The following is a 57,671-nucleotide window of genomic DNA, read 5'->3' as shown; positions in this document are numbered from 1 at the left end:
ACGACGTTCACCGCGGGCGACCTGCGACTGATGAGCAAGGTCGACGTCCGGACCGAACGCACCGGATCCCCTGCCCCGCTACGGCTCACGGTCACCGACGACACCGGACGGGTGGTGACGATGCGGCACCTGTCGGGCGCGGAGATCCCGGCGAGTGGCTGGACCTCCTTCGACGTCCCCGTGGTGCCGCTGGACAAGGGACGGACGTACGACGTGACGGTCGAGCAGGTCGGTGGCGGATCGGCTCCGGCGTACACGTTCGGGACGACGGGCGGGGAGCTCGCGCTTCGTGTCGGACTCGACATGCCGGCCGAACGCGACCGCAGCCTGGTGATCCAGTGGCGTCGCGACGCCGCCGACGCCATCGACAATGTAGGGGACGACCTCGGCCCAGGCGACACACAGGCGAAGGTGCTGCTCGCCGCCGCCAGGGTGGCGCTGGCGAAGAACCGGTACGTCGAGGCCTACCGGCTCGCGATCAAGGCCGACTCGCTCCGCTTCCCCGTGCTCTACCAGGTGAGGGGCGGTGGCAAGGGAGAGCTGACACCGTTCCCCGTGGCGGTCGCGCCGCACAGTGACGTGGACATCGACGTGACGGCGTACTCCCCCGGCCGCACGCTGGACCTGTCGGTCCGGGGCTATGCGGCAGGTTCGGCCACGTTCACGGTGTCGGGCTTCGGTGAGGACCCGCGAGTGACCGTGGACGGTGAGCCGGTGCCGGTCGACCTGGCCGCTGGCAGTGCCAATGTCACGATCGACCTGCCCGACACCGCCGCCCACGAGGTGCGCGTGACGAGGTAGACCTGGACGCATGCGCACGCGGGTCCAGGTGTATGTGGAGAACGATGTCGCCATGGCGTTCGACCACGGGTCGGCCGCCTGGAGCTTCGAGGTCGACGTGTGGGGCCGGTGTGGCCAGGGTCCGGACGAGGCGAAGGCGCTCGGCGACCTGAACTCTCAGCTCGGCAAGGACGCCGACCTGGTGGTCTCCGAACGCGTCCGTGGTGACGAACGGGCGTTCCATCGGGACCATCGGCCGGCGACGGACGCGGAACGGCGCGCCACCCTGGCGGTCCTCGCCGACAGTCGCCGGGACGTGATGGCGCTCGTGCGTGCGTGCCCGGACGCGGTGCTCGACTGGGACGACCCGCACCGGGTACTTCCCTCGTACGCCTCCTGGCGGACGGTCCGGCAGGTCGCCTGGCACATCGTCGACACCGAGAGTCGCTACGCCCTCGACGTCCCTACGCCGCCGCTAGCGGACTGGTTGCGGCCGGCAGCGGCCACTTGAGCCCGGGTGAACCGGGACTTTCTGGACACTTCAGGCCTAGTGCGCTATTAACATTCCGGCCGACACGGGTGTCATTCCCGGTCGACGGCATCCGGTGAACTCTCGGCAGAGAATCGGCAGATGAGAGGTGTGCGCGGTGACGGCGAGACATTGGCCCCGGCAGGGAACCAGTCACCGTAGAACCATCCTGCGCGGAGACCGTCATCGCGGGCGAAGTCCCCAACTGCACTGGCGTAGCGATGTCGCGGTTGGCGGCGCGCGCCGGAGCCTCCCGACCGTGATGCCGTACGTCTGCATCCGGCACTGATGTCCGCGCTCGCGGGTCACCGCATTGCTCGGGTCATCACCGGAAACCTCCGTGACCGCTATCCGAGGACCATCGGACGCAACGCCCGACTCGGATCCCACGGTGCCGGCGGAACCTTCCAGGTCGCCGTCGTCAAGACGAACGCCGGAGCAATCGGTTGGGGCATCGCCGCCGGCGAGGTCGGGCCCGCCGACTACCTGGTCGGGCGCAGGGTGGCCGACCTGTTCGACCCGGACGTCGGCGTGACCGATCCCCGTGCCCTCCCGTTGGACTTCGCGCTCCACGACCTGGCCGGCCAGATTCTCGGCAAGCCGGTGTTTCGTCTCCTCGGAGATGCGGGACAGACGGCCGTTCCGTGCTACGACGGGGCGATCTACCTCGACGACCTCACCGTCAAGAACCCGGCCCGCGGTATCGACAAGGTCCTCGCCAACTGCGCGTCCGACCGGCGACTCGGCTATCGGGCGTTCAAGCTCAAGATCGGACGCGGCCACCGCTGGATGCCGGCCAGTGAAGGGATCCGCCGCGACATCGAGGTGACCCGCGCGGTCCGGGCGGCCCACCCCGACGCGCGGATCCTCGTCGACGCCAACGACGGCTACACGACCGGCGAGTTCCTCGCCTACCTCGATGCGGTCGCCGACTGCGGGCTGTTCTGGGTGGAGGAGCCGTTCCGGGAGACCCGCGCCTATCTGCGCCGGCTGCGCCGCTATCTCGACCAACTCGAGTCACGCCCGCTCGTCGCCGACGGGGAACGCGATCCTGACGTCCCCTTCCTTCTCCAGTTAGCGGCCGACGGACTGCTCGACGTTCTGCTCATGGACGTCGTGACGTTCGGGTTCACCGCCTGGCGCCAGGTGATGCCTCGCCTGCGGGCGGCCGGCGCGCAGGCATCACCGCACGCATGGGGCCGACCGCTGAAGACGTTGTACGCCGCGCATCTCGCCGCCGGGCTCGGCAACGTCGTCGCGGTCGAGGGCGTACCAGGGCGGACGAAAGGAGTCCGCGCCGACAGCTACCGGTTGGTCGACGGGATGCTCCACCTGTCCGAAGCTCCCGGTTTCGGCCTACCCGTGCCACCGGTGTCCGGCAGCCTGCCGTGACTGGACGGCCGTGACAGAACTCTCATGACAGTGCTGAACTGTCTGCCATGACAGTGCTGGAGAAGTTCTCGCTCGCGGGAAAGGTCGCCCTCGTCACCGGCGGCAGCCGCGGGCTCGGTCGGGCGATGGCGCAGGCGTTGGGCGAGGCCGGTGCCGCCGTCGCGCTCGCGGCCCGCGGCATCGACGCCGCACGCCAGGCGGCCGATGACCTGGCTCGGCAGGGGATCCGCGCGATCGCCGTCCAGGCCGACATCACCGACACCGCCCACGTCGAGCAGATGGTAGCGACCGTCACGAACGACCTGGGACCGGTCGACATCCTCGTCAACAACGCCGGGATCAGCGCGCCCGGCCGCGCACTGGAGACACCTGATGCCGCGTGGCACGAGGTTTTCGCGACCAACGTCGACGGACTCTGGTACTGCTCTCGCGCCGTCGCCCGGCACATGGTCGAGCGGGGCGCCGGTACGATCGTCAACGTCGGCTCGATGTCGGCGATGATCGTCAACCAGCCGCGGTGGCAGCCGTCGTACCTCGCGTCGAAGGCTGCGGTCCACCAGCTCACCAAGGCGCTCGCCGCCGAGTGGGCACCACACGGCATCCGGGTCAACGCCCTCGCGCCCGGCTACTTCCTCACCGAGATGTCACCGGTGGACCAGCCGGAGTACCACGAGTGGTGCGTCGAACCCGCCGCGATGAAACGCTACGGCCTGCCTGACGAGCTCGGACCTGCCGTCGTCTTCCTCGCAAGCGACGCGTCGAGCTTCATGACCGGGTCCGTCATCGTGATCGACGGCGGCTTCACGCTCTTCTGACCGCGATCCGCCCAACTGTCCCCCGGCGGCAATGACCACGCTGAGCAGGCAAATGGGACCTCAGCAAGGCGTCGACACCCGTCGAGATTCCACTGGCCTCGCTGGCATGGCTACTTACCCACCGGGCGAGGCGAGTCGCCACCAGGCAAGGCGGGTCGCCACCAGGCAAGGCGAGTCGCCACCGGGCGGGCGAGGTATCCAGCCACCTGGCGAGGCGACTCACCCGCTCAGCGTGGTCATTCCCCCGCCAGCCGCCACGTCAGTCGATCAGGTCGTACGCCGGAATCGTGAGGAAGTCCACATAGTCCGAGGACAGGGCCACGCGCTCGAACAGGTCCCGCGCCTCGTCGTACTGGCCGTACTCGTACGCCTCGTCGCCCACGGTGGAACGGATGTGCGCCAGCTCCTCGTCCTCGATCCGGTGCACCAACTCGGCCGTGACGACCTCGCCGCTGTCGAGCGTCACCGCGTTGTTGATCCACTGCCAGATCTGCGAACGCGAGATCTCGGCCGTCGCGGCGTCCTCCATCAGGTTGAAGATGGCGACCGCCCCGTTGCCGCCGAGCCAGGCCGCCAGGTAGTGCAACGCCACCGCGATGTTGTTGCGCAGGCCGGCCTCGGTGACCGACCCGGGGGTCGACTTCACATCCAGCACGTCCTCGGCGATCACGTGCACGTCGTCGCGCTGCCGGTCGAGCTGGTTGGGCCGGTCGCCGAGCTTGGCGTCGAAGACCTCCTTGCAGATGGGTACGAGGTCGGGGTGGGCGACCCAGGAACCGTCGAAGCCGTCGTTCGCCTCGCGTTCCTTGTCGGCGCGGACCTTCGTGAGGGCCTGCTCGTTGACCTCGGGATCGCGCCGGCTCGGGATGAACGCCGCCATGCCGCCCATCGCGAACGCCCCCCGCCGGTGGCAGGTCGCCACCAGGAGCTCGGTGTAGGCGCGCATGCACGGTGCCGTCATCGTGACGGCGTTGCGGTCTGGCAGGACGAACGACGGGCCCACGTCACGGAAGGTCTTGATGATGCTGAAGAGGTAGTCCCAGCGGCCGGCGTTCAGTCCCGAGGCGTGCTCGCGCAGCTCGTAGAGGATCTCCTCCATCTCGAACGCCGCAGGAATCGTCTCGATGAGCACCGTCGCCCGGACCGTGCCGGCCGGGATGCCGAGCCGCTCCTCGGCATAGGTGAAGACGTCGTTCCAGAGTCTGGCCTCGAGGTGGCTCTCCATCTTCGGCAGGTAGAAGTACGGTCCGCTGCCACGGTCGAGCAGCTCCCGGGCGTTGTGGAGGAAGTGCAGCCCGAAGTCGACGAGCGCACCCACGAGCGGTGTGCCGTTGACGTGCAGGTGCCGCTCGTCGAGATGCCACCCGCGGGGGCGTACGACGATCGTCGCGAGCGGCGCGTCGTCGCGCAGCGTGCGGGTCGTGCCGTCCGGCGAGCTGAAGGTGATCTGCCGCCGGATCGCGTCGTGGAGGTTGACCTGACCGCCGACGACGTTGGCCCAGTGCGGTGTGTTGGCGTCCTCGAGGTCGGCGAGCCACACGTTGGCGCCGGAGTTGAGGGCGTTGATCGTCATCTTGCGTTCGGTCGGTCCGGTGATCTCCACGCGGCGATCCTGGAGGTCAGCGGGTGCCGGTGCGACGCGCCACGACGGATCGTCTCTCACCTCACGGGTCTCCGGTAGGAAGTCCAGCCGGCCGGTCCGGGCCGCCTCCGCACGCCGCTCCCGTCGCCTGGCCAGCAGTTCGTCGCGCCGCGCGCCGAACCGCTCCTGCAGGTCGCGTAGGAATGCGAGCGCCTCGCTGGTGAGGATCTCCTCGCCTCGTTCGACACGGGGGCCTGCCACCGTGATGTCGGCCACGATCTGCACCTTTCTTTCCGGACTACTCTCCCGGCTATTGGCAACGTCTAGCACATCGGCCACAAACGCGGCAGCTCCGGTCGACAGTCCGCCGACCGTTCGCTGCGACCCTCTAGGAGGATGGAGGGCGTGTCAGAGGACCGATGGGGAGTGCCGACCCGGCTGCTCGCCACCGTCGTCCTCGGAACGCTGCTCAATCCCCTCAACTCCTCCATGATCGCGGTCGCGCTCGTACCACTGCAGCACGAGTTCGACGTCGGCGTGGCGACCGCCACCTGGTTGGTGAGCGGGTTCTACCTCGCCGCCGCGGTGGGCCAACCGCTGATGGGACGGTTCGTCGACCTCTTCGGGGCGCGTCGGCTGTTCGTCGGTGGGCTGACGCTCGTGTGCGTCTCCTGCGTACTCGCTCCCTTCGCTCCCGGCTTCTGGTGGCTGGTCGGAGTCCGCGTCCTCCTCGCGGCCGGTACGTCCACCGCCTTCCCCGCGGCGCTCGTTCTCATCCGCGCCGCGGCGATGGGAAACCCTGACTCGACGACCGCGGGCCCTCGGCCGCCGGCCGCCGCCCTCGCTTTCCTCAGCATCGCCGCGTCCACCAGCGCCGCCCTCGGTCCCGTCCTCGGCGGCTTCCTGGTGGCGTTCGCCGGGTGGGAGGCGGTGTTCCTCGTCAACGTGCCCCTCACGCTGGTCGGCATCGTCCTCGCCCTCCGGGTCCTCCCTCAGGTCCCCACCAGGCCTTCGGGCGACACATCCCTCCTCGCCACGGTCGATCTGCCGGGCATCCTCCTGTTCAGTGGCACACTCACGGGGCTGCTCGTCTTCGTCCTCTCGATCGAGGGCGGGGCACTGTGGTGGCTCGCGGTGGTCGTCGCCGGGTTGGCGGTCCTGTTGGTGCTCCGGGAGCGCTCGACGGTGACGCCGTTCCTCGACATCCGCGGCCTGGTGGCCAACCGCGGACTCTCGGCCGTACTCGGCCAGCAGGGCGGGTTCAACCTGGTGTTCTACTGCGTCTTCTTCGGGCTGCCGCTGTGGCTGGGGTCCGTCCGGGGCTTCGGGGCGGACACGGTGGGCCTGCTGGTGCTGCCGATCGCGGCGATGGGTGTTCTCATGACGCCGGTCGCGGCCCGGCTCGTCCGCCAGCGGGGATCCAGGGCGACGCTGGTCTTCGGGTCGCTGGTCCTCCTGCTCGCGACGGTCCTCGTCCAGGTCCTGTCGGACGCGACACCCATCGTGGTCCTCGTCGCCGTCGCCCTGCTCTTCGGTATCCCGGGCGGATTCAACAACCTCGGCCTGCAGAGTGCGTTGTACGAAGCGAGTCCCGGTGACCGGATGGGCTCTTCCGGCGGCTTGTTCCAGACGTTCCGCTACCTCGGAGCGATCTCGGCGACCAGCGTGCTCGGCGTGGTCTTCGAGCACGATCTGAGCAGCGCGGGCCTGCACCGGATCGGTTGGATCATGACCGGTGTCGCCGTGGCGCTCGTGCTCCTGGCCCTCCTCCTGCGCCCACGCCCCACCAGTACCCCAGCCCCTCCCCCGACTGCCCCTGTTCCATGATCATGAAAGTTTCTCGGCGTATGGACCCAGGTTTCTTTCATGATCACCATCATGATCACGGGATGAGCGGCGGAATGTGTGCCAGGCGCGCGGGAGTACGCGGAGGCGCACAGCGGTGGCCAAGAGCGTCACCAGGCATCGAGCCTGCCGCCCGCGGGCATCGGCACACGTTAGCGTGGGTGGTGCGCGCCGCAGCAGGAGCCGGAGGGTCATGACGGTCATCGAACGCCTACGCACTTCGCTTCAGGACATCGTCGGTCCAGGAGGCGTGATCGCCGAGCCCAGCGAGCTTCGTACCTACGAATGCGATGGGCTCACCGGTTACCGCGTCACGCCGGCACTGGTCGTCCTCCCGACGTCGGGGAAGGAGGTCGCGGCGGTCGTCGCAGCCTGCCACCAGGCGAAGGTGCCGTTCGTCGCGAGAGGTGCGGGCACGGGCCTGTCCGGAGGCGCTCTCCCCGTCGCCGAGGGGATCGTGGTCTCGCTCCAGCGGATGCGTTCGATCATCGGGGTCGACCCGGTCAACCGCACCGCGACCGTCGAGCCAGGGGTGACCAACCTCGCGATCAGCCGGGCGGCCTCGCCGCACGACCTCTACTACGCACCCGACCCGTCGAGCCAGCAGGTCTGCACGATCGGCGGCAACGTGGCCGAGAACTCCGGCGGCGCACACTGCCTGAAGTACGGCTTCACCACCCACCACGTCCTCGCCATGGAGGTCGTCCTTCCCGACGGCGCCGTCGTCACCCTCGGCGGCCCGTCACCCGAAGTCGCCGGTCCGGACCTGCGTGGAGTGGTCGTCGGCTCGGAGGGCACTCTCGGGATCGTCACGAGCATCGTCGTACGCCTGCTCCGCAAGCCCGAGTCGGTCCGGACCCTGCTGGCGGACTTCCCGTCCATCGAGCAGGCCGGCCACACGGTGACCGACATCATCGGCGCCGGCATCGTCCCGGCCGCGATGGAGATCATGGACCACCTCGCGATCGTGGCGTCGGAGGCCGCGGTCGGAGCCGGGTACACCCTCGAGACCCCCGCGGCACTGGTGGTGGAGCTCGACGGGCCCGCCGACGAGTGCGCCGGCCTCTTCGAGGCGGTGCAGAAGATCTGCGAGGCGAACGGTACGACGAAGATCCGGGTCGCCGCCGACGACGTCGAACGCGCCCGGATCTGGACCGGTCGCAAGGCCGCGTTCGCCGCCGTCGGCAGGATCAGCCCGGACTACTTCGTCCAGGACGGCGTGGTCCCCCGTACACGCCTCTCCGAGGCCCTCCACCGGATCGGCGCGATGGGCGACGAGGCCGGGCTGCGGGTCGCCAACGTCTTCCACGCCGGCGACGGCAACCTCCACCCGCTCGTGCTCTACGACGAGAAGCAGGGCGAGCACGAGCGGGCCGAGAAGCTGTCCAAGGAGATCGCCGAACTGTGCGTCGAACTCGGCGGGTCGCTGTCGGGCGAGCACGGGATCGGCACGGACAAGGCGTGCTCCATGCCGGTGATGTTCGGCGAGGACGACCTCGCGACCATGGACCGCGTGCGCCGTGCGTTCGATCCCGACGGGGTCTGCAATCCCGGCAAGGTCCTGCCGACGCCGCGTCTGTGCGGCGAGCGACCGGGACCCTTCCGTCCACATCCGCTGGAGGCTGCCGGTGTCATCGAGCGGCTCTGAGTCCACGCCGGTGCTTCCCGCGACGCGGCCGGTCGACCTGCGCGAGGCACGGGACGCCATGGCCGATACCGCTGGCGCCGGTCTGCGCGTCCTGCTGCGTGGCGCCGGCACCGCACAGTCGTGGGGCGGGCCCGTCCGCGACGCGGCCGCCATCATCGACACCACCGGGCTCGACCAGATCCTTGCGTACAACCCGGCTGACATGACCGTCGCGGTGGGTGCGGGTATTGCGCTCCGGGATCTGCAGGCCAAGCTCGACGGGCAACGCGTCGCTCTCGACGCCGCGAGGGTGCCGGAGGGCGCGACGGTCGGCGGGCTGCTCGCGACCGGTGACGCCGGACCACTCCGCGCCACCTACGGCACCCTGCGCGATCTGGTGATCGGCGTCACCGTCGTCCTCGCCGACGGCATCGTCGCCCGCTCCGGCGGACATGTCATCAAGAACGTCGCCGGATACGACCTGGCCAAGGTCCTCTCGGGCTCGCTCGGCACCCTCGGACTGGTGGTCGAGGTGGTCCTCCGCGTCCATCCGCTGCCCGAGGCGACCGGCACGCTCGCGGTGGTATGTGACGTCCCGACGGCGTTCACGTGCGCGAGCGGCCTCCTCGCATCGCCCCTCGAACCTGTCGCCGTCGAGTGGTACGCAGGACGCCTGCTGGTTCGCTTCGAGGGCACGCGGGCAGGTGTCACCACCCGCCTGGGCAAGGCCACGGACCTCGTCCGCGAAGACTCCGGTCTGGCACAAGGCAGCGCCGACGTCCTCGACGGTGCCGGCGAATCGGCCGCCTGGGACGAGATCGCCGACGTCGTACGCGGAGCACCTGGCGACACGGTCCTGCGCGTCGGCAGCCGGGCCAGCGACCTGCCCGACCTTGCGGCCCGACTCGACGCCCTCGCCACCGACCACGACATCGACGCGACGCTCACGTCGAGCGTCGGCATCGGCGTCCACACCGTACGCATCCGCGGCGACGAGGCCGCAGCGCACGCGGCCGTTGTCGCGGCCTGGCGAAGTGCGGTGCTGGAACGCGGCGGCAGTGTCACTCTCCACCGCAGGATCGCCGGCCTCGACGACCTCGTCCCCAGCTGGGGCCCGGCGCCGGCGACGTTGCCGCTCCTGCGTGCGCTGAAGACCCAGCTCGACCGCGACAACAGGCTCGGCCCCGGCCGCTTCGCGCCGTGGTACTGAGCCTCAGGGAGCAGCGGATGGGTACCACGTCGTCGCCACGAGCGGCAGAAGGAAGATCCCGATGAGCGTCGACAATGTTCCCGAGTCCGGCGACATCTTCGCTGGCACTGGTGAAGGCTCGGACGGCGCCGCCGTTTCGACCAGTGCCCCGGTCACGGACCTCGCGCCCGCCGGGGCCCGCGGAAACTTCGACGCCCACCACCCACCCGAGCAGGCGCTCATCGACGACTGCGTCCACTGTGGGTTCTGCCTCCCCACCTGTCCGACGTACGCGCTCTGGGGCGAGGAGATGGACTCTCCCCGCGGCCGCATCTACCTGATGGACCTCGTGGGACAGGGCGATGCGCGCATCGACGACACACTGGTCGGCCACTTCGACACCTGCCTCGGCTGCATGGCCTGTGTGACGGCCTGCCCGTCCGGCGTGCAGTACGACAAGCTGCTCGAGTCGATGCGCCCGCAGATCGAGCGCCACTACCCGCGTAGCTTGCGTGACCGGGCCTTCCGCCGGGCGATCTTCGCGCTCTTCCCGTACCCGCGCCGGCTGCGGGTGGCGGCACTGGGCGGGATCCTCTACCAGCGCTCGGGCCTTGCCAGCCTGCTACGACGGAGCAGTCTCTTCGCCCGGCTGCCGGCGCGGCTGCGTGCTGCCGAGTCGCTCCTGCCACCGGTCACACTGCGCGACCTGGCGACGCGACCGCCCGCGCGGGTGGCCGCCGTGGGTACGCCACGGCTGAAGGTGGCGGTGTTGACCGGCTGCGTCCAACGGGTGTTCTTCTCCGGGGTCAACGCCGCGACCGTACGCGTCCTCGCCGCCGAGGGATGCGAGGTCCTCATCCCCCGCGACCAGGCCTGCTGCGGCGCGCTGAGCATGCACACCGGCCGTGAGCCCGAGGCGCTCGAGCGGGCGCGTCGCACGATCGCCGTCTTCGAGGCGTACGACGTCGACACCATCGTCGTCAACGTCGCCGGCTGCGGTTCGACGATGAAGGACTACGGCACGCTCCTGCGCGACGACCCGGCCTGGGCCGAGCGCGCGGCCGCGTTCAGTGCCAAGGTGCGCGACATCACCGAGGTGCTCGCCGACCTGGAGCCGCAGGCTCCACGGCATCCGATCGAGGCGCGCGTGGCGTATCACGACGCCTGCCACCTCGGGCACGCCCAGGGGGTTCGCGCGCAGCCGCGTGCTGTGCTGAACGCGATCCCCCAGCTGGACGTGGTGGACATCCCCGAGGCCGAGCTCTGTTGCGGCTCGGCCGGTGTCTTCAACCTGCTGGAGCCGGACGCCGCCGAAGAGCTCGGCCGGCGCAAGGTCGACAACGTACGCACCGTGGAACCTGATGCGATCGCCACCGCCAACCCAGGATGCCTGCTCCAGATCCGCCGGCACCTGGGCGCGGACGCGTTGCCCCTCATGCACCCGGTCGAGCTCGTCGACGCCTCCATCCGTGGTCGCGGCCTCTCAGGTTGAGAGCTGGCTCAGCTCAGCGCCTGCGGCCTGGCGTCCAGCAGGTTGGCGAGCCAGCCCAGCAGTGCCGCGCTCCCTCGCAGACCCTGTGCCGTCAGCCGGCGTACGGCCCGGACGAAGCGCACGAGGGCGCTCCCCAGGCCGCCAAGCCGGGGCAGCGGGTAAGCCCGCGCCATCTGCTCGACGTCGGCCAGTCGTTGTTCGTGGATGGTGCTGATGAACAGGTAGTTGTTCCCGTTCATGATGCTGCGACTCCTCCTTGATGTTTCTTCGTGTCGACTTCAGCTCGTGGTGACCTCATGTGCGTACGGCGGGCGCACGTCGCCGTGCGTGAAGCCCTTTGGGCGCCGTTGCCGTGCGAGCAAGCCGCGCGACCACGTCCCCGATGGCGTTCAGCCGCGGGTATGCCTTGGCGATCCGCTCGACGTCCGCCTTCGTCTCCTCATGCGTCGCGATGACGTAGAGCAAGCTCCACTCCATGTCCATTCCTCCGGATGTCGTTCGTCTCCTACGTCCCCACCGTACGGAGAATCGGTTCGGAAACCCGGGCCGATGGCGAGTCCAAACCCCAGGCCAATCAAGCCGTTCAGTCGGCCATACGTTCGGCCAGCTATGCCGTCGGTCGATCGGTGAGTGGACGTACGCGCACATGTATGCCACGCAGCCCCAACCCGGGCGGCGAGCGGAATACACCTGGGGGTGATGGCCGAGCCCGCAGGAAGTCGATCAAGACCCTGGGCGGCCGCATCCGAACCAGCCAGAACGATACCGGCAAGCGGTCGGGAAGAATAATGATTTAAAAGGGCGAGGGCGTGACCCGAAGGCCACGCCCCACGTGGTGCGGCCGCGTTCCCGGCTGCCGAGGTCGCCCCTGTCGGTGCCGCGCGGCCACGTCTGGTGTGGTCTTGCCCTTATCGCGGAGGGTGAGTCCGCAATGCGCCCTGCGTCACCAGGACACTACCCATGTGCACGATGGTGCGGTAGACCCGACGGGTCAGTAAGTTCAGACAATTTCCTTCCGAGTCTGTACGACGTTTGAAAAAAGCCCATCCGCCCAGCTCGGGGCGGGTTGCCGCAAGAGTCGAGGTTGCACGGACCACGTTCACTGTCACACCACCTGGTGAAGCCAGCGCACGGCCGCACCGTCACCGGCGTGCCGGAACGACTCCAACTCGTCGTCCCACTGCTTGCCCAACAGGCGATCAACCTCATCCTCGAGCGCGGATTCACCCAGGTTCGCTCGGACCATCGCCGCCCGGAGCCGGTCCTCGGGGATGAGGATGTCGCCATGCGGCCCCGTCACCGCGTGGAAGATCCCCAAGCTCGGCGTGTAGCAGTACCGCGCGCCCTCGACACCGGGGCTGGGTTCCTCGGTAACTTCGTACCGGAGCTGCTGCCAGCCACGCAGTGCGGACGCGAGGGTCGCCGACGTGCCCGGCTCGCCCTGCCAGGAGAGCTCGGTGCGGTAAGCGCCGACAGCTGCCGGCTGGGGTATCCAGTCGAAGTTCACCCGCGCACCAACAACGCCGGCGACGGCCCACTCCACGTGGGGACAAACCGCCGACGGCGCCGAATGGATGAACAGCACACCTCGAGTTGTCACCGAGACCACCTCTCTGGTCGAGGGAGCGCCTTCCCCAGCGTCCTCGTCCCAGCACGGGATAGTCCGGTACCGCGATCATTGTGCACGAACCCATCGCGACACGCCCAAGCGACACCGCATGTGTGCGGGATTTCGTTCCGTTGCCGCGCGGAAGCGCTCAGATTCCTTCCGGTGTGCGCGTTACCGAACGACCAGCGCGCCGCGCCAGTTCCGCGAACGTCACGGCGTCCGCGACGGCTGCGCCGCCAGGGTCGTTGTTGAAGTACGTATGGACGTCGGCCTTGTCGTCAAAGGTTTCGGCGATCCGCGTCACCCACGAACTCAGTGCCCCTCGACCATAGCGGGGCCACGGTCGCGCACGACCCTCGTGGAGCCGCAGATAACCCCAGTCGGTCGTACGCCACAACGGGGTGACAGGCCGGCCCAGGCGATCGGCCCAGGTGAGGGCGGCGCCATGGTGTTCGAGGAGCCGGCGTACCTCGGCTGTCCACCAGGACTCGTGCCGAGGCTCCACCGCTACGCGCACGCCGGCAGGGAACGCGGCGAGGCACCCGGCGAGCAGATCGAGGTCCGCGCGCAGGTTCGGCGGGAGCTGTAGCAGGATCGGGCCGAGCCGGTCGCCGAGTCCACCGGCATGGTCGAGTAGCCGCCGCACCGGTTCCTCCGGCTCCCGGAGCCGCTTCATGTGGGTGAGGAACCGACTCGCCTTCACCGCCACGACGACGTCGGCGGGCAGCCGGTCGTGCCACCCCTTGAACACGTCGTACGTCGGCAGCCGGTAGAACGCGTTGTCGAGCTCAAGGGTCGCGAACTGCTCGGCGTAGAAGTCGAGCCAAGACCGCTGGGGCAGCTTCGGCGGATAGAACGGGCCCCGCCAGTCCCGGTAGCTCCACCCGCACGTGCCCACGAGAATCGCCATGCCAGTGACTTTCCCGGTCAAGCGGCCTGCGCATCGAAACGATGCACGCCGATTCCCCGCGTTGCACTCCGATTCTGCCATGCATTGTGGGGAATGATCACGCATGCGTGATCATTCCCGCCCCAGCGGACGAGCCGGCGTTACGGCAGGCGGCCGAGGAGGAAGAGGGACGCGGCGGCCGTGACGAGGGCGGTGAGCAGGGCGTAGCCCGTCCACTGCGACGTGATCTCCTGCTCTTCCGTCGTGTAGCCGACCGAGGAGCCGATGTCGGTGTAGACCTCCTCCAGTTCCTCACTCGAGGCCGCCGTGTAGGACTTCGCCCCGGTCGCATCGGCGATCTGGCGCATCGTCTCCTCGTCAACCGGCACCGGCGTCCGCTGCCCCTCGATCTCCACGGAGCCGAACGGGGTACCGAACGCGATCGTGTAGATCGGCACCCGCGCGCGCCGGGCGGCCGCAACCCCGTCCTGCACGCTCCGCCCGATGTTCCGGTAGCCGTCGGAGAGCAGGACGATGCGCGCCGGAGCTGGCTCGGCGGGTCGGCTCGGGTCGGCCGGCACCTGCTTCAACGCGTCCAAGGACGTGAAGATCGCCTCACCGGTCGCCGTCGACTCCGCCAGCTCGAGCCCATCGATGGCCCGGACGACAGCGGCGCGGTCGGTGGTGGGCGGGACGAGGATGCTCGCCGTTCCGGCGAAGGACACCAGCGCGACGTTGAACTTCGGCGGGAGACTGTCGACGAACGCCTTCGCCGCGTCCTGCGCGGCGCGCAGCCGGGTGGGATCCACGTCGTCGGCGCGCATGGAGATCGACACGTCGACGGTGACGATGATCGTCGCGCGTTCGCGGGGGACCTCCACCTGGGTCTGCGGGCGGGCGAACGCCGTCGCCAACAGGCCCACGGTGACGATCATCAGCGCGGCGGCGAGGTGACGGCGCCAGCCCGGGTTACGGGGTGCGACCCGGGACAGCAGGGCGAGGTTCGTGAACCGCAGCGCGTACTTCTTCCGGCGCCACTGCACCACGAGGTAGCCGGCGACGAGGGCGGGTACGAGGAGCAGCAGCCACAGGCGTTCCGGTGCCAGGAAACTCACGCGCCGGCTCCTCTCGTCGGTGGGGCGTGCAGTCGCCTGGCGACCCGCCGGTGCCCCAGGACGAAGCGGGCGGTGTCGGCCACCCAGTCCTGGTCCGTACGCAGCAGCAGGTGTGCCGCACCCGCGCGGCGCAACGTCGCCCGTACCCGTTCGCGGTGGGCATGCGCGGCCGCGGCATAGCGCGCCCGCAGGCCCGGGTCGGACGTGTTGATCTCCTGCATGACTCCAGTCTCGGGATCGGTGAGCCAGACGACACCGACCGGCGGCAGCTCGAGCTCCCGGGGGTCGAGGACCTCGACGACAAGGACCTGGTGGCGACCGGACAGCCGCTTCATTCCCCGCTCCCAGGGCAGTGGAAGCGTGGGATCGTCGGCGGACCCGTCGAGGAAGTCCGACACGACCAACCGCAGGCCCCGGCGTTGCGGCCCGCGCGAGAGCGTGTCCAGGGCACTGGCGAAGTCGTCTGCCGGTCCATCGGACGGCGTGCGTGGCTCGCCGAGCAGCGAACGCAGCAAGCCGTAGAGCGCCAGCCGACCCGACCGGGCCGGCCAGCGGCGGACCCGACCACCGCGCACGACGAGCCCGCCGAACCGGTCGCCCAGCCGGTGGGTCAGGAAGCCGACCGTGCCGACAGCGGCGACCGCCAGCTCGCGCTTCTCCAGTGCTGCCGTGCCGAAGTCCATGGAGGCCGACATGTCGACCAGGGCCCACGTCTCGAGCTCCCGGTCGGCGATCACGTCGCGGACGTGCGGTGTCGTCGTCCGGGCGGTCACCGACCAGTCCATCCGGCGTACGTCGTCTTCGCCCGGGCGGTAGACGCGCGCCTCGGCAAGCTCCGTGCCCGGTCCCGGAAGGAGTCCCAGATGCTCGCCGTGCAGGAAGCCTTCCAGCCGCCGCACGATGGTGAGCTCGAGCCGCCGCAACGCCCGCTCCGGCGCAAGTCTGGCGATGCTCCGCTCACTGTGGCGTCCCTCATGGTGCCTGCCCTCGACGGGAACCGGCGTGGGTCCATGCGTACCCGCCGATCCGGGTGTCGGTGGCCAGGTCACCGGAACTCCGGCCGGCCACTCCCGCCGATGTCCTGCCGCCAGACCGGCCGTGGTGGAGGTACGACAGAAAGGATGCGTTCGACGACCCAGCGGGCCCCCACACCGTCCGCGAGCGCGTCGAAGCCGAGAACGAGCCGATGGGGTACGACGTCGCGCGCGACGTCCTGGACATCTTGCGGGAGTACGTAGTCGCGGCCGCGCGTCAACGCCAGCGCCCGCGCCGACGACACCAGCCCGAGGGTCGCCCGCGGGCTCGCACCCACCTCGATGACTCCGGCGAGATCCGGGACGTGGTAGTCGGCCGGACGGCGGGTCGCGAGGACCAGACGTACGACGTAATCCGCGACCAGCCGGTGGACGAACACCCGGTCGGCGGCGTGCTGGAGTGCCAGGATCCGTTCAGGGGCAAGGATCTGGCGCGCTGACGGCGGGTTGACACTCATGCGCTCGAGGATGCGAAACTCCTCCTCGGCGTCGGGCAGGTCGACGTCGACCTTGACGAGGAACCGGTCCCGCTGCGCTTCCGGTAGCGGATAGACACCCTCGGACTCGAGCGGGTTCTGGGTCGCGATGACGATGAACGGCGCCGGCAACGGGAACGTCTTGCCGCCCACCGACACCTGCCCTTCGGCCATCAGCTCCAACATCGCCGACTGCACCTTCGCGGGCGCCCGGTTGACCTCGTCGGCCAGGACGAAGTTGACGAACACAGGTCCGAGCTCGACGTCGAACGCCTCCTTGCTCGGCCGGTAGATCCGCGTGCCGACAATGTCGGACGGCACCAGGTCAGGAGTGAACTGCAGGCGGGCGAAGTTGCCACCGACGACCTTCGCGAACGTACGGACCGCGAGCGTCTTCGCCACGCCTGGAACGCCTTCGAGCAGGCAGTGCCCCCGGGCCAGCAGAGCGACCATGAGGCGTTCGACCATGTGGTCCTGGCCGACGATGACCCGCTTCACCTCGTTCAGAGCGTCTGCGAGGACCATTCCCTCCGCGACGACTCCGCCGCCGTCCGCAGGTTTGCCGGAGCCGACACCTGGTGGTGCGGTTCCGCCCGCATCCGGCGTGTGGCCGTCGGACGTCGCTGGCGGCGCCGCGCCCGGAATCGCGGCATCCCGCTGGTCCGACTCCTGCGGAAATGGGTGGCCCTGGGATGGACCTGGTGGCTGCGCACCACGCACCTGCGGGTTCACCCCCTCCGGGCGGCCGGCGGCCAGCTCGCTGCGATCCGGCGTCGTCATGTGGCGATTCCTCTCCAATGGCGGGCACGTCGTATCGTCGGCCACGCAACCAAGCGTGCCATTAGCCAGGCCACGCCACCTGTCCCAGGGGCATCAGCACACCGGGGGTCCACATGGTCGAGCCGTTGCGTCCCGGCGATCCGACGCTGCTCGGGCCGTTTCGCGTGCACGGCCGGCTCGCCGCACGAGATGCCGGCGTGGTCCTCGTGGGCTATGACCCTGCAGGACGTGCGGTCGCCTTGACCGTCCTCCACACGGCGGCTGCCGCCGACCCGGCCGCCCGCGATCGGCTCGTCAGCGCGGTCGAACGCCTCGCCGCCCAGTCCCCGGAGGCGATCGTCGCCGGTGCACCACACGAGACCGTCCCCTGGGTGGCGACCGCGTACGCACCGGGGACGCACCCGACCGCCGGTCTCGCCCTGCTCGGTGCCGCCGGGCTCGGCGACGAGGCGTCGGCAACCACCGCAGGGCTCGGCACCGCGGTCGGTCCCGACTTCGCACCCCACTGGGCCGGCTCCCCCGCCGCGACCACGATCACGCCGGCGGGCGCGCCAGGGGCGAATCCGGTCATCCAGCAGACGGGGTCCTCCCACTCGCTCCTCGTGGTGGCCGCGTGCATCCTCGCCGCGTGCGCGGTCATCGGCGGTGGCGGCTTCCTGGCCCGCGCACTCGTAGACTCCGGCGACGACGTGGCCGGTCCGCGGGCACCCCAGGCCGGTCAGACCGAACCGCTTCCGGCACCGAGCGAAACCCGGCCGGACGGCGACTCCACCTCCCCGCAGGACCCGTTGTCGCCGTCGCCGTCTCCCCGCTCCCACATACCCGATGGGCCCGCCGGACCAGTTGCCGGTCCCACCTTCAGCAAGGACGAGCCGACCTACCTCATGGATCTGCGTGGGTTTTCGTTCGACTTCCGTGTTCCCAAGTCGTGGGGGTGTTTGCGCAGCAGCAAGGCCGGACCCGACGCCGTCCGGTGGATCTGCGTGGACGAGAGCTACGCGTTCTCCGGACACCCGGGTGACCCACCGGGCGGAATCATCGAGGTGCAGCGCTGCCGGCCACGCTGCGACGGCGCCCAGTGGGGCAAGATCCGTGACCAACTGCCGGAGCTCTCTGCCAACTGGCGGCGTACCGACGACACCACGATGTACGCGGAATGGACCGTTGGCTCCGGCGCGACCGCACGGACGTCGGTCGCACTGAGTCATGTCTTCGCGGAGGCAGGGCGCGGCCACGCCGACACCCACGTCGCCGTCCGGCTGGCAGGGACCCCTGATCAGAAGCGGACCTTGCAGAAGATCGTCAACGACATCCGTACGCAGACGCCCTGACGGCGCAGCTGACGCCGTTGCTGACAGGCCCTTCGGACGCGGGTGCCACGGCACTCTGGACACCGCGGTCGCCATGGCGACCGCGGCGGTCCGCACGGTCGTCCAAAGCCTCATTGGCGAATCCCCCGGTCCGTCCACCCCACCATGACACGGGCGGTCGGGCGTCGACCGGTCGATCTGGAACCTTGACACGCCACGCCGCGGAGCGAATCCAGGCAGACCGGCAGAACCCGCCGCTACCCGGTGGAAGTCACCCGGGTGGTGGGCAGTGCGTGGTCGAGACGGTCCGGCTGCCTGACTCGCAGGGCCAGGAGCACGGTGGCGACGGCGACGGCGATCATGACGGCGTCGATGGCCACGAAGACGGCGACCGGATCCGCCCGGTCGTGCAGCAGGGCGAAGATCACCCCTGCGCCGCCGACCAAGGAGACGTTGCCGAGCGAGTCGGCCATCTGGGCGGCGGCACCGCTCGCGCCGTGCTCGTGGGTCGGTGCGTACTCCAGGAGCAGGACCGACAGGCTCGCCATGGCGAGCCCCATGCCCAGACCGGCAAGGACGCAGCCCGGTGCGGCGACCCAACCCGGAACCGCAGGGAACGCAGAGCACAGGACCAGGACCAGCCCGCAGGTGAGGAACGTCGCACCTGCCTTGATCAGGTTCGGCCGGGACGTCCGTACGCTGGGCCGGCCCTGCCACCATGCGGCCGTCGACCAGCCGAGCGCGCCGACGGTCAGGGTGAGGCCGGCGACCGTCGTCGACCACCCGCGGTGCTCCACCAGCATCAGCGGGATGAACGCCTGCGCCCCGAAGAAGGCGCCCGCGAACAGCCCGCGCATACCAACGACAGAAGGCAGCCCTCGGGCGAACCGGAGCGTTCCTGGGGGAAGGAGCCGCGGCAGGCTGATCACCATCAGGGCGAGCCCGACCGCGAGCAGGAGCAGACTCCACCACACGATCCGCTGTCCTGCGTACTGCAGAAGGCCGATCCCCACCGCCGCCGCCAGCGCACGCCGCTTGCGTCCCTGCCGGCGGGCCGCTGGCGGCACGACCGGGAGGCCGCGGAGACGCGGCAGGACCAGCGCGACAGGTGCGATCGCGACCGGTACGAGTCCGAGGAACACCAGTCGCCAGCTCCACTGTTCAGTCACCGAGCCGGCGATCACCGGACCCACGATCGACGGCAGCACCCAGGCACTGGAGATCGCCGCGAACACCCGCGGCCGGAGATACCCAGGGAACGCCCGCCCGACAATGACGTAGAGCGTGACGACGAGTGCGCCTCCCCCGAGGCCCTGGATCATCCGGCCGACCAGGAAGACCAGCATGGTCTCCGCCACGCCGGCGACGACCAGTCCGACGGTGAAGAGGAGGACACCGACCACGAACGGCACCACCGGACCGATCCGGTCACACACCTCGCCTGCGACGATCGTCGCGAACATGCTGGCCGTCATGAAGCCGGAGAACGCCCAGGCGTAGAACGCCAACCCGTCCAGCTGGCGGACCGCCACCGGCATGACCGTCGTGACCGCCATCGCCTCGAACGCGACCAGCAGGACCAGCGCGACGATCCCGATCGTCAATGACCGGTAGGTGGGCCCGAGAAGCCGCTCACCGGCGGCACCTTCCGACGCCCCGTTCTCGGCCAGCCCGTTCTCTCCTGGGCCCGTCCCGTCCGGCCGGGTGCCACCTGGCCCCGCCGACTCCCTGGAAACACTCACCGCGCCACGTTAGCTCCCGATACATGCCGGGATATCGGCCGGAGGACCGACGTGGTGTCCGACATCGGGCCTACGTCGCGCCTTCGGCCATGTGTCCTCTCAGCCCTGCTGCGATCTGCTGCGCCTCCTCCGTTGTGTCACCGGACAACGACTGTTAAGTTTGCGTTCATGAATTAGTTGTGAGTTCGCAAGCAATTGGAGACGCAGTGTCCACGGGTCACGACCAGCTCGCCGACGACATCCGGCAGTTCCGGCGCGCGGTCATCCCCGACCTCCTGCTCGGCATGCTCCGGCGCATGGACGACACCGAACCCAACCTCCTCCAGGTGGCGACGTTGTACGTCCTCGACGCGGGCGCCGACCCCACCGTGCGCGACCTGGCGGCCCAGATCGGGCGGTCCATGTCGGTGACCAGCCGACTGATCGACCTTCTCGTACGCCGCGGCTGGGTGGACAGAGACGAGGACCCTGACGACCGGCGGGCGAAGCGACTGCGGATCACCACGGCGGGCAGCGACTACCTCCGCGCGTTCGAACAGGTACGCGCGCAGGCGCAACGCCAGCTGATGACCTACCTGACCGACGACGAGCAGCGCGTGGTGAGCGAGGCCATGGCGTTGCTCGGCAAGGCTTCCAGGAGACACCTCGATGAGCGTGACGCAGACGCGGCGCACTGATCTCGTCCTGGACATCGCCGACCTCGACGGCAGCATGCTCACCGAGGTCGGAGGCAAGGCCGGAAACCTCGGCGAGCTGACCCGTGCGGGCTTCCCGGTGCCGCCGGGCATGTGCGTACGCACCGAGGCGTACCGGCGGGTGGCCGAATCCGCGGATCTCGACGAGGTGCAGGACGCGTTGGCCGACACCCCGCCGACCGACGTTCCGGCCCTGCGTCTGCTGGCCGAGCGGGCACGCTCGGCGCTGCTGGCGGCTCCGGTTCCCGCCGACGTCGCCGACGCGGTCATCGCCGGCTACACCCGGCTCGGTGCCGACGTGCCCGTGGCGGTGCGCTCGTCGGCCACGGCGGAGGATCTGTCGTTCGCCAGCTTCGCCGGACAGCAGGACACCTACCTCAATATCGTCGGCGAGGCCGCGGTCATCGACGCCGTACGCCACTGCTGGGCCTCGCTGTGGACCGACCGTGCCGTGGTGTACCGGGCGAGCAACGGCATCGACCATCGCACTGTTCGGCTCGCCGTCGTGGTCCAACGGATGGTCGACTCGGCGATCGCGGGCGTACTGTTCACCGCCAACCCGGTGACCGGGCGACGCCACGAGGCGGTCATCGACGCGAGCCCCGGGCTCGGTGAGGCCGTGGTCTCCGGGGCCGTGAGCCCGGACCACTTCGTCGTGGACGTACGTCGCCGCACGATCCTCGACCGGCGAATCGGCGACAAGCGGCTGGTCATCCGGTCGGTACCAGGCGGCGGCACCGAACAGGTCGAGCTCCACGCGGCCGACCCCAGCGGACAGGCGTGCCTCACCGACGCCCAGGTAGTGGCGCTGGCCGACCTCGGCAACCGGGTGGAGGACCATTACGTCGCGCCGCAGGACATCGAGTGGGCCGTCGACGAGCACGGTGCCATGTGGCTCACCCAGGCCCGCCCGGTCACGACGCTGTACCCGTTGCCGTCGAGCGCATCCGCTCCCGGAGAGGGCGACGCCGCTGCCGCGCCACGCGTGTACTTCTGCTTCAGCGTCGCCCAGGGCCTGAACCGACCGATCACACCGATGGGAATCGCTGGTTTCCGGGTCATGGCGTCCGGTGCGTCCCGGCTGCTGGGCTCCCCGGTGACCGACCCGTTGGCCGGTCCGGCGGTCCTCACCACGGCCGGGCAACGGCTCTTCATCGACGTCACCACGGCCGTGCGCAGCCGGGTGGGGCGCGCCCTCCTTCCTCGGATCCTGGGCGTGATGGAGGCGAGGTCCGCGGCGATCATGCGGCACCTGTTCGCGGATCCGCGCCTGACGATGGCCCACCCGTCGTGGCTGCCGTTCCTGCGGCGGGTAGGGCGGGTCGCCCTGCGCCACCACGTGCCGCCGCGGCTGGCGTACGCACTGATCCGGCCGGCGAAGGCCCGAGCAGCGCTCAGCCGCATCGGCATCGAGTTGGACCGCCGGCTCGCCGTGCCGGACGACGCGACGCCTGCGCAGCGCCTCGACGCAGTCGTACGCATCCTCGGCGAGGTAGCCCCGCTCGTGCCCCGGATCCTTCCGGTGTTCGGAGCCGGCTTCGCCGCCCTGCACCTAGCCGGCAGGCTGCTCGGCGACGACGCGCGACCCGGAGACCTCCCGACGGTCCTGCGTGGCATTCCGCACAACGTCACCACCGAGATGGACCTCGACCTGTGGCAGGTGGCCTCCCGCGTGCGTGCCGACGCGGCCGCGGCCGGGCTGTTCCTTACGGCCGGGGTGGAGGAGTTGGCCGAGCGCTACAACGCCGGCTCGTTGCCGCCCGCGGCACAGCAGGGTCTGGAGGACTTCCTGCGGAGCTACGGCCATCGCGCGGTCGCGGAGATCGACCTCGGCATGCCCCGATGGTCCGACGATCCGCGCCACCTCCTCGGCGTCCTCACCAACTACCTACGGATGGCCGAGCCCGACGCTGGGGCTGTCTCACCGGACCGGCTGTTCGCCAGGGGTGTCGCGGAGGCGGAGGCGATGGTCGGGACCCTGGCCGATCGGGCCGCGCGTCGCGGGCGACTGCGGGGCCGAGCAGTGCGGGCCCTGCTCGGCCGAGCACGGCAGCTCGCCGGGGTCCGGGAGCTGCCGAAGTTCCACCTCGTCCAGGCCATCGCAACCGCCCGACACCAGCTCGAGCTGGTCGGAGCCGCGCTCGCCTCGAGTGGCCGCATCGCCCAACCTGACGACGTGTTCTTCCTCGACCTGGCCGAGGCCCGCGCGGCGCTGGACGGTGCGGACCTGGCCGAGGTGGTCGCGGAACGACGTCAGGCCTACGACGACGAGCTCCGCCGCCGGCGCATCCCACGGGTCATGCTCTCCGACGGCACCGAGCCCGAGGCGCAGCTGCAGGCCGACGGTCAGAAGGGTGGTCCGAGCGGAGAGTCCGACGTTGGGTCGGACGGGCGGCTGGTGGGCACGCCGGCATCGGCGGGCATCGTCACCGGCACCGCGCGGGTGATCCTCGACCCGGTCGGCGCACGGCTGGAACCGGGCGAGATCCTCGTCGCGCCGTCCACCGACCCCGGCTGGACACCGCTGTTCCTCACCGCGGGAGGCCTGGTCATGGAGATGGGCGGAGCCAACTCGCACGGCGCGGTCGTCGCGCGCGAGTACGGCATCCCGGCGGTGGTCGGTGTCCATGACGCCACCGAGCGTCTCACCACCGGCCAGCAGATCACCGTCGACGGCACCACCGGCACCGTCCGACCGTCGCCGCCCCGCCCCTCCGCGTCGACCGAATAGCGAGACTGACATCTCGCATGGTGATCGGTGCTCGTTAGCCTGCCGGCATGGCCTGGAACGCCGACCTTTACGACGCCAAGCACAGTTTCGTGACAGCACTCGGCGCTGAAGTCGTGGACCTTCTCGCCGCGCGGCCAGGCGAGCACGTCCTCGACCTCGGCTGCGGCACCGGCGACCATGTCGCCCAACTTCGCGAGGCCGGCGTCCTCGCGGTGGGTGCCGATGCGAGTCCGGCGATGATCGAGCGAGCCCGCGAAAAGCATCCCGGCCTGCCGGTCGACGTCGCCGACGCGCGTGACCTGCCGTACGACCGCGCGTTCGACGCGGTTCTGAGCAACGCGACGCTGCACTGGGTACAGGAGGCAGATCAAGCCGCCCGCTCGATCGCCCGGGCGCTACGCCCTCGCGGGCGGTTCGTCGCGGAGTTCGGCGGTGCGGGCAACGTCGCGACGATCGCCGAGGCAGCCGAGGAGCTGCGCGTGGACCACGGCGTCGGGCGTTCCAGTTGTCCGTGGTACTTCCCGACGATCGGAGAGTACGCCGCGGTCCTCGAACGGTCCGGCTTCGAGGTCCGCCAGGCGTGGCTCTTCGACCGCCCGACGAGACTCGTGGGTGACGACGGTCTTGCCAACTGGATCCGGATGTTCGGCCAGCATCTCGTGGCGGATGTGTCGGAGAGCGTCGGCTTCGTCGAGAACCTCGTCGCCCGGCTTCGCCCGCAACTTCACCGTGACGGCTCCTGGTGGGCGGACTACCGCCGACTCCGGATCGACGCTGTGCTGGTCGACACTGTGCTGGTCGACGCTGTCCTGGTCGACACTGTGCTGGTCGACGCTCCCAGCGCTGGCGACCCCCGGGCCTGAACCCGTCGCCCGGCGCGCGCCGCCCGGAGCGCGGTAGCTGGATGCGTAGGACCGGTCAGCGGTCTGTGGCGCGCCTCAGCCCGACTGCTCCGGCGCGAAGGGGCCGAGCACCGCGCCGTCGAGCAACGTCGGTGCCCGGCGCCAGGCCACCATCTCGCTTCCCCGCACCTCCCAGCGGGCGTCCCAGCTGGACTTGCGTTCGGCTTCGTCCAGTGCGTACGACAGCAGTCCGATCCGCGTCTGGAGCAGCCGGCGCCAGGGCATGGCGAGGCTCGTGGGGTCCGCTCCCGCGTCCGCCGATCCACCGCCGGCGCGACCGTGCCGGAGGCACACCCCGTGGGATCTGGCCATCCGCGGGGCGTACTCCTGGTCCGAGGCCACCAGACCCATCAGGCGCAGCTGGCGCCGGACCGCGGCCTCCTGTGCGCCGCACAACTGGCACGAGAGTCCGTGCCCGAGCATTCTGGGCGCCTTGACCTGCGACAGAGACCCACCCTCGAGCCGGCGAAGGTACGCCTGGAGCTCCACCCGCCAGAGGCCGGCGACATGCTCGATCGCCGCGGCCACCGGGACCAGGAGACCGTCCTCGGTGAGTGTGAGACGCGCAGGATCCCCGTGATCCCGGAAGCCGGCCAGGTCTGCCACATGCCGGACGCACAGCGCGACATCCCCGCGCGGTTCGATCGCCTCGGCGCCGGCGCTCGCCGTTCCGGACAGCCAGCGAAGGTACCGCCAGTCCACCAGGCCGGCAGCCGCGCACAGCGGGCAGCACGGCCAGTCGAGAACCAGGTCGACGTCACCTGCTGGCCTCGCCCGCGTCGCCTCCTCCGCGTCCAGGACCTCCACCAGCCGGGTCTCCCGGTAGCGCCGTCGGCGGGCGATGTCCGGGTCCGCGCTCACCAACTGGTCTCTCGCGGTGACCGGGTCCTTGGCGAGGCGGGCGTCCAGCATCGCCACGATCGCCCGTCCGATCATCGGAGCGCCCCTCTCGGCGACGGCGAGACCGTGGGTGAGGCAGAGCCCGTCTCCCGCCTCGAGCAGCTGGCGCGCCTCCGGATCAACCAGCCCGACGGCCAACGTTGCCAGGGCGTCGGACGTCGCCCGCGCCGCCGCTTCGCAGGCGGGGCACGCGCCGACACTCGGCGGACGCTCAGCTGCCAGCGCGTTCCCACCCGCCCGCGCCACGTCCGCGAACACCCAGCGGGCGAGCCACGAGACCGACGCACCCATGTCGAGCAGGTGTCGGGTGTGGGGAGCGCAGAAGCCGCCTGAGCGTTCCAGCCGTTCCCGCATGTCCGGATCGACCCGGGTGTCGTTTTCGTACGCGAAGAACCACCGGCGGACGGATTGCTCCGTACTCCGACAGACGGGGCAGCCCTCGCCACCCAATGCCTCGAGGACCTCGGCCCTGGTGCGCACGTCAGGGCGGGGACCGCGCGCTGCGAACGCAGTCAGCCAGCGGCGAAAGGACATGCTCACAGTGTCGTCTATCGCTAAGGTCTTCCGGCATGGACGGCCCGAAGATCGGCGACGCCTTCGGCGAGCTGCTGCTCGCCACGTACGCCGGACGCAGCGGGTACGGCGCCATCGAGCGCAACGACGGCCTGCTCGCGCCCCACGCGGGTGAGATCTACTTCACGGGGTCGGCGGACTGGTCCGACCTCGAGAGGGCTGCCTGCGACCGTTCCACCGGTCGCGTGCTCGACGCCGGCTGTGGTGCCGGGCGGCACAGTCTCTACCTGCAGGAACGCGGACTCGACGTCACCGCGATCGACCCCTCCCCCGGCGCCTGCCAGGTGGCCCGCGCACGAGGAGTCCGGAAGGTCCATCAGGTATGCCTGGAGGAGCTTCCCGTACTCGGCGAGCGCTTCGACACCTTCCTGTTGCTGGGCAACAACCTCGCCCTACTGGGTACGCCGGAGCATGCGGACGTCGTTCTGGACGCTCTCGCCCGGTCGGCCACACCGAACGCGCAGGTCCTCGGTGGATGCCGCGATCCGTACGTCACCGACGATCCGGACCATCTCGACTATCACTCCCACAACCGGCGACACGGCCGCGCGGGCGGGCAGACGCGCCTCCGCAGTCGATTCGGCCGGCTCGCCGATCCATGGTTCGACTACCTCTTCTGCTCCCGCGACGAACTGGCGCGGTGGACCGAGCACTCACCGTGGCGTCTGACTGGCGTCGACGAGGAGGGGCCGGGCTACCTTGCCGAGCTGCGCCTGCGCTGAGCGCGAGAGGGCGACGCCACGTCGCCCGCGGTGCCGTCGGGCGCGGTTGTCCGAGGTCCGGGTTAGCGTTCGAAGGTGCACGGAGTCCAGATCCTTCCGAGCGCTTCCGCGCCCGCGCGACCGGGCGGCGATCACGCCAACGCCGCGGCGACCTACGACGAGTGGGCGCCGCCGCCACATGTCGCCGACGATGTCGCCTGTCTGTGGTGGTCGTCGTTCGGCGACCGTTCGCCGATCCTCCCCGACGGATGCCTCGACATCGTGGTCACGCCCGACCGGGCGGTGGTCGCGGGACCCGACACGCGGGCGTGGACGTCATCGATCCCTGTCGGCATGGTGATCCACGGCATCAGGTTCCGACCCGGCCGAGCGCCCCGGATCCTCGGGGTGCCGGCCGACGACCTGCGCGACCAGCGCGTCGACCTCGCCGACCTGTGGGGGTCCGCGGCGGCTCGGCAGGTCGTGGATCAGGTGAACACCGACCCCTGCCGCTTCGCACCTCTCGTCACGGAGCGGCGGAAGCTCGTGGCACCTGAGGGGGACTGCGAGATCGACCATGCCGTGCGCACGCTCCTGGCCGGAGACGCCCGCCTCGGGGAGGTGCTGAGCGGCGTCAGCCTCAGCGAACGGCAGCTCCGGAGGCGGTTCACCGCCAGGGTCGGCTACGGTCCGGCGTTGTTCGTACGTGTGGTGCGGATGCTGCGGATCCGGCGCCTCGCGCGGATCGCACCCGCAGCCTCACTGGCTGACCTGGCGGCTACGACGGGCTATGCCGACCAGTCCCATCTCGCCCGCGACTGCCGGGATCTGGCGGGCATGTCCGCGACCTCGCTCCTGCGCCGGCCGGCGCCGAACAGCGCCACTGAGCACGTAGCCTGACGCGGCCTCGAGCGACGCTGCGGCTTCCGAAAACACCGCGTGAGGTTGGGAATGATCACGCATGCGTGATCATTCCCAACCCCGGGGAGACGCGCTATGAACCCGTGTAGAGCAGAACGTTCGGCGAACCCGCACCCGGGTCGCTCACGACGTCCGGGGTTCCGCCCGCCACAAGGGCATCGGCTACTGCCGCGGGAGCGGCCGCCGGGTCACCCTCGAGGTACAACGCCGCGGCACCCGCCACGTGCGGCGTCGCCATCGACGTACCGCTGATGACATTGGTCGCGGTGTCGCTGGTGTTCCACGTCGACTCGATGTCCGTACCAGGCGCGAAGATGTCGACGCAGGTGCCGATGTTGGAGAACGACGACCGTGCGTCGGAGTCCTCGGTCGCACCGACGGTGATTCCGTCCGTGACCCTCGCCGGCGAGCTTCCGCAGGCGTCCCCACCACTGTCGTTTCCAGCGGCGAGAGCGTAGGTCACGCCATCGCTGATCGAGTTGACGACCGCGTCGTCGAGTGCGGTCGATGCGCCACCGCCGAGGCTCATGTTGGCCACGGCCGGAGCGCCGGCCTCGTGGTCCGACGTCACCCAGTCGATGCCGGCGACGACTCCCGCGATGGTGCCGCTTCCGCCACAGTCGAGCACTCGAACGGCGACGAGCTGGACACCCTTGGCCACGCCGTAGGTCCCGGAACCGACCGTGCCGGCCACATGGGTGCCGTGCCCGTTGCAGTCATCGGCGCTACCGCCATCGACCGCGTCGAAACCACTGACCGCCCGGCCGCCGAAGTCCTGGTGACTGATGCGGATGCCGGTGTCGATGATGTACGCCGTGACGCCCGCACCGGTGGCGTTGTAGGTGTAGCTGTTGTCGAGCGGAAGGCTCCGCTGGTCGATCCGGTCGAGCCCCCACGTCGCGGGCTCCTGAGTCTCGGTCGTGTGGACCCGCTGATCTGCCTCGACGTACTCGACCTCGGGGTGGGACCGCAACCGCTCCAGAGCCGTCGGAGACAGGGATGCCGAGAATCCATCCAGGACTCTGGAATACGTCGCGTGGACCGTGCCGCCCGCGTCTCGTGCCTCGACACGAGCCGACTTAGCGTCGGCAGACGTGACTCCGTCGCGCAGCTTGATGATGTAGCGGCCGTCGATGGCTGTCGCCCGCTCCGTGCCGATGAGCGGCGCCTGGTCGGACCCTCCCTCCTCATTCGGTTGCGCGGCCACTGCGGAGCTAGCGAGGCCTGCGACAGCGAGCAGCGCGGCTCCGACGACGGCGACTGGTCGCCGCCATGCAAGGTTCGTCACTGGGGGCCCCTCCTTTGCGTCTCGTGTGCCTGCGTGTGGACGCCGGTGAAGAAGGGGTGAGGTGTCATGGTCAAAAGCACGTCGCCCGCGCAGGTTCTGCGATGACACCGCGTTCTGTCGTCCCCGCCCCGACTGCCGGGCTGATCCTGTTTTCTATGGGCCCGTCCCTTGTGTTGTCCAGTGAGAGGTCACCGATTCGGCACCAACCTGCCGAGAATTGGTGTGTTTGTCCGGTTTCGGTTACCTGAGGGTAACAACGCGCGCACCGAAGGACCCGATCAAAGGGACCGAGATGAAGGCGCATGTCGCGGCACTGATCAGGTCCATGTGCGGACCCATCCCGCCCGCGGGGTTGCCGGCGATCGTGGCCACCATCGGGCATCCGCTCGCCTCATGTCCGGAACCTCGCCGAGGCTCGTAGTCGGCGGATGCGACCGCGCAGAAGCACGAGACGTTCCGACGATGAGGAGACACGACCCGTGGCATTACGTCTGATCCACGTAGGACTCGGTGGTTGGGGAGGCGACTGGGCGCGCAACGCCGTACCCCGGGTACCGACGGTTGACCGGGTGGCGATCGTCGACGCCGACGAGACCAACCTCGCCACGGCGCGGGAGAAGCTGCAACTCGGCGCCGACAGGTGCTTCACCGATCTCAGGTCTGCGTTCGAACGCACCGATGCCGATGCCGTCCTGATCACCGCAAGCGTGGCGGCGCATGTCCCGCTGGCGGTGCAGGCGCTGCGGGCCGGAAAGCATGTGCTCGTGGAAAAGCCGTTCGCCCCGACGGTCGCGGAAGCCCGTCAGGTCGTGGACCTCGCCGACGAGGCGGGTCGCACGGTGATGGTGAGCCAGAACTACCGCTTCTATCCCGCCGCACGCGCGGCCGCGGGACTGGTCGCCAAGGAGTACGTCGGCCCACTCGGTCTGGTCAGGGTGGACTTCCGGAAGTGGGCGAACGCGGCGCCGGTCGGCGCACACCGCCACTATCAGCTCGTCCACCCACTGCTGTATGACATGGCGATCCATCATTTCGATCTGATGCGGATGGTGACCGGCCAGGAACCGGTCAAGGTGTTCGCCCAGGTGACGGACCCGCCGTGGAGCAACTTCAACGACCCGGCGGCGGCGACGCTCACGATCACCTTCGATGGTGGGACGGTCGTGAGCTACCGCGGCAGTTGGGTGAGCAGTGGCGAACCGACGACCTGGTCCGGCGACTGGCACCTCGAGTGCGAGAAGGGCGAGATCTACTGGACCGGCCGGGACGGCCCTGCCGGCGCGACCGAGGCCGACGTGCTGTCGGTGCGCCATCTCCCCGGGGCCGCCCGTGCCGCTGGTGTCATCGGCGGTGACCAGGTGGAAGTCCTTGATCCGGTGGCTCTCGCAGGCGTGGAGTACGTAGGCCGGGCCGGTGCCCTGGCGGAGTTCGCCCGGGCCATCGCCGCCGGAGACGAGCCGGAGAGCTCGGGGCGCCGCAACCTGGCGAGCCTCGCGATCTCGGAGGCGGCGGCCCGGTCGGTGGTGTCCGGGCAGGTCGAGCTGGTCACGCTCTCCTGACCCACGCCACGCGCAAGGTCCGAGCCGACGACGCCTCAGTGGGCGTCGCTGGAGTGGCCGGGGAAGATCTTCGCGCCCGGCCGGATCAACGGCACGGCGTTGTTGACCGCGGTCGCGACCTCGCCGAATCCCGTCGCGATCAACTTGACCTTGCCGTCGTAGTCCGCGATGTCCCCGGCCGCGAACACCCGCGGGAGGTTCGTCCGCATCGCCGAGTCGACGACGATGTGGCGCTTCCGCTGGTCAAGGCCCCACCGGCTCATCGGCCCGAGATCGGCGAGAAAGCCCAGGGCGGCGACGACGGCCTGGACCTCGATCCGCTCGCTTTCCTGGGTGGCGTTGTTGACGATCTCCACGGCCTCGATCCGATCGTCCCCGGCGACGTCGCGGACCTCCCAGGGGGTGAGGAGGCGTACGCGTGAGGTGCGTACCCGCTCCACGGTGTGTTCGTGGGCGCGGAACTTCGTCCGCCGGTGGATGAGGGTGATCGACCGGGCCAACGGTTCGAGGCTGGTCGCCCAGTCGAACGCCGAGTCTCCCCCGCCGACGATGAGCACGTCCAGGTCAGCCAGCTCGGCGAGCTTGGGGACGAAGTAACGCAACCCCCGGCCCTCGTACTCCTGTCCGACCGGCAACCGCTTCGGGCTGAACGTCCCGATCCCGGCGGTGATCAGCACGGCTCTGGCGGCGACCTCGAGCCCTTGCTCGGTGCTCACTTCGACGATCTCGGGGCCGTGGTCGAGCACCTCGGCACGCTGCCCGAGGAGGTAGGCCGGGTCGAACTGCCCCGCCTGCTCGACCAGTCGGTCCACCAGTTCCTGTCCCTTGACCGCGGGGAGACCGGCGACGTCGTAGATGAGCTTCTCGGGATACATCGCGGTGACCTGGCCGCCCGGCTCCGGGAGGGAGTCCATGACCGCCACGGACAGGCCTCGAAAGCCGGCGTAGTAGGCGCCGAACAGCCCCACGGGCCCAGCGCCGATGATCAGCAGATCCGTTTCGATCATGCGTAGAACTCTCCGCGGCCCGACGTGCAACGGCCCGGGTCGGAGCGTGCGTCACTCGGTGTCCCGCGCCTTCACCCTACGTGGAGGACCCGCGCGTCCGGGGGAAACGCGCACCTCACCCGATCGCGACACGACCACGGCGCCCTCGTATCCGCGACTGGGCTTCTCAGTCCTGCCAGGTCTCCCAGAAGGTGATCTCCTCGGCCGGCTGGCGCTTCGCCGGCTTGAAGTCGGTGCCGAGGGTGTAGGCGACAGGGAGCATCGCGGCCTGGGTGACGTCGGCTGGGATTCCGAGCAGGTCCGCCGCCTCCTGCTCGTGGGCGAGGTGGAACGTGGTCCACACCGAGCCGAGCCCGCGTGAACGGAGGGCGAGTTGGAAGCTCCAGATCGCCGGGTGGATGGAACCGAAGAACGACGCGGCATACCGCACGTCGGTGACCCGGCCACGGATGCAGGGGATCGCCAGGACCGGTACGCGGTCGATGACCTCGAGCAGGTGGCGCGCGGACTCCCGCACCCGCGCCAGCTGTTCGTCGACCGGTCCCCCTTCGTCCGATGCGGCAGCCCGCATGTAGGCCGCTCCGCCGGAGCGGTACAGCTCGGCGAGCCTCGCCCGCCTGTCTGGTTCGGTGACGATGACCCACCGCCAGCCCTGGCTGTTGCTCCCGGTCGGCGCCTGCTGGCTCAACCTGATGCAGTCGAGGATCACGTCACGCTCGACCGGGCGGTCAAGGTCGAGACGCTTGCGTACGGCCCGCGTGGTGGAGAGAAGCCGGTCAGTGGTCGCGGTGTCGAAAGGCACGCCCATGCCGGCAGACCCTACCGGCCGCTCCGCCGTGCCGACGCCGAGCGGCCACCAGCCGAACGGCCGGCGGTTGCCTTCTTCGTCGCTCCTCCAGCGGTGTTGTTCACGGCAGCCTTCTTCGCACTCTTCTGCGCGGCCGTCCTCCTCGCCGGGGCCTTCTTCGCTGTGTTCTCCGACGTAGCTGTCTTGGTCCCGGATCCGGCCGACTTGCGCTTGCTTCCCGTTGTCTTGCTCCCCGCTGCCCTGGACCCCGCTGCCCTGCTCGGCGTCGATGCCTTCTTGCCGGCGTTGGACCGCGCCTTCCTGGGGTCGGTGACCTTCGCCTTGGTGGTCCGGACGGCACCGGTCTCCCGGGCGGCGGCCAGCGCGCGTCTCGAGTGCTCCGCATAGTCCGGGAGCACCTGCCGCAGGAACTGGCCGGTGTAGCTGTCCTCGTCGGCGGCGACGTCTTCCGGTGCGCCTTCGGAGATCACCTCGCCACCGCGGTTGCCGCCTTCGGGGCCGAGGTCGATCAGCCAGTCGGCCGTCTTGATCACATCGAGGTTGTGCTCGATGACGATCACGGTGTTGCCCTGGTCGACCAGACGCCCCAGCACGCCAAGCAGCTTGCGGATGTCCTCGAAGTGCAGACCCGTCGTGGGCTCGTCGAGGACGTACAGCGTGCGGCCGGTCGACCGCTTCTGCAGCTCCGACGCCAGCTTGACCCGCTGAGCCTCGCCACCGGAGAGCGTCGGCGCGGGCTGGCCCATGCGCACGTATCCCAGCCCGACGTCGACGAGGGTACGCAGGTGCCGCGCAATCGGCGGGATCGCCTCGAAGAACTCCAACGCCTCCTCGATCGGCATGTCGAGGACCTCGGCGATGGTCTTGCCCTTGTAGTGGACTTCGAGCGTCTCCCGGTTGTACCGCGCGCCGTGGCACACCTCGCAGGGGACGTAGACGTCCGGCAGGAAGTTCATCTCGATCTTGATCGTGCCGTCACCGGAGCACGCCTCGCACCGGCCGCCCTTGACGTTGAACGAGAAGCGCCCCGGCTGGTAGCCGCGGATCTTCGCTTCCGGCGTCTCGGCGAACAACCGGCGGATGTGGTCGAACACCCCGGTGTAGGTCGCCGCGTTGGACCGCGGGGTACGCCCGATCGGCGACTGGTCGACGTGGATCACCTTGTCGACGTGCTCGGTTCCGGTGATCTTCTGGTGCCGGCCCGGCACCTCGCGGGCGCCATAGATCTGCTTCGCGAGCGCGGTGTAGAGAATGTCGTTGACCAGCGTCGACTTGCCGGAACCCGAGACGCCGGTCACGGCGATGAAGGTGCCGAGCGGGAAGGACACGGTGACATCGCGCAGGTTGTGCTCCCACGCCTTGTGCACGGTGAGGGTCCGTCCGGGCGTGCGAGGCCGCCGCATGTCCGGCAACGGGATCTCCCGGCGACCCGACAGGTAGGCACCGGTCAGCGAGTCCGGGTGCTTGAGTAGGCCGCTCAACGGCCCGGTGTGCACGACCTGTCCGCCGTGTTCGCCAGCACCAGGACCGATGTCGACGACCCAGTCGGCGGTCCGGATGGTGTCCTCGTCGTGCTCGACGACGATGAGGGTGTTGCCGATGTCGCGGAGCCGGACGAGCGTCTCGATCAGCCGGTGGTTGTCGCGCTGGTGCAGCCCGATCGACGGCTCGTCGAGGACGTAGAGCACCCCGACCAGACCCGACCCGATCTGGGTGGCCAGCCGGATCCGCTGCGCCTCGCCACCGGACAGCGATCCCGACGGGCGGTCGAGGGTGAGGTAGTCGAGCCCGACGTCGAGCAGGAACCGCAGCCGCTCGCCGATCTCCTTGACCACGCGTTCTGCGATCTGCTTCTCCCGCGGGCTGAGGTCCATGGACCGCTGGAACTCCGCCACGTCGCCGATCGGCAGCGCGCAGACCTCGGCGATCGACTTGCCGGCGATCGTCACCGCCAGCGACATCGGCTTGAGCCGGGAACCCCGGCAGGCCGGGCAGGGCACCTCGCGCATGTAGCCCTCGAACCGCTCCCGGCTGGAGTCGGACTCGGCCTCGGCATGGCGCCGGGAGACGTACGGGATCACGCCTTCGTACGTGGTGTAGTAGGACCGCTCGCGCCCGTAGCGGTTCTTGTAGCCGACATGGACCTGGTCGGAGTATCCGTGCAGGAGGGCCTTGCGCGCCTTGGCCGGCAGGCGTTCGAACGCCATGTCCGTGCGGAACCCGATCGTCGTCGCGAGCGCCTCGACGAGCCGGCCGAAGTAGTCGGACATGTGCGCGCCGGTCCACGGGGCCAGGGCGCCCTCGTCGAGGGACTTCGTCGGGTCGGGCACCACCAGGTCGGGGTCGACCTCCATCTTGGTGCCGAGCCCGGTGCACTCCGGGCAGGCGCCGTACGGCGAGTTGAAGGAGAACGAGCGTGGCTCGAGCTCCTCGAACGACAGGTCGTCCACCGGGCAGTACAGGTGCTCCGACCAGACCCGCTCCCGGTGCGGGTCGGTTTCGGGGAGGTCGACGAAGTCGAGCGTCACCAGTCCCCCGCCCAGGTGGAGCGCGGTCTCGATCGAGTCGGTGAGCCGGCGTTTCGCCGAACCCTTCACGGTGAGCCGGTCGACAACCACCTCGACCGTGTGCTTCTTCTGCTTGTCGAGCTTCGGCACATCGGCAAGGGGATAGACGGTGCCGTCGACCCGTGCGCGGGAGTAGCCCTGCGTGGTGAGCTGCCTGAACAGGTCGAGGTACTCGCCCTTGCGCCCCCGCACCAACGGTGCCAGCACCTGGAACCGCGAACCCTCCTCGAGCTCGAGCACCCGGTCGACGATCTGTTGCGGCGTCTGCCGGGCGATGGGCTGGCCGCACTTCGGGCAGTGCGGGTGCCCGATCCGGGCATAGAGCAGGCGGAGGTAGTCGTAGACCTCCGTGATCGTGCCGACAGTCGACCGGGGGTTGCGCGACGTCGACTTCTGGTCGATCGACACCGCCGGCGAGAGGCCCTCGATGAAGTCGACGTCGGGCTTGTCCATCTGGCCCAGGAACTGCCGGGCGTACGCCGAAAGTGACTCGACGTAGCGCCGCTGGCCTTCGGCGAAGATCGTGTCGAATGCGAGACTCGACTTGCCGGATCCCGACAGCCCCGTGAACACGATGAGCGCGTCACGTGGCAGCTCGAGCGAGATGTCCTTCAGGTTGTGTTCGCGAGCGCCTCGAATGATGAGCTGGTCGGCCACGTCGGCGGTTCCGTCCTCGGCTGGCGATGCTGGTGGATAGGAGGTCGTTGGCGTTTTTGCTGGTCAGGGCGGTAAAAGGCAGGATTCCGTAGGATCAGGTGAGGGGTGGGGCCGCAGGGGATGACCACACGCTCGGACATGCTAACCGCGCCCACCGACAAGCCTCTCTCGGCGAACGCACGACCGACAATCGGTCCCGGCGAAGGACGATCTTTGCGTGGCATCGGGCCGGGCCACACCGTCTCCCCGTGCATGGGTGTCGAACCTCCCGGTCGTCCGTCCTGCACAGGGAGCCCAGTGTCCTCCATGCCACCGACATGCGGCCATAACCGGCCGACTCCACGCTGCCGGGTTGGACGAAGCAGCCCGTACGCCGGAAAGAATGGACAACGAGTCCGCTCCCCGGAACACCCGGATCCCCCGAACCCCCGGATCCGTTCCGTACGACCGGGGGGTCCGTACCACCACAGAATGGGTATCGATGCTTCGTCTTGCCATGCTGAGCTTCTGGCACGTCCATGCCGGCGGGTACGCCCGACAGGCACAGCAACACCCGGACACCACCCTCACTGCCGCCTGGGACGAGGAGCCCGACCGCGGCCGCGCCGAGGCCGAGAAGCTCGGCATCCCCTTCCACGACGATCTTCACGAGCTCCTGGCGCGAGACGACGTGGACGGCGTGATCATTGACACTCCGACCAACATCCACCCCGAGGTCATCGGGGCGGCGGCCCGTGCCGGGAAGCACATCTTCACGGAGAAGGTCCTCGCCCTGACCGTCCGGGAGTGCAACGAGATCCTGGCCGAGGTCGACAAGGCCGGCGTGACGCTGATGCTGTCCCTGCCGCGGCTCTACGACGGCTACACGCAGGCGGTCACCGAGGTGCTCGAGGCCGGTCACCTGGGCGATCTCGCCGTAGTCCGTACCCGACTGTCCCACGGCGGTGCGGTCGGCGAGGGCTGGCTGCCCGCCCACTTCTACGACCCCGAGCAGTGTGGTGGCGGCGCGCTGATCGACCTCGGCTGCCACCCGATGTACCTCGCCCGCCTCTTCCTCGGCAGGCTGCCCGAGTCGGTCAGCGCCAGCTACGGCCACGTCACGGGCCGGGCCGTGGAAGACAACGCCGTCGCGACGCTGCGCTATCCGGACGGTGCCCTGGCCGTCGTCGAGGCCGGCTTCGCCACGACGTACTCCCCGTTCTCGATCGAGATCCACGGCACCCTCGGGAGCCTGCTCTACGGCACGCCCGAGGACAGGCTCCTCGTCCGCAGCCCGGGCCACGACGACGGCAAGTCCTGGGTCGAGCTGCCGATCCCGGAGCGCCAGCCGTCGGCGTTCGAGCAGTGGGTCACCCACATCGGCAACGGCTCCAAGCCGACCGCGAACGTCGAGATCGGGCTCGACCTCACCCGCCTGATGGAAGCCGCCAACCACTCGGTCGCCATCGACGCACCGGTACGCATCGACAGCATCGGCGACTGAACGAAGCCACCGACGCCACCACGTTCCACGTCACGGGAGTCACGAGCAGCGCCGCCCGCCTGTGCTGGTTCACACCTGCAGTACGCATCGAGGAGGAACATCCATATGACCGTGAACGTCGGGCTCATCGGCTGCGGCGGCATCTCCAACCCGCATGTCCGGGGCTACCTGGAGATCCCCGACCAGGCGAAGGTGACCGCGGTCGCCGACGTCTCCGAGGACAACGCCCGCACCCGCGCCGAGCAGGTCGGTGGCGCGAAGATCTTCTCCGACTACAGGGACCTGATCGCGAACGGCGGTGTCGACGCGGTCGACATCTGCCTCCCCCACCACCTGCACGCCGACGCGATCATCGCCGCGGCCGAAGCGGGCAAGCACGTCCTCTGCGAGAAGCCGCTCTGTATCACGACCGAGGAAGCCGACAAGATCACCAAGGTCGTCCAGGACACCGGCATCACGCTGATGTGCGCGCACAACCAGCTCTTCATGCCGCCGGTCGCCAAGGCGCGGGAGCTGATCCAGAGCGGTGTGCTCGGCAAGGTCTACGAACTGCGGACCACCGACAGCTTCTTCAACCGCGGCCTGAACTCCGACATGGGGTGGCGCGGCCACCTCGAGATGGCGGGCGGTGGCGAACTCATCGACACCGGCTACCACCCGACCTACCTGCTGCTCCACCTCGCGACGTCGGAGCCCTCCGAGGTCGTCGCGATGACGAGCAAGCACCGGCTGGAGATGGACGGTGAGGACTCCGCGCGGGTACTCGTCCGCTTCGCCGACGGCAGCGTGGGCGAGATCGTGACGAGCTGGGCGTACATTCCGTCGTCCAACACCGAACGGTTCTCCGTCGTCGCGGAGAAGGGCACCCTCTGGAGCGACGGCAAGACGCTGCACCACCGGACGGTCGAGGGAGTGGAGACGACGACCGAGTTCCCCGATGTCGCGGCATTCTCGGCGGAGATCGCCGACTTCATCGGCTGCATCACCGAGGGGCGGAGGCCCATCAACACCGAGGTGGAGGGCGTGCACGTCCTCAAGGTGATCCTCGGTGCGTACGCCTCCGTGCGGGAGAAGCGGATCATCACCCTCGCCGACCTGTAGGAACGCGACTTCGGTCGAGCTGTTGTTGGAGGTTTCTCGGCTTCTATGCCGAGAAACCTCCAACAACACATGTCACCGCTACGGCGGGGTGAGGCGGCGGGCGTACCAGTCGCTGCGGGCCTGCGGCTCCACCGGCACGAGCTGAACCCGTGCGCCGAGCACGGCCACCCCGGACGCCCCCGCCATCACCGGTCCGAGCTCGGCAGCCAGCACCTCGGGGATGTCGTACGCCAGCCGCGCCAGGCGATGCATCAGGTCGGCGAGCGCATCGACGTCGGCGTGCTCACCGCCGCGGTGGCCGAAGAGCAGGGGCGCCGCCCGCACCTCCCGGATCATCTCGGCGGCGTCGACGTCGGTGAGCGGCGGCATCCGGTACGCCAGGTCGTCGAGCAGGTCGGTCGCGACTCCCGCCAGGCCGAAGGACACGATCGGCCCGAAGAGCCGGTCCTCGACACACTTAACGAGCACCGGCACCCCGGGCGGCGCCATCTTCTGCACCACGAAGCCGGCGGAGTCGGGGGCGCCGAAGCTCGCCACCATCGTCTCCCAGGCATCGCGCATCTCGGCCTCGACGTCGATGTTGCGCCACACGTCGGCGAGGTCGGGGCGCTGGCGCAGGTGCGGTGCGGTCGCCTTCAGGGCGACGTCCCAGCCGAGGCGCTCGGCGGCTGTCACGGCGGCGTCTACCGAGTCCACCTCGTACGCCGGCCAGAGGTCGATGCCGTAACAGCGCAGGAGCTCCTCGAGCGTCCCTCCCTCGATGTCGGTACCCGTGGAGTGCTCGGCGAGGACCCTCTCGACGACAAGTCGGGCGCGGTCCTCGTCGCCGCCGTCGAGCGTCGGGATCCGGCCCTGGGGCCGCGCCCGCCACCTTGCGTAGTCGGCGGCCTTGGCGAGCGCACGCACCCCGGCTTCCGGGGTCGCGTACGACGGCACCGAACCTCGCCCGGCCCTCCCCCGCTCGTCGTACCGGCGCAGCGGCTCCGGCACGCCCTGACTGCCGAGGAAGGTGACGACGATCGGCTTCGTACACCCGCTCGCGACGCGACCGATCGCGGCGGCCACGTCGGCACCGGTCACGTCGATGGGTGACACGTAGACGGCGACAACCGAGTGGACGGAGTCGTCTGCCACCGCGTCGGTCAGCGCCTGCTCGAAGTCCTCCGCGGTCGCGTCGGGGCGCAGGGCCGGCAGTCGACGGACGACATGCATGCCGGCCCCGGCGGCCGCGTCGGTCGCGAGCATGCCCAGCGCGTCGGAGTTGCCCACCACCGCGATGTCGGGCCCCGTGGGCAGCGGTTGGTACGCCAGCAGCTGTGCGACGTCGAGCAACTCGTCGAACGTGTCGACCAGCACCACACCCGCCTGCCGGAACATCGCGTCGACGGCGGCCTGGGGTACCGACGTCTGCGGTACGAGGTGGCCGACGGGGACGCCCTGGGTGAAGCGCCCCGAGCGTACGGCGACGACCGGCTTGGCTCGCGACATCTGCCGAGCGATCCTGCCGAACTTGCGCGGGTTGCCGATCGACTCGAGGTAGAGGAGTACGACGTCGGTCGACGGGTCGTCGATCCAGTACTGCAGCAGGTCGTTGGCCGACACGTCGGCGCGGTTGCCCGCGGACACGAACGTCGACAACCCGAGTCCGCGCTCGGCGAGAGTCTGCAGGATCACCGTGCCCAGCTCGCCGGACTGGCAGAAGAACCCGATGCCACCCCGGCCAGGGACCACGCTGGCGAGGGTGGCGTTGAGCGAGAGGTCAGGGTCGGAGTTGATGATGCCGAGCGCGCTCGGCCCGATCACCCGGAGTCCGTGCGCCCGGGCCAACCGGGTCAGCTCCCGCTGGCGGCCGCGTCCTTCCGGTCCGGTCTCGGCGAAGCCGCTGGACACCACGATGAGGCCGTGGATCCCCTTCGCCGCGCAGTCCGTCACGACGTCGCGCACGGCGTCGGCGGGCACGGCGACCACGGCGAGGTCGACCTCACCCGGGATGTCGAGGACGCTGCCGTACGCCGGAACACCGGCCACCGCGCGGGCCGCCGGGTTGACCGCGTACACCGGGCCGGTGAATCCGCCGACGACCAGGTTGCGCACCAACGTCTGGCCCACCTTGTCCCGCGAGCGGCTAGCACCGACGACGGCCACCGAGCGTGGGGTGAGCAGTCGTTCGACCGACCGCGCCTCGGCCCGGTGTTCCCGCGCGGCCATCACCTCCAGGCTCATCGCGGTCGGCTCGATCTCGAGTGCGAACACGACGATGCCGTCCTCGATCTCGCCCGCCGTCTCATACCCCGCCTCGCGGAAGACCACGGCCATGCGGCGATTGTCGGGAAGCACCTCGGCGGTGAACTTCTCGATGCCGTTCTCGCGCGCCGCCTGGGCGAGGTGCTCGAGCAGGACGCTCCCGGCGCCGCGGCCCTGGTCGGCGTCCTGCACCAGGAAGGCGGCCTCCGCCGTCGTGGCCCCGGTCCGGTCGTAACGTGCGACGGCGATCATCTCGTCGGCAACGGTGAGGATGAGCGCCACCCGGTCGCGGTGGTCGACGTGGGTGAAGCGGTCGACGTCGGCCTTGGACAGGCGGGGGTACGGCGCGAAGAAGCGGAAGTACTTCGACTCGGCCGAGACCCTCCCGTAGAACGCGACCAGACGTTCGGCATCGTCGGGCCGGATCGGGCGGAGTGCCGCCGTACCCCCGTCGCGGAGCACGACGTCGGCCTCCCAGCTCGCCGGGTAGGGCAACCCGCCTGTGGCATCCACGCGTACGAATGTAGCCCGGGCCACCGCATCCCGGCGTACCGGGAAAGGCACCCGCGCAAGGGCCGAGCACGGCGGCGGGCGCACACACGCCCGCGACGGCGGCCGCACGCACACGGCCGAGCACAGCCGCCGCAACATAGGTTGACAAGGTGGGATAGGTCAACGTAGGTTGACAGACGACCCGGCTGTCAATGCAAGTTGACAGCCGGGATCCGATCGCCCTACCTTTCCGTCATGACCGAGACACTCGTCGCCACCCTGAGGGCCCAGGATCCACTCCAGGCCCTGGCCGAGATCGCCGCCACACACGCGACGCTCGAGGCCGAGACGGCGATCCAGGTGCGCCGGGCCCGCAACCAGGGCTGCTCGTGGGAGATCATCGCGGCTGCGCTCGGAGTCAGCCGCCAGGCCGCACACAAGAAGTACGCCGGACGAAAGGGCCTCCTCCGCCGGGGACGTCGCTAGCTGCGGCACACCGGCCTCCGCGGGATCCCACCGTCGAGGAGCACCGCCTCTCCGGCGTCCTGCCACCGGAGGGAGTTTCCGTCCATGTCCCCAGCCCGCGGGCCGCAGCGGCCCCGGTCGCCCCGCTCAGGTCACTCAGGCGCCACCCGCCGAGGCCGGTTCGGCTTCCTGTCCCGGCTCAGGCGAGGCCGAGCCTCACGTCCACGCCCTGGCGACGGCGGTGGCCCGCCGGATGCCGGAGGCACGCCCGACGGCGGCGTGCGGGAACCGAGTAATCCCCGCCCCGACGCCGGGTCGCCCGCTGCGTACGCACCGGAGCCACGCGACGAGTTCGTCGATGTCACCAGCGGCCGCCGGCCGGGCCAAGGCTCGAGCGGAGCAAGGGCCCTGCGTCAGCGGCGTCACACGGCGACAGGCCGGCGCGACGGGTTGGCCACGTCGTCGTCCGTGAGATGCGCCAGCCGCAACAGCGCCGAGTAGTTGCGCTGGACGTACTGCTGCACCCGTTTAACGTAGGCCTCACCTTCGACGTCGCCCTGGAGCAGGGCGAGGAAGAGGCTCCGGAGATCCTCGGCGGACTTTCCCCCCGCACCGTTGAGCCAGAATCCGCCGTAGGCGGGAGCCACGGTCCCCCGCTGCTCCACCCTGGCGAACAGGTCCTCGATCTCCTTCGGATACGGCACATCAGCGACCAGGGTCGGCCCGGAGGGCCGAAAATCGTCGGCCTCGACCTGCGCCTGCGTATAGGCGGTGAAGCCCGGCTTGGACAACCAGAACATCAGGAAGTCCATCACCATCTCGGTGTGCGCAGGATCCTTGTCCACCGCGCAGATCGAAGCACCGCCAATGCCTTCGGTCGGGCGTACGTTCCCACGTGCCAACGGGCTCACCATCGGCGGGAACTCGAAGACGTCCCACTCGAACGGCTGCACCGACGTCTGCTCGATGTCGAGTTCGGCGAGCCGCTCGGGTGTGAGTTCCTCGAGGTCGCGCTGGAGCGTGGGAAGTGACCACGAACCGTCCACCATCATCGCCGCCTGCCCTTGCAGGAAAGGCCGGTAGTGGTCGGTGCCGGTGAAGAAGTCCGCCGAGGCGAAGCGCGGAAAGACGCGCGCAAGACCGGTGACCAGATCCACCATCGCAGGCGTGTCGAACCGCAGCGTCTTGTCCTTGAGCCCGCGGTAGAACCGCTGTGGGCTGTAGGTGTAGGTGGCGTGGATGCGCGGGTTGTCGTCGCGGTAACGGAACTTCGCGTCGAGCTCGGGATCCCAGTTCCAGTCGCCCGGTTGGGCTTGGACGGTGCTTATCCATTCGTCGTGGAACTGGTCGAAGTAGGTCGAGGACACCCAGTCCGGCATGATCGAGGCGAAGTTCGTCGATATCGGGAGCTGGCCCGCTGTACGGAGTTTGGCGCAGACGTCGACGAGTTCGTCCCACGTGGTCGGCGGCTCGGCATCCACGCCGGCAAGAAGGTCCTTGTTGTAGAACCAGTACAGATGGGCCGTCTCCGTGCCGATCTCGGTGCGCTCACCACGGTCGTTCAGGTCGCGGTAGGTCTCGAAGTCGTAGTCGTCGTCCCAGCGATGGCCGGTGTACGGATTGACCTGAGCGCGGTACTCGTCGAGGTTGACATAGCGACGAAAAGCCGGCGCGTACGACCCGGAGACGATGTCGGGGCGGATCGGACTGCTGCTCAGCTGCGAGTCGAGCCACGCGGTATAGGCAGCGGGATCGGTGTAGTCACGGGTATCCCACACGATCTCGACACCGGGTTGCTGACGTCGATAGGCGCGTGTCAGCGCCTGTCTCGCTTGTGCGGAAGGGTTCTGCTTGGTGGCGACGACGATCCGGCCCTTGAACCGCTTCGCCGCGGCGGCCGACTTGGGCACGATGGGCTTTTGCTCCGAACCGGTGCCGTCGGCATCGGTACACGAGGCGGCCAACGAGCCGAGCGAGGACGCTCCTATCCCCAGCGCCAGCGAGCGCGCGAGGAAAGTCCGCCTGCTCGAGCCAGACATCGACACAAGCCTCCCTGGGAGTTCGCGACCACAGTACCCGGGCCGGCGAGGAGCCAGCGGCGGGAAAACGCAAGACAGCTCATCACGCAACCCCGCTGTCACGAAAGCGCCCGAGAGGCGCGCCGCCGCCCGGATTGCCGGGTTCGGAGCTCCATGATGTCGGACCTATCATGGCGCCTTCGCCGGCCGCGTCCGCAGCGGGTCACGCCAGCCGAACTCGTCAGCCAATGCCGGACTCGTCAGGCCCGCGGTAGGCCTCGCCGCGCGGTGAAAGGCGGTAACCGACAGGCAGGCTGAGTGTCAGCCCGAGACTCTTCAGCTTGCGTACGTCTGTCTTGAACGGAAGGGTCTCCCGACCAAGCTCGACCGCGAGGTCTGGCGCCCGCACACCGGGCCGTTCGGCGATCAGCCGCAGGGTCGCGGCTGTCCAGGGTCCGTGCGAGGACAACCGGTCCAGCCTCGCCAGTCGCTGGTCGAGGTCGCGGCGTTCCTGCGCCGTCAAGGTGGACTTGCCGGCCAGGACGTCTCGCGGATCAGGCCCGGCGAGCGCCCTCACCGCGAGCCGGTAGATCGGGAGGTCGGCACTGCCCCGCAGGTCGGCGACCAGCGCGGCGGCGTCGGAATAGCCCGCCTGGCGGGCATCGCCGTCGGTGATCGCGGACCCCGCCACCTCGTCGACGGCGTCCACCGCAAGCCGTCCGGCCGCCGTACGGTAATGGTGCCCGGCCACTGCCTGGCACCTCCGCCAGCGGCGGAACAGCAGCGTCACCTCACCGCGTTCGATCGGCTCCCGGAGCCGGGCCTGGACCAGCACGGCACTCACCGTAATCCCCGGTCACCAATCCCCCGGTCACCAATCCCCCGGTCACCAATCCCCCGGTCACCAATCCCCTGGTCACCGCGCAGGAGTCAGCAGTGCCTCCGAGCCGACCGGTCGGTAGCCCGCAGCCAGTAGGGCACGGACGGACGCGGCGTTGCCGGGCGTCACCTGCGCCCACACGGCAACGGCGTCGCTTCCGACCAGGTGCCGTGCCGACATGGCCAGGGCGCGGCCGAGTCCACGGCCCCGATGGGCCGGATCGACCTCGAACGCCGCCTCCCAGCGACCGGCCAGGCCACGCCCCAGGATGAGGACACCGCCCTCGACGCTCCACACGCGTACGTCGTCGCGGTACCGGAGGGCCCTTCGTACGCGCGGATGGTCGGTGTCATCGAGCCTCTCCAACGGCAGCGGCGGTTCACCGCCGAGAGGGGTCGCCAGGGTCACCATGTCGATCGCGTTGATCCTGCGGTCGAGCCGTGCGCACAGAGCGGCGAGGAACGGCGGGCTGAGCGGCGCCGACAGGTCACCGGCAGGGACCAATGAGTCCACCCAGTCGTGGTCGACGTCGGCGGCCACGACGATGTGCGCGGTGAACCCCACGACCGCGCTGGTATGTGACGACGGCGGAGGAACGACGTGGAGGGACCCATCCGCGGGCGGCAGCCTCCCCGCCTCCACGTTGGCGAAGACCCGCGCCAGCGTGCGGACCCTGTGTCCGCTCATCGCCCAGCCTCTGTGCGCGCGTCGTCCGCAGCTCCCGTGACGCTGATGACCAGCATCTGGTCCGCGCACCGTTGGAACTTGTAGGGCACCCGTCGCAGTTCGGTCCGGTGGCCACCAGCGTGCAACTGCTCGCGGAGGACCGGGAGGAACGCCACCGGTTCACGACGTGCGCGATCGCCGTACCAACCCCACTCGAAGCGGTCGGCATGCGCCTCGATGATCCGGTCGCCGTCGAGTCGTCCCGCCGTCGCGTCGGCCACCAACACGTGGCACTCCTTGGCGTAGGCGGGATCGGCGGCGACCACGAACGTCGCGGTCTCCGCGACGAAGCTCGACCCACCCGCGCAACAGTCAAGGATCGTTGCGTGTACGAGCTCCTCCGATGTCAGGTCGAACATCGCGGCGTACTCCGCCGCCGATCGAGACGTCACCAGCATCGCGTCCACCTTCCACCAACCGTCGGCTCACCTCGGGCCGCGCCTCCGAAGGGCCCGGTAGGCACGGCTGGCTCCTCCGGATCATCCTTGCCTACGCGACTTACACCGACCTCGGCCTCGGCCCGGCGGACCCGGCGCTCCTGCCGGCGCTCTGGCGATCGGGCTCACGCCGGCTCAGGCGTACCAGGAGATCACGAGTCGCCCGATCCGATCCTCGGGGAGTGCCGCCCTCCGTATGCTGGCAGCATGATCTGGTCGCTCGTCGCCGTGCTCACGAGCATCGGCATGAGCGATGTGCTGACGCTCGCCGTGCCCGGCGCTGGCCCCTGGCCGGTTGCCGCCACGGTCGCGGCTCTCCTCGCCGTGATCGCCGTCGGGCGCTACGCCTGCCGACGGTTGCATGGCGCGGCCTCAGGACTGGCGCCGGCGTTCTCCACCCGGCGTAAGCACACCGACACTGTCCGGCCGGTCCGGACCAGGACCGAGGTACGCGGACGGCCCCGCCCAAGGGCGCCGTCGACGGCCCCGACCGCCGCGTAGGTGCGGCGGCGCTGCCGCCCGTCCGCGATCATCCCTCTGCTGGAAGGTCCCTCCACCATGCTCGCTGTCCTCGACCCTGCCGTCGCGCTCGCCCACCAGATCGTCACCGGCCTCACGTCGGTCCTCGCTCCCGTCCTCGGTGACCCGGCCGCACTGGTCGCCATCACCGCTTTCACGGTGCTCGTCCGCATGTGCCTGGTCCCGTTGAGCTACGCCGCAGCGCGAGGTACGCAGGCCAGGGCCGCCCTCGCTCCCCAGCTGCGCGCTCTCCAGCGACGCCACCGGGACGATCCCGTACGCCTGCACCGGGAGACGACCGCTCTCTACCGTTCGCACGGGGATCAGGCCGCTCGCCGGAATCCTCCCCGCTCTCGCCCAGGTACCCCTGTTCGCCGTCATGTACCGGCTCTGCTCCGCGCCCACCGTGGGTGGGCAGGTCAATGCGCTGCTGACCCACACCGTGTTCGGCGTACCTCTCGGCGGGTCGCTCGCCACGGCAGGTGGGGTGACAGCGGGGCTCCTCCCGGTTGCGCTGGTCTACTGCGCCCTCTTCGCGCTGCTCGCGGGGGTCGCGTGGTGGTCGTCCCGGCTCACCCGGCGTACCCTCCCCGAGGAGACTCCGGCGCTGGCGGCCAGGCTCGCTCCCCTGCTGCCGTACGCCACGCTGGTCGTCGCCGCCTTCGTCCCACTCGCGGCCGGCGTCCACCTGCTGGTCAGCACCGCGTGGAGCACGCTGGAGCGGACGGCCTTCGCTGCTCGCCCTGTCCGGCCGGCATCCAGCTGAGGCACCACCGCGCGTCGCTCAGCCGGGCTGTGGGCGGAGGATGCCACTATTCGTAGGAGCCCTACTGGTTCTTCTCACCCGGACCCGAGGAGTGCACAACCGCTATGGCCCGCCGCAAGAGTTCGATGGTGCAGCCGGACGACTTCGAGGAGCAGATCGCCGACATCGACGTCGGCGACGAGATGCGCAAGAGCTTCCTCGAGTACGCCTACTCGGTGATCTACCTCCGGGCGTTGCCCGACGCCCGCGACGGACTCAAGCCCGTACAGCGCCGAATTCTCTACACCATGTCCGACATGGGGCTGCGTCCTGACCGCGCGCACGTGAAGAGCGCCCGCGTCGTCGGCGAGGTCATGGGAAAGCTGCACCCGCATGGTGACCTGGCCATCTACGACGCACTCGTCCGGATGGCCCAGAGCTGGGCGTTCCGGGTCCCGCTGGTCGACGGGCACGGCAATTTTGGATCTTTGGACGACGGTCCGGCAGCGATGCGCTACACGGAGTGTCGGATGGCAGGGCCGGCTCTTGCCATGACGGAGTCCCTCGACGAGGACGTCGTCGACTGGGTGCCCAACTACGACAGCCGCGAGACCCAACCCGGCGTGCTGCCGGCTGCGCTGCCCAACCTGCTCGTCAACGGCGCCACCGGGATCGCCGTCGGTATGGCCACCAACATGGCGCCGCACAACCTCATCGAGGTCGTCCAGGCGCTTCGGCACCTCATCAAGAAGCCGAACGCCAGCCTCGACGATCTGATGCGGTTCATCCCCGGACCCGACCTGCCGACCGGCGGCAAGATCGTCGGCCTGGCCGGGATCCGGGACGCGTACGAAACCGGACGCGGTGCGTTCAAGATGCGCGCCACCGCCCGGGTCGAGAACGTCACTCCACGGCGTAAGGGAATCGTCGTCACCGAACTCCCCTACAACGTCGGCGTCGAACGCATCATGGAACGCATCAAGGCCCTCGTGCAGAGCAAGAAGCTCCAGGGCATCGCCGATCTCAAGGACCTCACCGACCGCCAGCACGGGCTGCAACTCGTCATCGAGATCAAGAACGGCTTCCATCCCGAGGCGATCCTCGAGCAGCTCTACAAGCTCACGCCGATGGAGGATTCGTTCAACATCAACAACGTCGCGCTGGTCGAGGGGCAGCCACGCACGCTGGGGTTGAAGGAGCTGCTGGAGGTCTACCTTCACCACCGCTACGACGTGACCCGCCGACGCACGCAGTTCCGGCTCACGAAGGCCTCGGACCGCCTGCACCTCGTCGAGGGTCTGTTGATCGCGATCATCGACATCGACGAGGTCATCCAGATCGTTCGGGGCAGTGACGACGCGGCGGCCGCGAAGGAACGCCTGATCGCGGTGTTCGACCTGTCCGACGCGCAGGCGCAGTACATCCTCGACATGCAGTTGCGGCGGCTCACGAAGTTCTCCCGGATCGAGCTGGAGAAGGAGAAGTCGGAGCTGGAGAAGGAGATCGGCGAGCTCACCGCGATCCTCGAAGACGAACGCCTGCTCAAGCGGCTCGTGTCCGGTGAGCTGGCCGACGTGGCGAAGGCGTATGGAACGGAGCGGCGTACCGTCCTGCTCGAGTCGTCCGGTCAGGCGGTCACCAGCACCGTGCCTCTAGAGGTGGCCGACGACCCGTGCTGGGCACTGCTCTCGTCCACGGGACTGCTCGCGCGGGCGGCCGGGCCAGATCCGCTACCGACCGAGGGCGCGCGAGCCAAGCACGACGTGGTGATCTCGGCCGTGCGCGCCACCGCCCGCGGCCAGGTCGGGCTGGTCACCAGCCGCGGCCGGCTGATCCGGCTCGGCGTCCTCGACATGCCGGCCCTCCCGCCGACGGCCAACTCGCCCAACCTCCAGGGTGGTGCGCCGCTCAGTGAGTTCGTCTCCCTGGAGTCCGGCGAACGGCCACTGTGCTTGACGACGTTCGATCCCGACTCTGCCGGCCTCGCCCTGGGAACGAAGGACGGCGTGGTCAAACGCGTCCAGCCCGACCACCTCACCAACCGGGACAGTTGGGAGATCATCGCGCTCAAGGACGGCGACGAGATCGTCGGGGCGACTGAGCTCGGTACCGGTGACGAGGACCTGGTCTTCGTCACCAGCGATACGCAGCTGCTGCGGTTCTCTGCATCCGTCGTACGCCCGCAGGGACGGACGGCCGGCGGGATGGCAGGGATCCGGCTCGGAGCGAAGGCGCGGGTGGTCTTCTTCGGCGCCCTACCGTCAGGCAAGGCCGCGGTCCGGGATGCGGTGGTGGTCACCGTCGCCGGCTCGCTGTCGGCCCTGCCCGGCACGGATGCGGGCACGGTGAAGGTCACGCCGTACTCCGAGTACCCCGCGAAGGGCCGAGCCACCGGTGGCGTCCGCTGCCACCGACTACTCAAGGGCGAAGACGCGCTGTTGCTCGCGTGGGCAGGCGTCGGGCCGGCCCGGGCGGCGGCGGCGAGTGGCGCGGTCATCGACCTGCCGGAGGCGACAGGCAAGCGGGACGGTTCGGGGGTGGCGGCCAGCCAGCCGATCGCCGCCGTCGCCGGACCGCTCTAGTAGTTCCGGCCTCACGAGGTCCCATCGTCGACGGTGGGATCATCGAGCAGAGCTCGTCGCGTGCCCCGGCTGTTGCGTCCCGGAGGATCGATGGCATGTCTCGGTTGATCGCGCTGGTTCTGGCAACCGTGCTGGTGGTGTGTGTCGGGTGCACCTTGGTTGAGCGGTCACCTTCACCGAGTGCGAAACCTGTGTCGCCCCCCGTTAGTGGGCCGAGCGAAGTCGTGCGGTTGGACTCCACCGAACGCTGTCGTGCGCTGGCTGTCGACGGTGAGTGTGGCTTGCAGAAGAAGGTGCGGGTTGATGGTCAGGACGTCGTACTGACTGCCTTTCAGAGGGGCGAGGGCGGGGGTCCGGTCGACGTTCCCGTGCTGAACGACGCGTTGCTGGAGAAGCTCGCGGAGCGCTTCGGCTTGGAGGCGTGTGGGATCGACTGCGGGCTCTTCCTCGGTGACTTCGGGATCGGCAACTTCGACGGTGACACGCATGCCGATCTCGCGGTGGCGTTCGAGGCGTTTCACCCCGACATGTCTGATGACCGCCTGGGCGCGGGGATTGCCGTGATGTCGGGTGGGCGGAACGGGTTGCAGCCGGGCTCTGTCGCGTTGGTCGAGGCTGGGGGGCAACAGCTGGGAGACGCGCTCGAGGCCTATGAGTCGTTGTGGGGTGTAGCAGCCGGGGACGTCGACGGTGACGGAGCGGACGACCTCGCCCTTGGCGTCATCGCGCTCGACCCCGAGTTTGTGCGCGCGATCGTGCTCTACGAATCGCCTGACGGGCTGGGCCAGAGCCGCCGGGCTCAGACCTGGCAGCCCGGTCATAACGAGGGCGACTATGGGGCCCCGGTCGCCTTCGGTGACTTCGACAGCGACGGCTACTCCGACCTGGTGATCGGGTCCCCGCACAACGAGAGCGTGGGCGTGATCTACGGCTCCAGGAACGGCTTGACGGAAGTCCGGACGCAGGAGTGGTCGAAGGACAGCCCCGGTATGCCGCGGGCGGGCGAGCCGGGGGTCGGACTGGGTAACGTGCTGGCCGTCGGTGACTTCAATGGCGACGGGGCTGACGATCTTGCGACGGCCGGCAGGTTCGTCCCGGAGAACGTCCTGGTCCTCTACGGCGGGGTGGCGTCGGGGAGTTGGCTCGCATTGGGCAGTGCGGGCCTTACCGCTCGACGGCTCCAGTTGTGGACTCCGGACGCGGGTGGGCTCCCGACCGGTGTGCAGGCTGACGACGGTGCACTCTCGGTCGGATGGTTCGGGGGAAGCGACCACCTCGACCTTGCCGTCGTCAATCGCCGTTACGGAGAACGCACGGTCTTGCTCGGATCACCGGACGGACTCGTGACGAACTAGCGGAGTGATGCGCCACAGGCGTACCCCACCTGGTCATTTGTGGCGCGGCTCGGCGGTCATGGCAGGCTATGCGGGTGCGTCGACGTGTCGGCATCCTCCTCGCCCTTGTTGCGTGGACGGCGTCCACCGTCCTGGTCGGCTGCGCCGAGGATCCCCCGGCGAACCCGCGGTCCACTCTCGTCGAGGCCAAGCGCCAACTCGACACGACCAGGACGGTGCATTTCCGGGTGACCAGTGCCGGCCTCCCCGAGGCTGGTGCTGTGCTCGTCGGCGGCGATGGCGTCGCCAAGCGACCGGCCGCGTTCGCCGGGCGCTTCCGCGTCGCCACCGGTGGTGTCGCGCTCACCCTCCAGGTCGTCTCGCTTGACGGCACGTTGTACGCCCAGATCCCGTTCACCGAACGCTTCGCCGCCACCGACCCGGACCGCCTCGGCATCGCCGACCCTGCGCTGATGCTCGATCCGGGACAGGGTTTGTCGTCGTTCCTGACCGATGCGAAACGGGTCAGGCATGTCGGACGAGCCCGTTCCGGGCGCGAGGTCGTCACCCAGGTCAGCGCCCGCCTCCCCGCGAAGGTCGTCGGCCGGTTGCTGGTCGTGGCCGACCCCCGGGCGACGTTCGAGACGAACTTCTTCGTCGCCGAGGACACCGGGCAGCTGCGCAAGGCGACGTTCCGTGGGCCGTTCTACGGCAAGAAGAGCACGACCACCTACACCGTCGTACTCGACCGCTACGGCGAGCCGGCGACCATCACCAAGCCCCACAAGGGCGCCTGACGAGTGCCTGGCACACCTGACACCCACGGGAGGGTTCCGGGCCGCATGGGGTCCCGCTCGCACCTGGCCCTCGGCTGCGTCGCGGTCCTCCTTGCGGCCGCCGACACCTACGTCGTCGTCCTCGCGTTGCCGGACATCATGGTCGGGGTCGGCCTCGACGTCGACGAGCTGCAACGGGCCACACCGGTCATCTCCGGCTTCCTCCTCGGTTATGTGGCGATGCTGCCGCTGATCGGCCGACTCTCCGACCTGTTCGGTCGTACGCCTGTGCTGGTCGCGGCGGTGCTGCTCTTCGCCCTGGGGTCACTGCTCACCGCGGCGTCGTACGACCTCGGCATCGTCGTCACCGGGCGGTTCCTGCAAGGGGTGGGCGGCGGCGGACTCGTGCCGGCGACACTCGCCCTGGTCGCCGACCTCTGGCCTCCCGAACGCCGCGGCCTCCCTCTCGGTGTCGTCGGGGCGGTGCAGGAGCTCGGAAGCGTCATCGGCCCGCTCTACGGCGCCGTGATCCTGCTCGTCGCCGACTGGCGGATGATCTTCTGGATCAACCTCGGCTGCGGGCTGTTCCTGGCGCTGGGATTCCGGCGCACGACCACCACGGCGCCGGCGCGCCCGCCTCGTGACCTGCCGGGCATCCTGCTCGGGCTGCTCGCACTGACCGCGCTCACGCTCACCCTCACCGCACCAGGGCGCCTGGTCACGGACGTGACGCTCGGGCTGGCGTTCCTCCCGTTCGCCGGCGAGTCAAGACTCGCCACGCCCATCGGGATCGCGACCCTCGTGCTGTCGGGCCTCTTCCTCGCCCGTCAGGCCACGGCCGACCGTCCGCTGCTGAGCCTTCGGCGGCTTCCCGCGGTCGTCGTGGCCGCCGACTTCCCGGGGGCGCTCCTGCTGGGCCTTGCGCTGGGTGGAGTGGTCCTCGCGTTCGCCGTCGCGGATCCGGCGACGGAGGTCCTCTCCCCGGCCGGACCGTGGTTGCTCGGAGCGGCGGCGCTGTGTGTAATGGCGTTCACCTGGCGTCAGCGTCGCGCCACGAACCCGATCGTGCCTCGCGACACTCTCGCCGCACCTGCCGCGTGGGGTGCACTGGTCGTCAGCTTCTTCACTGGCGCGGCGCTCATCGCCGCACTCGTCGACGTGCCGATCTTCGCCCGGGCCACCCGCTATCCGGACTCGCAGTTCGGTGCCGCGCTCGTACTGTTGCGCTTCCTCGCCGCGCTGCCGGTCGGTGCCCTCGTCGGTGGCTGGCTCACGCGCCGGCTCCCGCCGGCCCTGCTCACCGCCGCCGGCATGGCGATGAGCGCGGGCGCGTTCGTCGCGATGGCCACGTGGCGGCAGGACGCCCTCGACAGCGCATGGAGCGACGTCGCCCTTGTCGTGGGCGGGCTCGGATTCGGACTCGCGATCGCGCCGGTCAACGCCGCCTTGCTCGCCGCGACCCGAGCCGAGACCCACGGGGTCGCGAGCGCCCTGCTGGTCGTCGCACGGATGGTCGGCATGCTGGTGGGACTGTCCGCGCTGACGGCCGTGGGCTTGCGGCGGTTCTTCGCCGAGCAGGCGCGGATCCCTTCGCCAGAAGCGCTGTGCCCGGACACTCCCGCACAGTGTCCCGCGTACGCCGACGCGCTCCGCGAAGCGGCACTCGTCCAGCTCCACACGATCTTCGCCGGAGCCGCCTGCTGTGCGGCGGTCGCGGGCGTGGTCGCGATCCTCACCCTGCGGCGCACCGGCCTCAGACGCGGGGCTCCTCACCACTCGCCCGCGAAGCCATGGCCCGCTGCACCAGCCAGTTGACCACCCACAACACGAGTCCGATGACGAGCAGGACGCCGGCGATCAGGTACTGCTGAGGGTCGCGACCGGACCACGGCGTGGCCAGATAGAAGCAACTGATGATGCCCAGCACCGGAAAGACGGTTGGGGCGCGGTAGTGCTCGTGCTCCACCCGGTCCTTGCGCAGGACGAGCACGGCGGCGTTGACGAGGGTGAAGACGCACAGCAACAGCAGCGCCGTCGTACCGCCGAGGTCGCTGACGCCACCCCAGCTGGCCAGTCCGATGGCGAGCACCGACGTGAAGAAGATCGCGACCCACGGAGTACGCCGGAACGGATGCACGGTCCCCAGGACCGACGGCACGATCTGCTCCCGCGACATGCCGTAGACCAGTCGCGACGCCATCATCATGTTGATCAGCGCGGAGTTGGTCACGGCGAAGAGTGCGATCAGCGAGAACAGCCACAGCGGGAACCAGGTCGCACCCGCCCGGACGACTTCGAGCAGTGGGCCGGTCGACTCGCCCAGCACGCCGAGCGGCACCAGCGCGGTGGCGAAGAACGCGACCAGCATGTAGATGATCCCGGTGAGGGTGATGCCCAGGAACAGCGCGCGAGGGAAGGTCCGCTGTGGGTCGGTGGTCTCCTCGGCCATGTTGACCGAGTCCTCGAAACCCACCAGAGCGAAGAATGCCAGCGCGGCACCGCTGACCACGAGCCCGAACGCCGTGCCCTCGGTGTTGAACTCCAGCGCGTTTCCGGCATCACCGACGCCGCGGCTCAGCGCGAGCGTACCGATCACGATGATGAGGATGAGCCCGGACAGCTCGACGCAGGTGAGGAAGACGTTGAACTTCACCGACTCCGAAACACCGCGGAAGTTGATCAGGGCAAGGACGATGAGGAACCCGATCGCCACGGGAAGCGTCGGTACCGACCAGAACTCCTGCAGGTAGTCGCCACCGAACGCCCGTGACGCCGCGCCCGCCGAGGTGAGCCCGGAGCACATGACGGCAAATGCCACCATGAAGGTGAGGAAGTGGATCCCGAACGCACGTTGGGTGTAGAGCGCGGCGCCGGCGGCCTTGGGGTATTTGCCGACCAGCTCGACATAGGACGTCGCGGTGAACATCGCGACGACGAACGACAGCCCGAACGACATCCACGCGGCGCCGCCGACCTCGCCGGCGACAGTGCCCGTCAGCGCGTAGATGCCGGTGCCGAGGATGTCGCCGATGACGAAGTAGAGCAGCAGTTTGGGACCGATGACCCGGCGAAGCTCAGGCTGCGCGGCTGGTTCGGTCGCCGCCGTCCCGGTGGACTCAGACACCCGCCATTTCCCCCTTAGCGCCGGTGAATCGTGATCGAGATCATCCGCTCAAGCACCGTACCGGCTCACGGGTGGTCGCTCAACGACGCGGAGGGATTGCGTCGGGGAAGGATCAGGTGTCGATCCGCGCCTCGTCGAGGTCGCGCGCACTGGCAACGAGGAACTCCCGGCGGGGCGCCACGTCGTTACCCATGAGGAGTTCGAAGACCCGCTCGGCCTCCTCCGCCCCCGCGGCCGTGAGTCGCCTGAGTGTGCGCCGGCGCGGATCCATCGTGGTCTCGGCCAGCTGGCCGGCATCCATCTCACCGAGGCCCTTGTAACGCTGCGGCGGCTCCTTGTGCCTGACACCACGCTTGTCGAGCTGGACCCGGGTGCGGTGGTACTCCGCGTCGGAGTAGGTGTAGAGGTACTTGTCCTGGCCCTTCTTGGGGTTGACCAGCTCGATCCGGTGCAGTGGCGGTACGGCGGTGAAGACGCGCCCGGCCTCGACGAGCGGCCGCATGTAGCGCCAGAACAACGTCGCCAGCAGGCAGCGGATGTGGGCGCCGTCGGAGTCCGCGTCGGCCATGAAGACGATCTTGCCGTAGCGCGCGCTGTCGATGTCGAACGTACGACCCGAACCTGCTCCGACCACCTGGATGATTGCCGCGCACTCGACGTTCTTCAGCATGTCGGAGACCGAAGCCTTCTGGACATTGAGGATCTTGCCGCGGATCGGCAGCAACGCCTGGAACTCGGAGTTGCGGGCGAGCTTGGCGGTGCCGAGCGCGGAGTCTCCCTCGACGATGAACAGCTCGCTGCGGTCGACGTCGGAGGACCGACAGTCGGCGAGCTTCGCCGGCAGGGCCGAGGACTCCAGGGCGTTCTTGCGCCGTTGTGCGTCACGGTGCTGGCGCGCCGCGACGCGCGCACGGGCCGCCGCGACGACCTTCTCCAGTGCGGCGCGGGCCTGTGCCTTCTGGCCCCGCTTGCTGGAGGTCAGGAACGCGTCGAGTTCCTTCTTGACGACGTTGGACACGATCCGCGTGGCCGCCGGGGTGCCGAGGATCTCCTTGGTCTGGCCCTCGAACTGCGGCTCGGCCAGGCGTACGGCCACGACGGCCGTGAGACCTTCGAGTATGTCGTCCTTGGTGACGTCGGGTTCGTTGGTACGTAGGAGCCGCGAACCGCGCAACACGTCGTTGACGGTGCGGGTCAGCGCCCGCTCGAAGCCCTGCAGGTGCGTACCGCCCTTGGTGGTGGCGATGACGTTGACGAACGAACGGATCTCGGTCTCGTAGCCGGTCCCCCAGCGGACGGCGACGTCGACCCCGAGGTCGCGCTCCACCTCCTGAGGGCTGAGGTGGCCCTTGTCGTCGAGCACCTGCACCGTCTCGGTGAAGTGGCCTTCGCCCTGTAGCCGGATGACACCGGTGACGGCCTCGTCGGGGGCGAGGAACTCCGTGTACTCGGCGATGCCGCCGTCATGGCGGAAGCTCTCCTCCCGCGGACCGCCGTCGTCAGCGCCGACCCGCTCGTCGCGGACGACCACCTCGAGCCCGGGAACCAGGAACGAGGTCTGACGCGCGCGGGTCACCAACTCGTCGAAGGCGAACACCGCATCCTTGGTGAAGATCTGCCGGTCCGGCCAGAACCGCACCCGGGTGCCGGTCGTGCCCTTCTTGACCCTGCCGACCTTCGAGAGTCCCGATCCCTTGCTGAACGACGTCTTGGGTCCCTCGGCGGAGAAGGACCCCGGCACGCCGCGGCGGAAGCTCATCGCCCAGGTCGCGGGCGCCCGGTCGACCTCGACGTCGAGGCGTTCGGACAGGGCGTTGATCACCGAGGCGCCGACACCGTGCAGGCCGCCGGAGGCGGTGTAGGAGATGCCGCCGAACTTGCCGCCGGCGTGCAACCGGGTGAAGACCACCTCGACGCCGGAGAGCTTCGTCCGCGGCTCGATGTCGACGGGGATGCCGCGCCCGTTGTCACGAACCTCTGCCGAGCCGTCGGGGTGCAGGATGACCTCGATCCGGCTGCACGCGCCCGCGAGCGCCTCGTCCACCGCGTTGTCGATCGGCTCCCACAGGCACTGCATGAGCCCGCGGGTGTCGGTGGAACCGATGTACATGCCTGGCCGTTTGCGTACGGCCTCCAGGCCCTCGAGCACCGTGAGGTGGCGCGCGGTGTAGCCAGAGTGATCGAGGTCCGCCGGCCGAGTGGACAAGGACCGCTCCTCTCCGTGGTCTCATCACTACGTCTCGTAGAGGTTGCCGTCTGGGAGACCGTTCCTGGGCTGTTGAGCGCTCTCAGGCTACCGACCTGCGGGGACAGGCCAGGACTCCCACGCCGAGCCGGAAGGAGGGAGTGACGTTGGCCACATCGGCAAGCGCCATACGACCACATCCGGCCGCCAAGGGTCCCTTTTTGCGCGGAGCGCGGAACGTATTCGGGCTCTTCGGAGTGGCGCGGACCGCCCGGCGGGGTCAAGCTTGCCCTAACGGCACCACGGGTTCCGGCAGCTGGGCGGGAAGAGCTGGCACCTGGTTGGATGTTGACGGAGTTGGAGTCCTCGACAACGGAGAGAAGATCACGTGACTGCTGCAGTTGCCACGCCACTTTCGGCCGCGGACCGCTGCGACCGCTGCGGCGCCCAGGCGTACGTCCGGGTGTCCATGGGGTCTGGCGGCGAGCTGTTGTTCTGCGCACATCACGGTCGCGAGCACTCTGCGAAGCTGCGCGAGGTCGCGACCGACATCCAGGACGAGACCAACCGACTCGGTGTGGAAACGGACACCCCCAACTGACCTACGGCGGCGCCCCCGCGGTGCCGCCCTCGACGCCACGCACGTCCGTGCCGGCCATCCACGTGGTGGCCGGCACGTTCACGTCCAGGACCCCACGCACGCCGCCCCAGGCGCGGCCACCCGGCCCCGGCCAGGCGTGCGGACCTGGGCGCTACCCCACTGAGCCGGGACCCTGAGTTGCGGCCGCCGGAACCGACCGTACTGAGCGTCCTCGGGAGACCTCGTCCGGTTATCGCCACGGCTGTCCCGGCCGCCCGGTTCCACCGATCCGCCCGGCCGACCATACTCAGCGCCGATCACGTACTCACCGTCTGATGAGGCCGGTCCGTGGCTCTCGTCGCAGATGTCGAAGGTGGGTGTCACCATGGCGTCGTTCGACGCGGTGAACCGGCGGTCGCTTCTCACGATGAGTGGAGGCCTGGTGCTCGGTCAGCTTGCAGGGCA

Annotated in this window: 48 protein-coding genes and 1 pseudogene (2 of these 49 cut by a window edge); 27 read left to right on the top strand and 22 right to left on the bottom strand. The window is 69.4% G+C overall.

What is annotated here, in order from left to right; translation table 11 throughout:
• From ABN034_RS16945 to ABN034_RS16930, 4 genes are all read left to right on the top strand, one after another.
• Positions 1-801, top strand: partial view of a hypothetical protein gene (locus tag ABN034_RS16945; protein ID WP_349691966.1) — the final stretch only. 1,929 nt of this gene lie to the left of the window's left edge; only the last 801 of its 2,730 coding nucleotides appear in the window; its start codon lies beyond the left edge, outside the window; its stop codon occupies positions 799-801.
• 10 nt (positions 802-811) lie between these two features.
• Entirely contained in the window at positions 812-1,291 is a 480-nt protein-coding gene (locus ABN034_RS16940) for a hypothetical protein (protein ID WP_349691965.1), read from the top strand.
• A gap of 306 nt (positions 1,292-1,597) precedes the next feature.
• Positions 1,598-2,701, top strand: a complete 1,104-nt coding sequence (locus ABN034_RS16935; RefSeq protein ID WP_349691964.1) for an enolase C-terminal domain-like protein — start codon at positions 1,598-1,600, stop codon at positions 2,699-2,701.
• Positions 2,702-2,748: 47 nt separating this feature from the next.
• Complete coding sequence (locus ABN034_RS16930; RefSeq protein ID WP_349691963.1) at positions 2,749-3,516, top strand: SDR family NAD(P)-dependent oxidoreductase; 768 nt, start codon at positions 2,749-2,751, stop codon at positions 3,514-3,516.
• Positions 3,517-3,775: 259 nt separating this feature from the next.
• Here the strand turns inward: ABN034_RS16930 and aceB are convergent, their stop codons facing one another.
• Positions 3,776-5,374, bottom strand: coding sequence for a malate synthase A (gene aceB, locus ABN034_RS16925; protein WP_349329195.1), 1,599 nt, complete (start codon positions 5,372-5,374; stop codon positions 3,776-3,778).
• Between the two features lie 129 nt (positions 5,375-5,503).
• On the opposite strand from aceB, the gene ABN034_RS16920 reads away from it, so the two are divergent.
• The 4 genes from ABN034_RS16920 (at position 5,504) to ABN034_RS16905 (ending at position 11,251) form a co-directional block, all read left to right on the top strand.
• Complete coding sequence (locus ABN034_RS16920) at positions 5,504-6,925, top strand: MFS transporter (RefSeq protein WP_349691962.1); 1,422 nt, start codon at positions 5,504-5,506, stop codon at positions 6,923-6,925.
• 211 nt (positions 6,926-7,136) lie between these two features.
• The gene (locus tag ABN034_RS16915) at positions 7,137-8,591 is read left to right on the top strand and encodes an FAD-linked oxidase C-terminal domain-containing protein (RefSeq protein ID WP_349691961.1); all 1,455 of its coding nucleotides are present in this window, start codon (positions 7,137-7,139) and stop codon (positions 8,589-8,591) included.
• Positions 8,572-9,780: an FAD-binding oxidoreductase gene (locus tag ABN034_RS16910; RefSeq protein ID WP_349691960.1), complete on the top strand. Its 1,209-nt coding sequence runs from the start codon at positions 8,572-8,574 to the stop codon at positions 9,778-9,780. The genes ABN034_RS16915 and ABN034_RS16910 overlap by 20 nt, the downstream gene beginning before the upstream one ends.
• A gap of 61 nt (positions 9,781-9,841) precedes the next feature.
• The gene (locus ABN034_RS16905) at positions 9,842-11,251 is read left to right on the top strand and encodes a (Fe-S)-binding protein (protein WP_349691959.1); all 1,410 of its coding nucleotides are present in this window, start codon (positions 9,842-9,844) and stop codon (positions 11,249-11,251) included.
• Positions 11,252-11,259: 8 nt separating this feature from the next.
• Here the strand turns inward: ABN034_RS16905 and ABN034_RS16900 are convergent, their stop codons facing one another.
• The 7 genes from ABN034_RS16900 to ABN034_RS16870 form a co-directional block, all read right to left on the bottom strand.
• On the bottom strand, positions 11,260-11,490 hold the full coding sequence (locus ABN034_RS16900; RefSeq protein ID WP_349691958.1) for a hypothetical protein: 231 nt from the start codon (positions 11,488-11,490) through the stop codon (positions 11,260-11,262).
• A 55-nt stretch (positions 11,491-11,545) separates the two neighbouring features.
• A complete protein-coding gene (locus ABN034_RS16895) occupies positions 11,546-11,728 on the bottom strand; it encodes a hypothetical protein (RefSeq protein WP_349329189.1) in 183 nt (60 codons plus the stop codon).
• A 628-nt stretch (positions 11,729-12,356) separates the two neighbouring features.
• On the bottom strand, positions 12,357-12,851 hold the full coding sequence (locus ABN034_RS16890; RefSeq protein ID WP_349691957.1) for a DUF3145 domain-containing protein: 495 nt from the start codon (positions 12,849-12,851) through the stop codon (positions 12,357-12,359).
• 157 nt (positions 12,852-13,008) lie between these two features.
• Complete coding sequence (locus ABN034_RS16885) at positions 13,009-13,770, bottom strand: DUF72 domain-containing protein (protein ID WP_349691956.1); 762 nt, start codon at positions 13,768-13,770, stop codon at positions 13,009-13,011.
• 140 nt (positions 13,771-13,910) lie between these two features.
• On the bottom strand, positions 13,911-14,864 hold the full coding sequence (locus ABN034_RS16880) for a VWA domain-containing protein (protein WP_349691955.1): 954 nt from the start codon (positions 14,862-14,864) through the stop codon (positions 13,911-13,913).
• Positions 14,861-15,814, bottom strand: a complete 954-nt coding sequence (locus ABN034_RS16875; protein ID WP_349692017.1) for a DUF58 domain-containing protein — start codon at positions 15,812-15,814, stop codon at positions 14,861-14,863. Before ABN034_RS16875 ends, ABN034_RS16880 begins: the two co-directional genes overlap by 4 nt.
• Before the next feature lie 95 nt (positions 15,815-15,909).
• Positions 15,910-16,899, bottom strand: coding sequence for an AAA family ATPase (locus ABN034_RS16870; protein WP_349329274.1), 990 nt, complete (start codon positions 16,897-16,899; stop codon positions 15,910-15,912).
• 368 nt (positions 16,900-17,267) lie between these two features.
• Between ABN034_RS16870 and ABN034_RS16865 the strand changes: the two genes are divergently transcribed.
• On the top strand, positions 17,268-18,485 hold the full coding sequence (locus tag ABN034_RS16865; protein WP_349691954.1) for a hypothetical protein: 1,218 nt from the start codon (positions 17,268-17,270) through the stop codon (positions 18,483-18,485).
• Between the two features lie 236 nt (positions 18,486-18,721).
• Here the strand turns inward: ABN034_RS16865 and ABN034_RS16860 are convergent, their stop codons facing one another.
• Positions 18,722-20,206 carry an MFS transporter gene (locus ABN034_RS16860; protein WP_349691953.1) on the bottom strand — a complete coding sequence of 495 codons (1,485 nt, stop codon included), beginning with the start codon at positions 20,204-20,206 and terminating at the stop codon, positions 18,722-18,724.
• 206 nt (positions 20,207-20,412) lie between these two features.
• Between ABN034_RS16860 and ABN034_RS16855 the strand changes: the two genes are divergently transcribed.
• Genes ABN034_RS16855 through ABN034_RS16845 form a run of 3 tightly spaced genes read left to right on the top strand, consistent with a single transcriptional unit; the run spans position 20,413 to position 24,495 of the window.
• Complete coding sequence (locus ABN034_RS16855; RefSeq protein WP_349691952.1) at positions 20,413-20,883, top strand: MarR family winged helix-turn-helix transcriptional regulator; 471 nt, start codon at positions 20,413-20,415, stop codon at positions 20,881-20,883.
• Positions 20,855-23,632: a PEP/pyruvate-binding domain-containing protein gene (locus tag ABN034_RS16850; protein WP_349691951.1), complete on the top strand. Its 2,778-nt coding sequence runs from the start codon at positions 20,855-20,857 to the stop codon at positions 23,630-23,632. Before ABN034_RS16855 ends, ABN034_RS16850 begins: the two co-directional genes overlap by 29 nt.
• A 47-nt stretch (positions 23,633-23,679) precedes the next feature.
• Entirely contained in the window at positions 23,680-24,495 is an 816-nt protein-coding gene (locus ABN034_RS16845) for a class I SAM-dependent methyltransferase (RefSeq protein ID WP_349691950.1), read from the top strand.
• Positions 24,496-24,570: 75 nt separating this feature from the next.
• Here the strand turns inward: ABN034_RS16845 and ABN034_RS16840 are convergent, their stop codons facing one another.
• Entirely contained in the window at positions 24,571-25,968 is a 1,398-nt protein-coding gene (locus ABN034_RS16840; protein ID WP_349691949.1) for a hypothetical protein, read from the bottom strand.
• A gap of 35 nt (positions 25,969-26,003) precedes the next feature.
• Here ABN034_RS16840 and ABN034_RS16835 point away from each other — a divergent pair, with 35 nt between their 5' ends.
• Both ABN034_RS16835 and ABN034_RS16830 read left to right on the top strand, forming a co-directional pair.
• Positions 26,004-26,729 (top strand): class I SAM-dependent methyltransferase, encoded by a 726-nt coding sequence (locus ABN034_RS16835; protein ID WP_349691948.1) that lies wholly within the window; start codon positions 26,004-26,006, stop codon positions 26,727-26,729.
• Between the two features lie 75 nt (positions 26,730-26,804).
• The gene (locus ABN034_RS16830) at positions 26,805-27,608 is read left to right on the top strand and encodes a helix-turn-helix domain-containing protein (protein ID WP_349691947.1); all 804 of its coding nucleotides are present in this window, start codon (positions 26,805-26,807) and stop codon (positions 27,606-27,608) included.
• 94 nt (positions 27,609-27,702) lie between these two features.
• Here the strand turns inward: ABN034_RS16830 and ABN034_RS16825 are convergent, their stop codons facing one another.
• Positions 27,703-28,917 (bottom strand): S8 family peptidase, encoded by a 1,215-nt coding sequence (locus ABN034_RS16825; protein WP_349691946.1) that lies wholly within the window; start codon positions 28,915-28,917, stop codon positions 27,703-27,705.
• A gap of 479 nt (positions 28,918-29,396) precedes the next feature.
• Between ABN034_RS16825 and ABN034_RS16820 the strand changes: the two genes are divergently transcribed.
• Complete coding sequence (locus tag ABN034_RS16820) at positions 29,397-30,476, top strand: Gfo/Idh/MocA family protein (RefSeq protein ID WP_349691945.1); 1,080 nt, start codon at positions 29,397-29,399, stop codon at positions 30,474-30,476.
• A 35-nt stretch (positions 30,477-30,511) separates the two neighbouring features.
• On the opposite strand, the gene ABN034_RS16815 is transcribed toward ABN034_RS16820, so the two are convergent.
• From ABN034_RS16815 to uvrA, 3 genes are all read right to left on the bottom strand, one after another.
• Entirely contained in the window at positions 30,512-31,483 is a 972-nt protein-coding gene (locus ABN034_RS16815) for an NAD(P)/FAD-dependent oxidoreductase (protein ID WP_349691944.1), read from the bottom strand.
• Between the two features lie 166 nt (positions 31,484-31,649).
• Positions 31,650-32,291, bottom strand: a complete 642-nt coding sequence (locus tag ABN034_RS16810; protein WP_349691943.1) for a nitroreductase family protein — start codon at positions 32,289-32,291, stop codon at positions 31,650-31,652.
• A gap of 11 nt (positions 32,292-32,302) precedes the next feature.
• Positions 32,303-35,515 carry an excinuclease ABC subunit UvrA gene (uvrA, locus tag ABN034_RS16805; RefSeq protein ID WP_349691942.1) on the bottom strand — a complete coding sequence of 1,071 codons (3,213 nt, stop codon included), beginning with the start codon at positions 35,513-35,515 and terminating at the stop codon, positions 32,303-32,305.
• A gap of 481 nt (positions 35,516-35,996) precedes the next feature.
• On the opposite strand from uvrA, the gene ABN034_RS16800 reads away from it, so the two are divergent.
• Positions 35,997-36,998 carry a Gfo/Idh/MocA family protein gene (locus ABN034_RS16800; RefSeq protein ID WP_349691941.1) on the top strand — a complete coding sequence of 334 codons (1,002 nt, stop codon included), beginning with the start codon at positions 35,997-35,999 and terminating at the stop codon, positions 36,996-36,998.
• 105 nt (positions 36,999-37,103) lie between these two features.
• Positions 37,104-38,099, top strand: a complete 996-nt coding sequence (locus tag ABN034_RS16795; RefSeq protein ID WP_349691940.1) for a Gfo/Idh/MocA family protein — start codon at positions 37,104-37,106, stop codon at positions 38,097-38,099.
• Positions 38,100-38,177: 78 nt separating this feature from the next.
• Here ABN034_RS16795 and ABN034_RS16790 read toward each other — a convergent pair whose 3' ends face one another.
• Positions 38,178-40,856 carry a bifunctional acetate--CoA ligase family protein/GNAT family N-acetyltransferase gene (locus tag ABN034_RS16790; RefSeq protein ID WP_349691939.1) on the bottom strand — a complete coding sequence of 893 codons (2,679 nt, stop codon included), beginning with the start codon at positions 40,854-40,856 and terminating at the stop codon, positions 38,178-38,180.
• Positions 40,857-41,090: 234 nt separating this feature from the next.
• Here ABN034_RS16790 and ABN034_RS16785 point away from each other — a divergent pair, with 234 nt between their 5' ends.
• The gene (locus ABN034_RS16785; RefSeq protein ID WP_349329169.1) at positions 41,091-41,321 is read left to right on the top strand and encodes a hypothetical protein; all 231 of its coding nucleotides are present in this window, start codon (positions 41,091-41,093) and stop codon (positions 41,319-41,321) included.
• A 195-nt stretch (positions 41,322-41,516) separates the two neighbouring features.
• Here the strand turns inward: ABN034_RS16785 and ABN034_RS16780 are convergent, their stop codons facing one another.
• The 5 genes from ABN034_RS16780 to ABN034_RS16760 all read right to left on the bottom strand — a co-directional run bounded on the left by ABN034_RS16780 (position 41,517) and on the right by ABN034_RS16760 (position 45,322).
• Entirely contained in the window at positions 41,517-41,687 is a 171-nt protein-coding gene (locus tag ABN034_RS16780) for a hypothetical protein (RefSeq protein WP_349691938.1), read from the bottom strand.
• A 35-nt stretch (positions 41,688-41,722) separates the two neighbouring features.
• The gene (locus ABN034_RS16775; protein ID WP_349691937.1) at positions 41,723-43,339 is read right to left on the bottom strand and encodes an ABC transporter substrate-binding protein; all 1,617 of its coding nucleotides are present in this window, start codon (positions 43,337-43,339) and stop codon (positions 41,723-41,725) included.
• 220 nt (positions 43,340-43,559) lie between these two features.
• Positions 43,560-44,162: a hypothetical protein gene (locus ABN034_RS16770; protein ID WP_349691936.1), complete on the bottom strand. Its 603-nt coding sequence runs from the start codon at positions 44,160-44,162 to the stop codon at positions 43,560-43,562.
• Positions 44,163-44,234: 72 nt separating this feature from the next.
• Entirely contained in the window at positions 44,235-44,885 is a 651-nt protein-coding gene (locus ABN034_RS16765) for a GNAT family N-acetyltransferase (protein WP_349691935.1), read from the bottom strand.
• Positions 44,882-45,322, bottom strand: coding sequence for a hypothetical protein (locus tag ABN034_RS16760; RefSeq protein WP_349691934.1), 441 nt, complete (start codon positions 45,320-45,322; stop codon positions 44,882-44,884). Before ABN034_RS16760 ends, ABN034_RS16765 begins: the two co-directional genes overlap by 4 nt.
• A gap of 246 nt (positions 45,323-45,568) precedes the next feature.
• On the opposite strand from ABN034_RS16760, the gene ABN034_RS16755 reads away from it, so the two are divergent.
• The 7 genes and pseudogenes from ABN034_RS16755 to ABN034_RS16730 all read left to right on the top strand — a co-directional run bounded on the left by ABN034_RS16755 (position 45,569) and on the right by ABN034_RS16730 (position 53,132).
• A complete protein-coding gene (locus ABN034_RS16755; RefSeq protein WP_349691933.1) occupies positions 45,569-45,862 on the top strand; it encodes a hypothetical protein in 294 nt (97 codons plus the stop codon).
• A gap of 57 nt (positions 45,863-45,919) precedes the next feature.
• Positions 45,920-46,189 (top strand): annotated as a pseudogene (locus ABN034_RS34460) (YidC/Oxa1 family membrane protein insertase); the annotation flags it as partial.
• A 70-nt stretch (positions 46,190-46,259) separates the two neighbouring features.
• Positions 46,260-46,646 carry a hypothetical protein gene (locus ABN034_RS16750; protein ID WP_349691932.1) on the top strand — a complete coding sequence of 129 codons (387 nt, stop codon included), beginning with the start codon at positions 46,260-46,262 and terminating at the stop codon, positions 46,644-46,646.
• 104 nt (positions 46,647-46,750) lie between these two features.
• The gene (locus tag ABN034_RS16745) at positions 46,751-49,207 is read left to right on the top strand and encodes a DNA gyrase/topoisomerase IV subunit A (protein ID WP_349691931.1); all 2,457 of its coding nucleotides are present in this window, start codon (positions 46,751-46,753) and stop codon (positions 49,205-49,207) included.
• Between the two features lie 224 nt (positions 49,208-49,431).
• Positions 49,432-50,562: an FG-GAP repeat domain-containing protein gene (locus tag ABN034_RS16740; protein ID WP_349691930.1), complete on the top strand. Its 1,131-nt coding sequence runs from the start codon at positions 49,432-49,434 to the stop codon at positions 50,560-50,562.
• A gap of 74 nt (positions 50,563-50,636) precedes the next feature.
• The gene (locus tag ABN034_RS16735) at positions 50,637-51,338 is read left to right on the top strand and encodes an LppX_LprAFG lipoprotein (protein ID WP_349691929.1); all 702 of its coding nucleotides are present in this window, start codon (positions 50,637-50,639) and stop codon (positions 51,336-51,338) included.
• Positions 51,339-51,383: 45 nt separating this feature from the next.
• On the top strand, positions 51,384-53,132 hold the full coding sequence (locus ABN034_RS16730) for an MFS transporter (RefSeq protein ID WP_349691928.1): 1,749 nt from the start codon (positions 51,384-51,386) through the stop codon (positions 53,130-53,132).
• Here the strand turns inward: ABN034_RS16730 and ABN034_RS16725 are convergent.
• Together ABN034_RS16725 and ABN034_RS16720 are read right to left on the bottom strand one after the other, a co-directional pair.
• Positions 53,071-54,441 carry an APC family permease gene (locus ABN034_RS16725; protein WP_349691927.1) on the bottom strand — a complete coding sequence of 457 codons (1,371 nt, stop codon included), beginning with the start codon at positions 54,439-54,441 and terminating at the stop codon, positions 53,071-53,073. The genes ABN034_RS16730 and ABN034_RS16725 overlap by 62 nt on opposite strands.
• Before the next feature lie 112 nt (positions 54,442-54,553).
• Positions 54,554-56,647 carry a DNA gyrase/topoisomerase IV subunit B gene (locus ABN034_RS16720; RefSeq protein WP_349329159.1) on the bottom strand — a complete coding sequence of 698 codons (2,094 nt, stop codon included), beginning with the start codon at positions 56,645-56,647 and terminating at the stop codon, positions 54,554-54,556.
• Between the two features lie 367 nt (positions 56,648-57,014).
• Between ABN034_RS16720 and ABN034_RS16715 the strand changes: the two genes are divergently transcribed.
• Both ABN034_RS16715 and ABN034_RS16710 read left to right on the top strand, forming a co-directional pair.
• The gene (locus ABN034_RS16715; RefSeq protein WP_349691926.1) at positions 57,015-57,227 is read left to right on the top strand and encodes a DUF7455 domain-containing protein; all 213 of its coding nucleotides are present in this window, start codon (positions 57,015-57,017) and stop codon (positions 57,225-57,227) included.
• Between the two features lie 364 nt (positions 57,228-57,591).
• Positions 57,592-57,671: the 5' end (the start) of a hypothetical protein gene (locus ABN034_RS16710; RefSeq protein ID WP_349691925.1), read on the top strand. Its footprint extends 1,534 nt past the window's final position; the window shows 80 of its 1,614 coding nt (coding positions 1-80); its start codon is at positions 57,592-57,594; the stop codon falls past the right edge of the window.

The sequence above is a fragment of the Actinopolymorpha sp. B11F2 genome (genome assembly GCF_040195635.1).
Classification (GTDB): Bacteria; Actinomycetota; Actinomycetes; order Propionibacteriales; family Actinopolymorphaceae; genus Thermasporomyces.
This window is presented reverse-complemented; position numbering and strand designations above follow the sequence as displayed.

Excerpts from the sequence above, each read along its gene's own strand:
- ABN034_RS16765 (WP_349691935.1), bottom strand. The coding sequence starts at position 44,885 with ATGAGCGGACACAGGGTCCGCACGCTGGCGCGGGTCTTCGCCAACGTG.
- ABN034_RS16840 (WP_349691949.1), bottom strand. The coding sequence starts at position 25,968 with ATGTCCTTTCGCCGCTGGCTGACTGCGTTCGCAGCGCGCGGTCCCCGC.
- ABN034_RS16940 (WP_349691965.1), top strand. The coding sequence starts at position 812 with ATGCGCACGCGGGTCCAGGTGTATGTGGAGAACGATGTCGCCATGGCG.
- ABN034_RS16895 (WP_349329189.1), bottom strand. The coding sequence starts at position 11,728 with ATGGAGTGGAGCTTGCTCTACGTCATCGCGACGCATGAGGAGACGAAG.
- ABN034_RS16760 (WP_349691934.1), bottom strand. The coding sequence starts at position 45,322 with ATGCTGGTGACGTCTCGATCGGCGGCGGAGTACGCCGCGATGTTCGAC.
- ABN034_RS16935 (WP_349691964.1), top strand. The coding sequence starts at position 1,598 with ATGTCCGCGCTCGCGGGTCACCGCATTGCTCGGGTCATCACCGGAAAC.
- ABN034_RS16800 (WP_349691941.1), top strand. The coding sequence starts at position 35,997 with ATGCTTCGTCTTGCCATGCTGAGCTTCTGGCACGTCCATGCCGGCGGG.
- ABN034_RS16785 (WP_349329169.1), top strand. The coding sequence starts at position 41,091 with ATGACCGAGACACTCGTCGCCACCCTGAGGGCCCAGGATCCACTCCAG.
- ABN034_RS16795 (WP_349691940.1), top strand. The coding sequence starts at position 37,104 with ATGACCGTGAACGTCGGGCTCATCGGCTGCGGCGGCATCTCCAACCCG.
- ABN034_RS16815 (WP_349691944.1), bottom strand. The coding sequence starts at position 31,483 with ATGATCGAAACGGATCTGCTGATCATCGGCGCTGGGCCCGTGGGGCTG.
- ABN034_RS16810 (WP_349691943.1), bottom strand. The coding sequence starts at position 32,291 with ATGGGCGTGCCTTTCGACACCGCGACCACTGACCGGCTTCTCTCCACC.
- ABN034_RS16885 (WP_349691956.1), bottom strand. The coding sequence starts at position 13,770 with ATGGCGATTCTCGTGGGCACGTGCGGGTGGAGCTACCGGGACTGGCGG.
- ABN034_RS16930 (WP_349691963.1), top strand. The coding sequence starts at position 2,749 with ATGACAGTGCTGGAGAAGTTCTCGCTCGCGGGAAAGGTCGCCCTCGTC.
- ABN034_RS16900 (WP_349691958.1), bottom strand. The coding sequence starts at position 11,490 with ATGAACGGGAACAACTACCTGTTCATCAGCACCATCCACGAACAACGA.
- ABN034_RS16745 (WP_349691931.1), top strand. The coding sequence starts at position 46,751 with ATGGCCCGCCGCAAGAGTTCGATGGTGCAGCCGGACGACTTCGAGGAG.
- ABN034_RS16750 (WP_349691932.1), top strand. The coding sequence starts at position 46,260 with ATGTACCGGCTCTGCTCCGCGCCCACCGTGGGTGGGCAGGTCAATGCG.
- ABN034_RS16870 (WP_349329274.1), bottom strand. The coding sequence starts at position 16,899 with ATGGTCCTCGCAGACGCTCTGAACGAGGTGAAGCGGGTCATCGTCGGC.
- ABN034_RS16835 (WP_349691948.1), top strand. The coding sequence starts at position 26,004 with ATGGACGGCCCGAAGATCGGCGACGCCTTCGGCGAGCTGCTGCTCGCC.
- ABN034_RS16865 (WP_349691954.1), top strand. The coding sequence starts at position 17,268 with ATGGTCGAGCCGTTGCGTCCCGGCGATCCGACGCTGCTCGGGCCGTTT.
- ABN034_RS16755 (WP_349691933.1), top strand. The coding sequence starts at position 45,569 with ATGATCTGGTCGCTCGTCGCCGTGCTCACGAGCATCGGCATGAGCGAT.
- ABN034_RS16905 (WP_349691959.1), top strand. The coding sequence starts at position 9,842 with ATGAGCGTCGACAATGTTCCCGAGTCCGGCGACATCTTCGCTGGCACT.
- ABN034_RS16850 (WP_349691951.1), top strand. The coding sequence starts at position 20,855 with ATGAGCGTGACGCAGACGCGGCGCACTGATCTCGTCCTGGACATCGCC.
- ABN034_RS16915 (WP_349691961.1), top strand. The coding sequence starts at position 7,137 with ATGACGGTCATCGAACGCCTACGCACTTCGCTTCAGGACATCGTCGGT.
- ABN034_RS16730 (WP_349691928.1), top strand. The coding sequence starts at position 51,384 with ATGGGGTCCCGCTCGCACCTGGCCCTCGGCTGCGTCGCGGTCCTCCTT.
- ABN034_RS16775 (WP_349691937.1), bottom strand. The coding sequence starts at position 43,339 with ATGTCTGGCTCGAGCAGGCGGACTTTCCTCGCGCGCTCGCTGGCGCTG.
- ABN034_RS16845 (WP_349691950.1), top strand. The coding sequence starts at position 23,680 with ATGGCCTGGAACGCCGACCTTTACGACGCCAAGCACAGTTTCGTGACA.